General features: G+C 69.9%; 52 protein-coding genes (1 of these 52 cut by a window edge). 26 read left to right on the top strand and 26 right to left on the bottom strand.

All coding sequences use genetic code 11. The features are described from left to right. From DFR50_RS11475 to DFR50_RS11465, 3 genes are all read left to right on the top strand, one after another. Window positions 1-415, top strand: the end of a protein-coding gene (locus DFR50_RS11475; RefSeq protein WP_113889351.1) for a hydrogenase 4 subunit F. The gene continues 1,031 nt to the left of window position 1, outside the view; the window shows 415 of its 1,446 coding nt (coding positions 1,032-1,446); its start codon lies beyond the left edge, outside the window; its stop codon occupies window positions 413-415. A gap of 383 nt (window positions 416-798) precedes the next feature. After that, on the top strand, window positions 799-2,256 hold the full coding sequence (locus DFR50_RS11470) for a hydrogenase large subunit (protein WP_113889350.1): 1,458 nt from the start codon (window positions 799-801) through the stop codon (window positions 2,254-2,256). Then, window positions 2,256-2,759 carry an NADH-quinone oxidoreductase subunit B family protein gene (locus DFR50_RS11465; RefSeq protein WP_113889349.1) on the top strand — a complete coding sequence of 168 codons (504 nt, stop codon included), beginning with the start codon at window positions 2,256-2,258 and terminating at the stop codon, window positions 2,757-2,759. Before DFR50_RS11470 ends, DFR50_RS11465 begins: the two co-directional genes overlap by 1 nt. Window positions 2,760-3,213: 454 nt before the next feature. Here the strand turns inward: DFR50_RS11465 and DFR50_RS11460 are convergent, their stop codons facing one another. Further along, the gene (locus tag DFR50_RS11460) at window positions 3,214-3,834 is read right to left on the bottom strand and encodes a glutathione S-transferase family protein (protein ID WP_113889348.1); all 621 of its coding nucleotides are present in this window, start codon (window positions 3,832-3,834) and stop codon (window positions 3,214-3,216) included. A gap of 58 nt (window positions 3,835-3,892) precedes the next feature. Continuing rightward, window positions 3,893-4,432: a carboxymuconolactone decarboxylase family protein gene (locus DFR50_RS11455; RefSeq protein ID WP_113889347.1), complete on the bottom strand. Its 540-nt coding sequence runs from the start codon at window positions 4,430-4,432 to the stop codon at window positions 3,893-3,895. A gap of 116 nt (window positions 4,433-4,548) precedes the next feature. Between DFR50_RS11455 and DFR50_RS11450 the strand changes: the two genes are divergently transcribed. The 3 genes from DFR50_RS11450 to DFR50_RS11440 all read left to right on the top strand — a co-directional run bounded on the left by DFR50_RS11450 (window position 4,549) and on the right by DFR50_RS11440 (window position 7,798). Next, window positions 4,549-5,433, top strand: coding sequence for a LysR family transcriptional regulator (locus DFR50_RS11450; protein ID WP_113889346.1), 885 nt, complete (start codon window positions 4,549-4,551; stop codon window positions 5,431-5,433). Between the two features lie 1,058 nt (window positions 5,434-6,491). Further along, window positions 6,492-7,253: an SDR family NAD(P)-dependent oxidoreductase gene (locus DFR50_RS11445; RefSeq protein WP_113889345.1), complete on the top strand. Its 762-nt coding sequence runs from the start codon at window positions 6,492-6,494 to the stop codon at window positions 7,251-7,253. A gap of 113 nt (window positions 7,254-7,366) precedes the next feature. Further along, entirely contained in the window at window positions 7,367-7,798 is a 432-nt protein-coding gene (locus DFR50_RS11440) for a CBS domain-containing protein (protein WP_113889344.1), read from the top strand. Between the two features lie 13 nt (window positions 7,799-7,811). Here the strand turns inward: DFR50_RS11440 and DFR50_RS11435 are convergent, their stop codons facing one another. From DFR50_RS11435 to folE, 3 genes are all read right to left on the bottom strand, one after another. Continuing rightward, window positions 7,812-8,807 (bottom strand): patatin-like phospholipase family protein, encoded by a 996-nt coding sequence (locus DFR50_RS11435; RefSeq protein ID WP_113889343.1) that lies wholly within the window; start codon window positions 8,805-8,807, stop codon window positions 7,812-7,814. 155 nt (window positions 8,808-8,962) lie between these two features. After that, entirely contained in the window at window positions 8,963-9,376 is a 414-nt protein-coding gene (hisI, locus tag DFR50_RS11430; protein WP_113889342.1) for a phosphoribosyl-AMP cyclohydrolase, read from the bottom strand. Next, window positions 9,373-9,999, bottom strand: a complete 627-nt coding sequence (gene folE, locus DFR50_RS11425; protein WP_113889341.1) for a GTP cyclohydrolase I FolE — start codon at window positions 9,997-9,999, stop codon at window positions 9,373-9,375. Before folE ends, hisI begins: the two co-directional genes overlap by 4 nt. A gap of 101 nt (window positions 10,000-10,100) precedes the next feature. On the opposite strand from folE, the gene DFR50_RS11420 reads away from it, so the two are divergent. From DFR50_RS11420 to DFR50_RS11400, 5 genes are all read left to right on the top strand, one after another. Beyond that, the gene (locus DFR50_RS11420) at window positions 10,101-10,553 is read left to right on the top strand and encodes an iron-sulfur cluster assembly scaffold protein (RefSeq protein ID WP_113889340.1); all 453 of its coding nucleotides are present in this window, start codon (window positions 10,101-10,103) and stop codon (window positions 10,551-10,553) included. Continuing rightward, window positions 10,550-10,849 carry a membrane protein insertion efficiency factor YidD gene (gene yidD, locus DFR50_RS11415; protein ID WP_113889339.1) on the top strand — a complete coding sequence of 100 codons (300 nt, stop codon included), beginning with the start codon at window positions 10,550-10,552 and terminating at the stop codon, window positions 10,847-10,849. Before DFR50_RS11420 ends, yidD begins: the two co-directional genes overlap by 4 nt. Window positions 10,850-10,920: 71 nt before the next feature. Continuing rightward, on the top strand, window positions 10,921-11,412 hold the full coding sequence (gene ribH / locus DFR50_RS11410) for a 6,7-dimethyl-8-ribityllumazine synthase (RefSeq protein ID WP_113889338.1): 492 nt from the start codon (window positions 10,921-10,923) through the stop codon (window positions 11,410-11,412). Further along, entirely contained in the window at window positions 11,409-11,879 is a 471-nt protein-coding gene (gene nusB / locus DFR50_RS11405; protein ID WP_113889337.1) for a transcription antitermination factor NusB, read from the top strand. Before ribH ends, nusB begins: the two co-directional genes overlap by 4 nt. 190 nt (window positions 11,880-12,069) lie before the next feature. Beyond that, window positions 12,070-12,456: a hypothetical protein gene (locus DFR50_RS11400; protein ID WP_113889336.1), complete on the top strand. Its 387-nt coding sequence runs from the start codon at window positions 12,070-12,072 to the stop codon at window positions 12,454-12,456. 28 nt (window positions 12,457-12,484) lie between these two features. Here the strand turns inward: DFR50_RS11400 and DFR50_RS11395 are convergent, their stop codons facing one another. The 6 genes from DFR50_RS11395 to DFR50_RS11365 form a co-directional block, all read right to left on the bottom strand. Then, window positions 12,485-13,192, bottom strand: coding sequence for an NUDIX hydrolase (locus tag DFR50_RS11395; RefSeq protein ID WP_210208865.1), 708 nt, complete (start codon window positions 13,190-13,192; stop codon window positions 12,485-12,487). Next, complete coding sequence (locus DFR50_RS11390) at window positions 13,189-13,602, bottom strand: DUF983 domain-containing protein (RefSeq protein ID WP_113889334.1); 414 nt, start codon at window positions 13,600-13,602, stop codon at window positions 13,189-13,191. Before DFR50_RS11390 ends, DFR50_RS11395 begins: the two co-directional genes overlap by 4 nt. Then, on the bottom strand, window positions 13,599-15,878 hold the full coding sequence (gene rnr, locus DFR50_RS11385) for a ribonuclease R (RefSeq protein WP_245427644.1): 2,280 nt from the start codon (window positions 15,876-15,878) through the stop codon (window positions 13,599-13,601). The genes DFR50_RS11390 and rnr overlap by 4 nt, the downstream gene beginning before the upstream one ends. A gap of 190 nt (window positions 15,879-16,068) precedes the next feature. Beyond that, window positions 16,069-17,535 carry a xylulokinase gene (gene xylB / locus DFR50_RS11375; protein WP_113889332.1) on the bottom strand — a complete coding sequence of 489 codons (1,467 nt, stop codon included), beginning with the start codon at window positions 17,533-17,535 and terminating at the stop codon, window positions 16,069-16,071. A 48-nt stretch (window positions 17,536-17,583) separates the two neighbouring features. Beyond that, window positions 17,584-17,934 carry a hypothetical protein gene (locus DFR50_RS11370; protein WP_113889331.1) on the bottom strand — a complete coding sequence of 117 codons (351 nt, stop codon included), beginning with the start codon at window positions 17,932-17,934 and terminating at the stop codon, window positions 17,584-17,586. Window positions 17,935-18,406: 472 nt separating this feature from the next. Next, window positions 18,407-19,402, bottom strand: coding sequence for a glycosyltransferase family 2 protein (locus DFR50_RS11365; protein WP_113889330.1), 996 nt, complete (start codon window positions 19,400-19,402; stop codon window positions 18,407-18,409). 260 nt (window positions 19,403-19,662) lie between these two features. Here DFR50_RS11365 and DFR50_RS11360 point away from each other — a divergent pair, with 260 nt between their 5' ends. The 4 genes from DFR50_RS11360 to DFR50_RS11345 are packed head-to-tail and all read left to right on the top strand — an operon-like array spanning window position 19,663 to window position 24,781. After that, window positions 19,663-20,913, top strand: a complete 1,251-nt coding sequence (locus DFR50_RS11360; protein WP_113889441.1) for a sarcosine oxidase subunit beta family protein — start codon at window positions 19,663-19,665, stop codon at window positions 20,911-20,913. A gap of 7 nt (window positions 20,914-20,920) precedes the next feature. After that, window positions 20,921-21,217 carry a sarcosine oxidase subunit delta gene (locus DFR50_RS11355; RefSeq protein WP_113889329.1) on the top strand — a complete coding sequence of 99 codons (297 nt, stop codon included), beginning with the start codon at window positions 20,921-20,923 and terminating at the stop codon, window positions 21,215-21,217. Continuing rightward, on the top strand, window positions 21,214-24,219 hold the full coding sequence (locus DFR50_RS11350; protein WP_113889328.1) for a sarcosine oxidase subunit alpha family protein: 3,006 nt from the start codon (window positions 21,214-21,216) through the stop codon (window positions 24,217-24,219). The genes DFR50_RS11355 and DFR50_RS11350 overlap by 4 nt, the downstream gene beginning before the upstream one ends. Beyond that, window positions 24,212-24,781 (top strand): sarcosine oxidase subunit gamma, encoded by a 570-nt coding sequence (locus tag DFR50_RS11345; protein WP_113889327.1) that lies wholly within the window; start codon window positions 24,212-24,214, stop codon window positions 24,779-24,781. The genes DFR50_RS11350 and DFR50_RS11345 overlap by 8 nt, the downstream gene beginning before the upstream one ends. An 835-nt stretch (window positions 24,782-25,616) precedes the next feature. On the opposite strand, the gene DFR50_RS11340 is transcribed toward DFR50_RS11345, so the two are convergent. The 5 genes from DFR50_RS11340 to DFR50_RS11320 all read right to left on the bottom strand — a co-directional run bounded on the left by DFR50_RS11340 (window position 25,617) and on the right by DFR50_RS11320 (window position 28,900). After that, window positions 25,617-26,303 carry an HAD-IA family hydrolase gene (locus DFR50_RS11340; protein ID WP_113889326.1) on the bottom strand — a complete coding sequence of 229 codons (687 nt, stop codon included), beginning with the start codon at window positions 26,301-26,303 and terminating at the stop codon, window positions 25,617-25,619. A gap of 194 nt (window positions 26,304-26,497) precedes the next feature. After that, window positions 26,498-27,013, bottom strand: coding sequence for a dihydrofolate reductase (locus DFR50_RS11335; protein ID WP_342634555.1), 516 nt, complete (start codon window positions 27,011-27,013; stop codon window positions 26,498-26,500). Continuing rightward, window positions 27,010-27,801: a thymidylate synthase gene (locus DFR50_RS11330; RefSeq protein ID WP_113889325.1), complete on the bottom strand. Its 792-nt coding sequence runs from the start codon at window positions 27,799-27,801 to the stop codon at window positions 27,010-27,012. The genes DFR50_RS11335 and DFR50_RS11330 overlap by 4 nt, the downstream gene beginning before the upstream one ends. 361 nt (window positions 27,802-28,162) lie before the next feature. Next, complete coding sequence (locus DFR50_RS11325; RefSeq protein ID WP_245427640.1) at window positions 28,163-28,423, bottom strand: BQ00720 family protein; 261 nt, start codon at window positions 28,421-28,423, stop codon at window positions 28,163-28,165. 48 nt (window positions 28,424-28,471) lie between these two features. Beyond that, window positions 28,472-28,900, bottom strand: coding sequence for an Hsp20 family protein (locus DFR50_RS11320; protein WP_113889323.1), 429 nt, complete (start codon window positions 28,898-28,900; stop codon window positions 28,472-28,474). Between the two features lie 255 nt (window positions 28,901-29,155). Between DFR50_RS11320 and DFR50_RS11315 the strand changes: the two genes are divergently transcribed. Both DFR50_RS11315 and DFR50_RS11305 read left to right on the top strand, forming a co-directional pair. Further along, window positions 29,156-30,499, top strand: a complete 1,344-nt coding sequence (locus DFR50_RS11315; RefSeq protein ID WP_147262732.1) for an FYDLN acid domain-containing protein — start codon at window positions 29,156-29,158, stop codon at window positions 30,497-30,499. Between the two features lie 502 nt (window positions 30,500-31,001). Continuing rightward, window positions 31,002-32,873, top strand: a complete 1,872-nt coding sequence (locus DFR50_RS11305) for a PHA/PHB synthase family protein (RefSeq protein WP_113889320.1) — start codon at window positions 31,002-31,004, stop codon at window positions 32,871-32,873. 111 nt (window positions 32,874-32,984) lie between these two features. On the opposite strand, the gene DFR50_RS11300 is transcribed toward DFR50_RS11305, so the two are convergent. Together DFR50_RS11300 and DFR50_RS11295 are read right to left on the bottom strand one after the other, a co-directional pair. Beyond that, window positions 32,985-34,283, bottom strand: a complete 1,299-nt coding sequence (locus DFR50_RS11300; RefSeq protein ID WP_113889319.1) for a hypothetical protein — start codon at window positions 34,281-34,283, stop codon at window positions 32,985-32,987. A 407-nt stretch (window positions 34,284-34,690) separates the two neighbouring features. Then, a complete protein-coding gene (locus DFR50_RS11295; RefSeq protein WP_113889318.1) occupies window positions 34,691-35,785 on the bottom strand; it encodes a branched-chain amino acid aminotransferase in 1,095 nt (364 codons plus the stop codon). Between the two features lie 220 nt (window positions 35,786-36,005). Between DFR50_RS11295 and DFR50_RS11290 the strand changes: the two genes are divergently transcribed. Further along, window positions 36,006-36,533 carry a DUF1003 domain-containing protein gene (locus DFR50_RS11290; RefSeq protein ID WP_113889317.1) on the top strand — a complete coding sequence of 176 codons (528 nt, stop codon included), beginning with the start codon at window positions 36,006-36,008 and terminating at the stop codon, window positions 36,531-36,533. 2 nt (window positions 36,534-36,535) lie between these two features. On the opposite strand, the gene DFR50_RS11285 is transcribed toward DFR50_RS11290, so the two are convergent. Next, window positions 36,536-38,338, bottom strand: coding sequence for an AMP-binding protein (locus tag DFR50_RS11285; RefSeq protein ID WP_113889316.1), 1,803 nt, complete (start codon window positions 38,336-38,338; stop codon window positions 36,536-36,538). Window positions 38,339-38,725: 387 nt separating this feature from the next. Between DFR50_RS11285 and DFR50_RS11280 the strand changes: the two genes are divergently transcribed. Then, window positions 38,726-39,403, top strand: a complete 678-nt coding sequence (locus DFR50_RS11280; RefSeq protein ID WP_210208864.1) for a glutathione S-transferase family protein — start codon at window positions 38,726-38,728, stop codon at window positions 39,401-39,403. Window positions 39,404-39,489: 86 nt separating this feature from the next. Here the strand turns inward: DFR50_RS11280 and DFR50_RS33300 are convergent, their stop codons facing one another. Further along, complete coding sequence (locus DFR50_RS33300; protein ID WP_113889438.1) at window positions 39,490-40,635, bottom strand: LysR family transcriptional regulator; 1,146 nt, start codon at window positions 40,633-40,635, stop codon at window positions 39,490-39,492. A 284-nt stretch (window positions 40,636-40,919) separates the two neighbouring features. Here DFR50_RS33300 and DFR50_RS11270 point away from each other — a divergent pair, with 284 nt between their 5' ends. Together DFR50_RS11270 and DFR50_RS11265 are read left to right on the top strand one after the other, a co-directional pair. Continuing rightward, window positions 40,920-42,470 carry a c-type cytochrome gene (locus DFR50_RS11270; protein WP_113889315.1) on the top strand — a complete coding sequence of 517 codons (1,551 nt, stop codon included), beginning with the start codon at window positions 40,920-40,922 and terminating at the stop codon, window positions 42,468-42,470. Further along, window positions 42,470-43,321, top strand: a complete 852-nt coding sequence (locus tag DFR50_RS11265) for a formate/nitrite transporter family protein (protein ID WP_113889314.1) — start codon at window positions 42,470-42,472, stop codon at window positions 43,319-43,321. Before DFR50_RS11270 ends, DFR50_RS11265 begins: the two co-directional genes overlap by 1 nt. Window positions 43,322-43,446: 125 nt before the next feature. Here the strand turns inward: DFR50_RS11265 and DFR50_RS11260 are convergent, their stop codons facing one another. The 3 genes from DFR50_RS11260 to DFR50_RS11250 form a co-directional block, all read right to left on the bottom strand. Then, window positions 43,447-44,826 carry an FGGY-family carbohydrate kinase gene (locus DFR50_RS11260; RefSeq protein WP_113889313.1) on the bottom strand — a complete coding sequence of 460 codons (1,380 nt, stop codon included), beginning with the start codon at window positions 44,824-44,826 and terminating at the stop codon, window positions 43,447-43,449. Window positions 44,827-44,994: 168 nt separating this feature from the next. Then, window positions 44,995-45,438, bottom strand: a complete 444-nt coding sequence (locus DFR50_RS11255) for a hypothetical protein (RefSeq protein ID WP_113889312.1) — start codon at window positions 45,436-45,438, stop codon at window positions 44,995-44,997. A 111-nt stretch (window positions 45,439-45,549) separates the two neighbouring features. Further along, window positions 45,550-47,622 (bottom strand): FUSC family protein, encoded by a 2,073-nt coding sequence (locus tag DFR50_RS11250; protein WP_113889311.1) that lies wholly within the window; start codon window positions 47,620-47,622, stop codon window positions 45,550-45,552. A 299-nt stretch (window positions 47,623-47,921) separates the two neighbouring features. On the opposite strand from DFR50_RS11250, the gene DFR50_RS11245 reads away from it, so the two are divergent. From DFR50_RS11245 to DFR50_RS11225, 5 genes are all read left to right on the top strand, one after another. Beyond that, window positions 47,922-48,524: an SCO family protein gene (locus DFR50_RS11245; RefSeq protein ID WP_113889310.1), complete on the top strand. Its 603-nt coding sequence runs from the start codon at window positions 47,922-47,924 to the stop codon at window positions 48,522-48,524. A gap of 96 nt (window positions 48,525-48,620) precedes the next feature. Further along, a complete protein-coding gene (leuD, locus tag DFR50_RS11240) occupies window positions 48,621-49,226 on the top strand; it encodes a 3-isopropylmalate dehydratase small subunit (RefSeq protein ID WP_113889309.1) in 606 nt (201 codons plus the stop codon). 217 nt (window positions 49,227-49,443) lie between these two features. Further along, window positions 49,444-49,737, top strand: a complete 294-nt coding sequence (locus DFR50_RS11235; RefSeq protein ID WP_113889308.1) for a nucleotidyltransferase family protein — start codon at window positions 49,444-49,446, stop codon at window positions 49,735-49,737. After that, a complete protein-coding gene (locus DFR50_RS11230) occupies window positions 49,734-50,096 on the top strand; it encodes a HepT-like ribonuclease domain-containing protein (RefSeq protein WP_113889307.1) in 363 nt (120 codons plus the stop codon). Before DFR50_RS11235 ends, DFR50_RS11230 begins: the two co-directional genes overlap by 4 nt. A gap of 133 nt (window positions 50,097-50,229) precedes the next feature. Continuing rightward, window positions 50,230-53,754, top strand: coding sequence for a PAS domain-containing hybrid sensor histidine kinase/response regulator (locus tag DFR50_RS11225; protein WP_113889306.1), 3,525 nt, complete (start codon window positions 50,230-50,232; stop codon window positions 53,752-53,754). Window positions 53,755-53,813: 59 nt separating this feature from the next. Here DFR50_RS11225 and DFR50_RS11220 read toward each other — a convergent pair whose 3' ends face one another. The 3 genes from DFR50_RS11220 to DFR50_RS32050 all read right to left on the bottom strand — a co-directional run bounded on the left by DFR50_RS11220 (window position 53,814) and on the right by DFR50_RS32050 (window position 55,526). Beyond that, a complete protein-coding gene (locus DFR50_RS11220; protein WP_113889305.1) occupies window positions 53,814-54,350 on the bottom strand; it encodes a hypothetical protein in 537 nt (178 codons plus the stop codon). Next, window positions 54,347-55,198, bottom strand: coding sequence for an archaeosortase/exosortase family protein (locus DFR50_RS11215; protein ID WP_170153167.1), 852 nt, complete (start codon window positions 55,196-55,198; stop codon window positions 54,347-54,349). Before DFR50_RS11215 ends, DFR50_RS11220 begins: the two co-directional genes overlap by 4 nt. 166 nt (window positions 55,199-55,364) lie before the next feature. Beyond that, entirely contained in the window at window positions 55,365-55,526 is a 162-nt protein-coding gene (locus tag DFR50_RS32050) for a hypothetical protein (RefSeq protein WP_170153166.1), read from the bottom strand. Window positions 55,527-55,657: the final 131 nt, after the last annotated feature.

Here is a 55,657-nt window from a genome sequence, read left to right as displayed (position 1 = left end):
CTTCTACGCCGTCGGCCAGATCGCCCAGGTCAAGGGCACGCAGCAGATCGCCGAAATCCGCGGCCTGACCGTGTCGCATCCGCTGCTCGGCTGGAGCCTCGTGTTCGGCGTGTTCGCCATCGTCGGCCTGCCGCCGATGGGCGTGTTCATGAGCGAGTTCCTGATCGTCAGTTCGGCCTTCGAGCGGGCGCCGTGGCTCGCGCTCACGCTCGCCGCCGGCGTCCTGCTGGCGCTCGGGGCGCTCGTGCTCAGGATGCAGGGCATGGCCTTCGGCGCGCCGGTCGGCCCGACCGCGCCGGCGAAAGCCTCCGCCCTGCCGATGCTGTCGCATTTCGCGCTGGTGCTGATCGCGGGCGTGTGGCTGCCGCCGCCGCTCGTGGCGTGGTTCCAGCACGTCGCGCAATTGCTGCGGTAGGGGGAGAGAGCGATGGGTCGGCCGAGTCTCGAGCCCAAACGACGCCGGGCGGCGCGCGACTCCTTCCCCGGCTTGCTGGCGAAGGTGGCGCGAAGCGCCGGACGGGGTGTGGAAAGCAGGACGCCGCTGGCGAAGGCTTGGCGCCGCCTTCGGTCATGCCATCAGCCTTGTGGGAAGCATCGCCATCGGTCGGTCCGTGTCGCCTCGCAGCGCCTCCCGGACCGCCTGCCTTGGCGGGGACCTCCGTGCCCCCGGGTCGACGTTGATAGTGCGGCCCACACCCCATCCGGCCCTTCGGGCCACCTTCCCCGCTTCGCGGAGAAGGGGAAATCGGCCCGCGTCGATCTCCGGTCGCGGAGTGAAGACGCCGTCGGGGCGCGCCCATGACCTCCCGTCTCCTCTCCGGCGAAGCCGACTGGTTCGACGCCGGCCGGCGCATGGCGGCGGGTGAGGCCAGTCTCGTCAGCCTGTGGGGCGACGAGGGCCGCATGCGCCTCTGCCTGCGCGAGGCCGACGGCGGGCTCGCGGTCGTCGACATGGCGGTCGACCGCGGCGCGTTTCCCTCGATCGCGGCGTTGCACGCCCCGGCGAGCCGGCTCGAGCGCGCCGCCTGCGACCTCTACGGCTTCCTCGCCCTCGGCGCGCCGGACGGCCGCCGCTGGCTCGACCACGGCCGCTGGCCCTTGCGCCATCCGCTCGGGCGGCGCGCGCCCCACGACGGCGCCGCGGACCCATACGCCTTCCTCGAGGCGAGGGGGCCGGGCGTGCACCAGATTCCCGTCGGCCCCGTCCACGCCGGGATCATCGAGCCGGGCCACTTCCGCTTCCACGCCGGCGGCGAAGCGGTGGTGCGGCTCGAGGAGCGGCTCGGCTACACCCACAAGGGGATCGACGCGCTGATGCGCGGCGCGAACCTCGCGCGCGGCGCGGAACTCGCCGGTCGCGTCAGCGGCGACTCGACCGTCGCCTACGCCGTCGCCTTCGCCCGCGCCGCCGAGGCCGCCCTCGGCGCCGACGCCCCGCCCCGCGCCCATTGGCTGCGCGGAATCATGGCGGAGATGGAGCGACTGGCGAATCACTTCGGCGACATCGGCGCGATCTGCAACGACGCCGCCTTCGCCCTCATGCTCGCCCATTGCGGGATCCTGAGGGAGCGGACTCTGCGCGCGGCGAAAACCGCCTTCGGCCATCGCCTGATGATGGACGTCGTCGTCCCCGGGGGCGCGGCGGTCGACCTCGCCCCCGACGGGATCGCGGCGATCCGGGCGCTCGTGGCCGAAGCGCGCTCGACCTTCCCGAAGCTGGTGCGGCTTTACGACAACACCGCTTCGCTGCAGGAGCGCACGGTCGGGACCGGCGTGCTCGCGGCGGATCTCGCGAGCCGGTTCGGCGCTGGCGGGGTGGTCGGGCGCGCCTCGGCCCGCGACGTCGACGCGCGCCGCGATCACGCCTATCCGCCCTACGACGCGCTGACCTTCGCCGTCCCGACGCGCAAGGCCGGTGACGTCGACGCCCGCATCTGGGTGCGAATTCTGGAGGTCGGCGAAAGCCTCGACCTGATCGAGACGATGCTGGCGCGGCTGCCGGACGGCCCGGTCCGGCGCGCCCTCGCCCCCGGCGGCGGCCCGGGGGAGGGGTGGGCGCTGGTCGAAGGTTTCCGCGGCGACGTGTTCGCGCATCTTCGCCTCGCCGCGGACGGAACCATCGCCCGCTGCCATCTGCGCGACCCGTCGTGGCTGCAGTGGCCGCTGCTCGAGGCGGCGATCGAGGGCAACATCGTCGCCGACTTCCCCCTGTGCAACAAGTCGTTCAACGGTTCCTACTCGGGAGTCGACCTCTAGTGCGCGACACGCTGCTTCAGGGCCTCTTGCCGCCGCTGACCGAGGCCGCCCCCGCCGCCGACGATCCCGAGCTCGCGGCGCTGGCCGCGGCGGTCAAGGACGCCGCCGCGCGCACGCTCGGGCGCAGCCTCGCCATTCGGCACGTCGACGCGGGCTCGTGCAACGGCTGCGAGCTCGAGATCCATGCGCTCGGCAACGCCTTCTACGACATCGAGCGGTTCGGCTTCCGCTTCGTCGCCTCGCCCCGCCACGCCGACGTGCTGCTGGTCACCGGGCCGGTGACGCTGAACATGCGCGAGGCGCTGCGCCGCACCTTCGACGCGACGCCGGCGCCGAAGTGGGTGGTGGCCTCGGGCGCCTGCGCTGCCGACGGCGGCGCGTTCGCCGGCAGCTACGCGGTCGCGGGCGGCGTCGCCGCGGTCCTGCCGGTCGACCTCGTCATCCCCGGCTGCCCGCCGAGCCCGGCGGCGCTGATGCGCGGCCTGCTGGCGCTGATGGGCTGAGCCGGAAGGCGCGGTCTCCGCCGGACATTGCGCTTTAGGGCAAAGGACGCTGTGCGCCGGGTGTGCACTTTCGGCCCCTGGTCGGCGACGGCCGGAGTGCGCAAATTGCGGTCTTTATCCGACCACTCGGCGAACGCTCGTGTCCGACCACGAGCGGGCGTCAGCGGCAGGATCGGTCAATCTCGCATGAGTTCGTCTTCAACCCGAGACTGCCACCCATACAATTTAGGTAACTCCCAACCCCGTCCTTGCGAGGAGCAAAGCGACGAAGCGATCCACGACGCAGTTTGCGTCCATTTTGCAAGGATTGCTCCGTCTTCTGCTCGCAACGAAGCTCGAGGGACGGCGCGGCGGTCCACGAGCCGCAACAGCAGCCCAGCGGCCCCTGGGTCGCTTCGCTTCGCTCGCGATGACGGCGTTCTTCGGCGTCCACCTTGGCAGTTACCAATTTAGCTTAAGCCGACAGTTTGGCGATGGCCCTCGACACGGCCGGCCGCTGCTCGAGGCTCGCATACCAGCGCGCGACATTCGGCGTTTCCGAGAAATCGACGCCGGCGAATTCGCGCCGCCAGATCCAGCCGAAGTTGACGATGTCGGCAACGGAATATTCGCCGGCGAGATATTCGGCGTCGCGCAACCGGCGGTCGAGCACGGCGAGCGTCCGACGGGCCTCGGTCGAGAAGCGTTCGATCGCGAGCGGCGCAGGGGTGGGCGCGAGTTTCTGGAAATAGCCGGACTGGCCGAAAGCCGGGCCGAGGCCGGAGGCGTGGAAGAACATCCACTCGAACATGCGGATGCGGCCCACCGGATCGGCGGGAATCAGCCTGCCGAATTTCTCGCCGAGATAAATGAGGATCGCGGCCGATTCCGTGATCGTCACCGGCGCCCCATGCGGGCCTTGCGGGTCGACGATCACCGGGACCTTGCCGTTGGGATTGAGGGCGAGGAATTCGGGCGTCTTCTGCTCTCCGGCGCGGATGTTCACTTTGATCAGGCGGTACGCGGCGCCGACCTCTTCGAGCATGACGGGAACCTTGACGGAATTCGGGGTCGCGAAGGCGTAGAGGTCGATCATGGGCGCGCTCTCCGGGGAGGGAGCGGGCGCGGAGGGCGCCCGCCTCGGGTTGGACCGATCAGGCGGCGAGCTTCGAAGCCGCGGGAAAGTCGACCGCGACCTTGGTGACGCCATGCAGATAATTGGTGATGATCTTGTCGCCGACGACCACGATGACATCGACGACCGCGCCTTCGCTCCAGCCGGCGTCGAGGAACGCCTCGGTGTCGGCGGCCGCGACATGGCCGCGCTTTTCCGCGACCTCGCGCACGAAGCGGGCGAGCGCGTCGAGCTTGGGATCGAAGCTCGCGCGGCCGTGCCGGATCTCGAGGATCTGCGCGTCGGTGAAGCCGACCATCTTGCCCACGGCGGTGTGGGCGGCGAGGCAATATTCGCAATCGTTGACCTGGCTGACGACGAGATTGACGACCTCGCGCTGCTTGGCGTTCAGCGAGGACTTGGCGCTCTGCAGCGTGAGATAGGTCCCCAGAGCCGTCGCCGAATGGGCGAAGGTTGCGTAGAGATTGGGGACGAACGACAGCATTGTCTTGAGATTGTCGAAGAGCGCCTGATTGTCGGGGGACACCTGGTCGCGGGTGGGGACGCTGAAGCGGGTCATGGCTGGCTCCTGAAGGGGCGCGGGACGCGCCGGAGAACAGGACCAGGCTAGCCCTTCCATTTTGGAAAAATACTCGGCAGGGTCGCCTAACATATATTCCAGCGAGGAATGACGTTATGGACCGGCTCGCCGCCATGAAGGTCTTCGTGCGGGTGGTCGAGGCCGGCTCGTTCTCCGGCGTCGCCAGGGAAAGCGCGACGACCCAGAGCGCCGTCAGCAAGCAGGTCGCGGCGCTGGAAGCGCATCTCGGCGTCAAGCTGCTGAGCCGTTCGACCCGCGCGCTCTCGCTGACCGAGGAGGGCGAGGCCTTCTTCCCCGAAGCGCGAAGGGTGGTCGCCGACGTCGAGGCGGCGGAGCAGCGGCTGCGCGGCGGGACGCGGCTGACCGGCTGGCTCCGCGTCGCCGCTTCCGTGGCCTATGGCCGGCTGGTTCTCATGCCGAGGGTGCGAAGCTTTCTCGCACTGCACCCCGACTTGCGCATCGACCTCCGGCTCAACGACGGCTTCGCCGATCTCATCGAGCAGGGCGTCGACGTCGGCGTGCGCTTGGGCGACCTCCCCGACAGCGGGCTCGTCGCGCGCAAGATCGGCGGGTGGCGGCGCGTGCTCGTCGCGCATCCCGGCTATTTCTCGGCGCTACCCGACGGAGGGCCGCCGCTCACACATCCGCGCGAGTTGGCAGCGCATAATTGCATCGTCTACACGGAGGCCGCGAGCCGGAACATCTGGGAATTCGTCGGCGCAGGCGGCGACGTCGCGCGCGTGCGCGTGGCCGGGACGCTTCAGACCAACTCTTCCGAAGCGATCCGCGCGGCGGCGCTCGCGGGCCTTGGAATCTGCCACGCGCCGGACTGGCTGTTGCGGGAAGAACTCGCTTCGGGCGAACTGACGGCCTTGTTGCCGGCGTGGCGGAGCCGCACGACCCCGATCCATGCCGTCTATCCCGCCCATCGCAAGAACGTGAAGAAGATCGACGCCTTCATCGCGCATATTTCGAATTGATGCACAGGCTACGCGCACTTGGGCGGCTCACGACCTCGCAGGGAGGGTCCGCTAACCCTTCCAATTCCCAAACGTTCGCGTCACCGCCCCTGGCGGCGCGAGCTTCGAGGCCCGCTTACCCCGCCCGGTCCCGCCGTTGACCGTCCCTCCGCCTTCCGCCCGACTGCGACGCCATCGGCCATCCCGGGGCCGGGCGGTTGATGCGGCCGGCGAATACGACAATGTCTTTTCTGTGATTCGGAAATATGCTAACACGGAAGTCCGGAGAGGACCGTCGTGCTCTCGTCATTGTATGACTTATATGAAATGTTAAATTACACAAGAGACTTGCGTCGCCGACATGAAAACGTGACGTATCTTCCAAGTCGGGCGCACGAGCGGCGATCGCTGCGCTCAACGGGAGGGTGCGCGCCTCGCGCGCCCGGGCGGCGGAACGCCGCTCGTCCCAGCGCGCGCCCTGTCCGGCTCCTCGCGGACAGCCACCTCGGGAGTTACAAAGTGACGTTACTCCCAACCCCGTCATTGCGAGGAGCGAAGCGACGAAGCAACCCATGCCGCCGCTTGGCTCCTGCGGAAAAAATCGCTCCGTCTTCTGCTCGCAACGAAGGGCGGCGGGACGATCAGAGGGCGCAACAGCGGCCCAGCGGCCCTGGATCGCTTCCCCCCGGGCTCTTCGACCCGGGGGTCGCTCGCGATGACGGCGCTGTTCGCTGCCGGCTCGGGAGTTACAAAGTGACGTTACTCCCAACCCCGTCATTGCGAGGAGCGAAGCGACGAAGCAACCCATGCCGCCGCTTGGCTCCTGCGGAAAAAATCGCTCCGTCTTCTGCTCGCAACGAAGGGCGGCGGGACGATCAGAGGGCGCAACAGCGGCCCAGCGGCCCTGGATCGCTTCCCCCCGGGCTCTTCGACCCGGGGGTCGCTCGCGATGACGGCGCTGTTCGCTGCCGGCTTGGGAGTTACAAAGTGACAGGATTCGACACCTAACCCGTTGTAAGAACCCGGCCGGCGCCAGGACCGCGCATCCCCGACTTCTTCTCCCGAGGACGAGACCCCCAATGCCCTACGCCCGTTATCCCTCGCTGCTCGACAAGGTCGTGTTCATCACCGGCGGCGGGTCGGGAATCGGGGCGGCGATGGTCGAGGCCTTCGTCGTGCAGAAGGCCAACGTCGCCTTCGTCGACGTTCAGGTCGAGCCGTCCAGGGCGCTCGCGGCGCGGCTCGCTGCTTCCGGACAAGCCCCGCTGTTCATCCCGTGCGACCTGACCGACCTCAATGCGCTCGAGGCGGCGATGGAGGAGGCGCGGCAGCGGCTCGGCCCGATCTCGGTGCTGATCAACAACGCCGCCAACGACCAGCGCCAGGACGCCGACGAGGTGAGCGAGGAGGACTGGGACCGCACGATGGCGGTCAATCTCAAGCACCAGTTCTTCGCCGCCCAGATCGCGCGCCGGTCGATGCGCGAGATCGGCGGCGGGGCGATCGTCAACTTCTCGTCGAGCGCCTGGATGATCGGCGTCAACGGCCTGTCGGTCTATGCCACCGCGAAGGCGGCGGTGGTCGGACTGACCAAGAGTCTCGCCCGCGAGTTCGGGCCCGACAACATCCGCGTCAACGCGATCGCGCCCGGCGCCGTCATCACCGAGCGGCAGCGCCGCCTGTGGATGAACGAACAGGACATCGCCGACTACCGCGCGCGCCAGTGTCTGAAGCGTTCGCTCGTCGCCGAGGACGTGGCGCGGATGGCGCTGTTCCTGTCCGCCGACGACAGCGCGATGATCACCAAGCAATGCTTTCTGGTCGACGGCGGCTTGCGCTGACGCAAAGTCGATCCGCACGAATCGGCGCCCGATTTGATCTTGATCAAATTTCGTCGCCGTCGCATCCTCCCGGGCAAGGGCCGAACACAAGGCCGCCTTCAAGGGAGAACGGAATGACAGTCGCGCGCATTCTCGCCGAAAAGGGGCGCGAGGTCTTCACGACTCCGCCCCACCGCACGCTTCGCGAGACGGTCGAAACCCTCGCCGAGAAAGGCGTCGGCGCGGTGGTCGTCGCCGACGCCGCGATGAGCGTGCTGGGCATCCTGTCGGAACGCGACATCGTGCGGGCGCTGGCTCGCCACGGCGCGGCCGCCCTCGACGACCCCGCGTCGCGCCACATGACGCTGAAGGTCACCACCGTCGGACGCGAGGCCAGCATCGACCAGATCATGGAGATCATGACGGAAGGCCGTTTCCGCCATCTCCCGGTGGTCGAGGACGGACGGCTGATCGGCATCGTGTCGATCGGCGACGTGGTCAAGCGCCACATCAGCGCGATCGACGGCGAGCGGCAGGCGCTGCGCCAATATATCGCGACGCCCTGAGGCGCGCGGGCGGTCAGGTCGCCGGCGTCTCGATCCGCGGGGTTTCGATGCGCTCGGCGATCTCGGCCGCCGCCTTGCGTACGGCCTCGCGGCCGATCGCGATCAGCTCGTCGGCGCGGTTGAACTCGAACATGCCGATCTTGCCGACCTTGAGCTGCACGAGCGCGTCGGGCGGGTCGCCGGCGAGGCGCGAGCGCATGATGCGGTCCTGCAGGATGTCGAAGGCGTTGACCATCACGGTCATCAGGCCGGGCGGCGCGGCTTCGGGATCGGATGCGCGGGGGGCGCTGCGCCACCATCGCGCGATGACGCCGCCGGCGTCGTTGGCGGGTTCGGCGAGCGCCGGGTGCGGCTCCACCTGCCCGAACGGATGCTGGATGGCGGTGCCGCGTCCCGCGCTGTCGCTCGAGATGTTGAACGCGATCACCCGCTCGGCGCCGAGCGCCCTGGCGACGCTGACCGGCACCGGATTGACGATCGCGCCGTCGAACAGCCAGCGGCCTTCGACCCGCACCGGCTCGAACACGCCGGGGAGCGCGTAGGACGCCCGGATCGCCTCGGTGAGCAGGCCGCGCTGCAGCCAGATCTCGTGTCCGCCGCCGATCTCGGTCGCGACGGCGGCGAAGCGGATCGGCAGATCCTCGATGCGAACGCCGCCGAGTTCCGCCTCGAGCTTGGCGCGCAGGCGCTCGCCGCCGATCAGGCCTCCGCCGACGAACGAGACATCGATCAGACCGAGCATGCGCCGCCGGGTCAGCGACCGGGCGAAGTCCTCGAGCATGGGAAGCCTGCCCGAGGCGTAGCAGCCGCCGACCAGCGCGCCGATGGAGGATCCGACCACGATCTCCGGGACGATCCCGATGGCGGCGAGTTCCTGAAGCGCGCCGATGTGCGCCCAGCCGCGCGCCGCCCCCGCTCCGAGCACGAGGCCGATTTTCGCCGCCCGGCCGCGCGCCGCGGTCGTCACGACGGGCTCGGATTCGCTCTTCCAGTACTGGGTCCAGATCATTGCCGGCGGCCCCGAGACAGATTTCGACAGCCCCCTCGGCCTCTCTCCCAAAACGTACGGCCGCGCCCGGAGTTTCACCAGAAAATTCGCGCCGCGCGATTCCCTCGCCGGTCGCCCTGCGGCGTCGGCGTCAGTTCCAGCCGAATCGGCGGATTTCAACCGCTTCCGGTCGTCCCGACGAAGGTCAGGCGCGGACCGGCGGGGCCGGTCTCGATCCTTCGATAGAAGCACGAGCGCCGTCCGGTGTGGCAGGCGCCGCCGTCGCCCCCGACCGCGACGAAGGCCAGAAAGGCGTCCTGATCGCAGTCGACCCGCATCTCGATCAGCCGCTGCGTCTGGCCGGAGGTGTCGCCCTTGCGCCACAAGGCGCCGCGCGAACGCGACCAGTAATGCACCACGCCGGTCGCGAGCGTCGCCGCGAGCGCCTCGGCGTTCATGTGCGCGACCATCAGCACCTCGCCCCGCCCGGCGTCGATCGTCACGCAGGTCGCGAGCCCGTCGGCGCCGAATTTCGGCTGGAAGGCGAGACCCTCTTCGCGATCGTGGGCTCCGCTCGAGGCGGGGCTCACCTCGCGCCGCGCAGCAGGCCGAGGAAGCGGGTCTGCTGGTCCGGGTCGTCGCGGAACACGCCGCCGAACTGGGTGGTCACGGTGGACGTCCCGTGCTTGCGCACGCCGCGCATCGCCATGCAGGTGTGCTCGGCCTCGAGCATCACCGCGACGCCGCGCGTCTCCAGCGTCTCCTCGATCGCCTCGACGATCTGGGCCGACAGCGCCTCCTGGGTCTGCAGCCGCCGGGCGAAGGTGTCGACGATGCGCGCGAACTTCGACAGGCCGACCACCCCGCCCTTGGGGTAATAGCCGATGTGCGCCTTGCCGAAGACCGGCAGGATATGGTGCTCGCAGTGCGAAACGAAGGCGATGTCGCGGACGAGGACCAGGTCCTTGTAGCCCGACACCTCGCGGAACACCCGCTTCAGGGGCTTGACCGCATCCTCGCGGTAGCCCCCGAACAGTTCCTCGTAGGCCTTGGCGACGCGGCGCGGCGTGTCGATCAGCCCCTCGCGGTCCGGGTCGTCGCCGGCCCAGGCGATCAGGGTCCTGACCGCCGCCTCCGCCTGTTCTCGACTCGGGCGCCCGGCCGGATGCGCCGGAGCGGTCGCGGCCGGCTTCAATTTGACGACCTCGTACATCAGCGATTCCTTGGCGGCGCGACCGAGCTCGAGGCTCGCTTCCGCGCGGCTTCGACCCTATATAGAATGGAACCGAACCTGCGCCACCCTGTCAACCCATCATGCTGGACGACATCTACAGCCGGCGCGTGCTGGAACTCGCCGCCGACATTCCCCGGCTCGGCCGGCTCCCCGCTCCCGACGCGACCGCCAAGGCGCACTCGCGGTTGTGCGGGTCGACGGTCGTCGTCGACCTCGTGGTCGAGCACGGCCGGGTGGTCGACTTCGCCCACGACGTGAGGGCCTGCGCCCTCGGACAGGCCTCCGCGTCGCTGATGGCGCGTCACGTGATCGGCGCGACGACCGAGGACCTGCTGGCGCTGCGCGACACCATGACCCGGATGCTGAAGCAGAACGGGCCGCCGCCGGACGGCGCGTGGGCGGACTTCGCCGCGCTCGAGCCGGTGCGCGCCTATCGCGCGCGCCACGCCTCGACGCTTCTCACTTTCGACGCGGTCGCCGACGCCCTCGGCCAGATCGCGCGCAAGGCCGCCGCGGCGGCCGCGGCGCCATGACGGCGCTCGCGCTTGCGCCGCGGCGGGCGGCGCACGCGGCGATCCGGTTCTACCAGCTCACGCTGTCGAGTCTCTTCGGCCGGCAGTGCCGCTACCTTCCCACCTGCTCGTCGTACGCCGACGAGGCGATCGCCCGTCACGGCCTGTGGGCAGGGGCCTGGATGGGAACCGCGCGCATCTGCCGCTGCCACCCCTGGGGCGGTTCGGGCTTCGACCCGATTCCGCAGACGATTCCCGCCGGCGCCTCGTGGGCGCGGCCATGGGCGTACGGGCGCTGGCGCTTCCGCTGCGCGTGAGCGCCTTGCCTCGGCGGCGTCCGGCCTTTAAGGACGGGCGGCATTCCGACAGGCAAGAGAGACCGTTCAGCATGGCCGAGCCCAGCCGCGCCGCATCCGCATCCGCGCCCCGTATCGAAGGCGGGCGCTTCCTGATCGTCGAGGCGCGGTTCTACGACGCCGTCAGCGCGGAGCTTCTCGCGGGCGCCACCCGCGCCCTCGACGCCGCCGGCGCGTCCTACGACCTCGTGAGCGTGGCGGGCGCGCTCGAGATTCCGACCGGCCTCGCCATTGCGTTCGACGCCGCCGCTTCCGCCGGCCGTCCCTACGACGGCGCGATCGCGCTCGGCTGCGTCGTGCGCGGAGAGACCTTTCACTTCGAGATCGTCGCGGGCGAATCGTCCCGGGCGCTGATGGATCTGTCCGTGCAACGCAAGCTCGCGCTCGGCAACGGCATCCTCACCACCGAGACTCTCGCCCAGGCCCACGAGCGCGCCGATCCGGCGCGCGGCGACAAGGGCGGCGACGCCGCCCGCGCGGCGATCGGACTGGCCCTCCTCAGGCGGAGGGCGGCGGGACAATGAAGCTCAGGAAGTCCGACCTCCGCTCGGCGGCGCGCCTCGCGGCCTCCCAGGCGCTCTATCAGATGGAGGTGGCCGAGAAGGGGATCAACGACATCCTCGCCGAGTTCGAGGCGCACTGGATCGGACAGGAGATCGAAGGCGACGCCTACAATCCGGCCGAGCTGGAATTCTTCCGCGACGTCGTCTCGGGGGTGCTGCGCGAGCAGCAGCCGATCGACCGCGGTCTCGATCAGACGCTGGCCGCCGGCTGGCCGTTGCGCCGGGTGGAAGCGCTGATGCGGGCCATTCTGCGCGCGGCGTACTACGAGCTGCGCAGCCGGAGCGACGTGCCCGCGCGCGTCGTCGTCACGGAATATGTCGACGTCGCCGCGGCCTTCTTCGGGCCGGACGAGTGCGGCATGATCAACGCGGTTCTCGATGCGCTCGCGCGGCAGACGCGCCCGGCGGAATTCGCGCCGAACCGCTAGCCGGACCGGGCCGCGGCGATCGAATTGTCTGCTGCGTCACACGTCTCGCGCATTGGCCGCGGAATGGCCGCGGATCCATTTGGGCGTCTGTTTACTTTGTGTTAATGATAACGAATCAAAGTCAGTTGCGTTTCGTGTCTGCAATTCCGCAGCCTCCGGGCTGCGGCAGGATCGAGCCGGGATTGCCGCGATGCTGTTGACGAATGAAGCATTCTCGGGACTGCAGCAGTGGTCCGAGCCCCTCATCTACGACCGCCTGTCGGCGGCGTATGGCAGGCTGCTGACGGACGGTGCGCTCGCCCATCGCCTGGCGCGCCTTCATGCCCCGGTCTGGCGCGCCCTGATCGCCGGAGACATGCCCGCGTTCGAGGCCCTGCGCGCGGCGCTCGCGCCGGCGCTGCGCGAAGCGGGCCTCGTCGGCGACCATCTCGCCTGGGTCGACGCGGAGATCATGACCGAGCTCATCGACGTCGTCGACTCGCGCTACACCCGGTCGCAGCGCACGGCGACCGCCTATCGCCTCGCGCTGGCGGAGGTCGCCCGCCGGCTGCGGCCGGCGGTTCGCGCCGCGGCGTGATCTGGCGCACGGGGCCGTCCGATTCCGCTCACAGTTCCTCGCGCAGCCGCTTGCCGCGCAACTCGCGATAAAATGGACGCGGGCGCCGGCGGTCGAGGCCGGTTTCGAGCGCCGCGGTCAGGTCGTCGAGCGCCAGCCGGGTGATCTGCGGCAGGTCCAGGTCGCGGGCCTGCGCCAGAGGCGTCCAGACCAGTTCCACCAGCTCGGCCTCCGGATGGACGACGCCCTCGACGCGCCGCGCGACCGCGCCCGCGTCGACGACCAGGAAGCGCGCGTCGAAGCGCCGCGTCCGCCCGGGCGGGGTGATCGCGCGCGCCAGGAAATCGATCGCGTCCAGCGCCGGATAGACTCCGGCCTCGGCGAAGCGCGCCCAGGCGCCCGGCGGCGGGTCCTCCGGGGCGCCCCAATCGCCGACGCCGACCGCGAGTCCCGTCTCCTCGAAGGTCTCGCGGATCGCCGCGAGGGCGATCGCGCGCGCAAACGCCGGCGACGGGCGGGGCACGCGCAGGTTGAGCTTCTCCTCGACGAACGGGTCGAGCGCGCCGGCCGCCGCCATGCGCCGGTCCTCGGGCTCGACCCGGCCGCCCGGGAAGACGAACTTGCCCGGCATGAAGGCGTGGCCGTCGTGCCGACGGCCCATCAGCACCTTCGGCTCGGACCCTTCGGAATCGACGATGATCAGGGTCGCCGCGTCGCGCGGACGCAGCCCCCGTCCCGAACCGGCGCTCGAACTCACGTCTCCTCGCCCCCGAACCCATGCATGCCCAGCGCCCACTGCGAACCGACCACGGCGCCCTTCATCCGCGGCAGCAGCGCGAGGCTCGTCGCCGTGGCGACGGCGAGCCAGACCAGGATGGTCGCCGTCAGCGACGCGCCCGGCCAGACGTCGTCCGACATCAGGATTCCGGCGCCGGCCACGTGGCATACGATCAGCAGGGTCAGATAGGCCGGCGCGTCGTCGGCGCGGGCGTGGCTCAGGTCTTCGCCGCACACCCTGCAGGTCGTGTCGAGCGCGAGATAGCCGCGGAACAGGCGACCGCGCCCGCAGGCCGGGCAACGCCCGAGAAGTCCGCGCTTGACCGCCTCGCCGAGCCGGCGCTGCCGGCGCGGCGGACCGAAGGCGCGGAAGCCGGACATGTCGTTCATCGCCGTGCGCCCCGGCGGACGGGCTTGCGCTCGCTCGGTTCGCTGCGCGCGCGGCGCAATCGCCGCGGCGCCTCCTCGCCCCCGGCGGCGACGATCTCGAAGCGCAGCGCCCCGGCGAAGGGCGCCGCCTCGACGAGGCGGGCGCGCACCGTGTCGCCGAGCCGGTAGGTCACGCCGCTGCGCGTCCCGACCAGCGCCCGGATCCCCTCCTCGAAGCGAAAATAGTCGTCGCCGAGGGTGGCCGCCGGGACGAAGCCGTCGGCCCCGGATTCGGCGAGCTTGACGAACAGGCCGACGCGGGTGACCCCGGCGACGCGGGCCTCGAACACGGCGCCGACCCGGTCGGCGAGATGCGCCGCCACCAGCCGGTCGACCGTCTCGCGCTCGGCCGCCATGGCGCGCCGCTCGGCCGCGGAGATGTGCTCGGCGATCTGCGCCAGTTCTCCGGCGCGCATGTCCTGAAGCCCGCCCTCGCCGAGACCCAGCGCGCGGATCAGCGCCCGGTGCGCCACGAGATCGGCGTAGCGGCGGATCGGCGAGGTGAAATGGGCGTAACGCCTGAGGTTCAATCCGAAATGGCCGTAGTTCTCGTGACTGTATTCGGCCTGCGCCTGGGCGCGCAGCACGACCTCGTTGACCAGCGCCTCGACTCCCTGGCCCTTCACCCGGCCGAGCACGCCGTTGAAGTGGGAGGGGCGGACCCGGTCGCCGCGCGCCAGCTTGACCCCGATGGTGCCGAGGAACTCGACGAGATCGTTGAGCTTCTCGACGCTCGGCGAGTCATGGGCGCGGTACAGCAGAGGCGAATGCTGCGCTTCCAGCGTCTCCGCGGCGGCGACGTTGGCGAGGATCATGAACTCCTCGATCAGCCGGTGGGCGTCGAGCCGTTCCGGCCAGCGCACCGAGGCGAGCCGACCCTGCGCGTCGAGCAGGAGTTTGCGCTCGGGCAGGTCGAGATCGAGCGGATCGCGCCGCTCGCGCTCGATCTTCACCGCGGCGTGCGCCGCCCAGAGCGGCTTCAGGACCGGGTCGAGCAGGGGCGCCGTCGTCTCGTCCGTCCGCCCGTCGATCGCCGCCTGCGCCTGCTCGTAGGAGAGCTTCGCCGCCGACCGCATCATGACGCGATGAAAGCGGTGCGAGCGCTTCCGCCCGTCGGCGCCGAGGATCATCCGCACCGCGAGCGCCGGCCGGTCCTCGAGCGGACGCAGCGAGCAGAGGTCGTTTGAGATGCGCTCGGGCAGCATCGGCACGACGCGATCGGGGAAATACACCGAGTTGCCGCGCTCGAGCGCGTCGCGGTCGAGCGCTGCGCCGGGCCGGACGTAGGCCGCGACATCGGCGATGGCGACGGTGACGACGAAGCCGCCGGCGTTGGCCGGATCGGGGTCCGGCGCGGCGTGAACGGCGTCGTCATGGTCCTTGGCGTCGGGCGGGTCGATGGTGACGAGCGGCAGGCTCCGCCAGTCTTCGCGCGGGGCTTCGAGCCGGACCGGACGGGCGGTCTCGGCCTCGTTCAGCGCCGCGGGGGAAAACACGAACGGGATGTGATGCTGGGCGAGCGCGATCAGGCTCACCGCCTTTTCCGATTTGACCGAGCCGATCGATTCGACAACGCGCGCGTTGGGAGGACCGAAGCGCGTGGCCCGCAGCGGCTCGATGGCGACGAGATCGCCGTCCTCAGCCCCTTCCGCGAAAGCGGCCGGCACGAAGAACTCGCGCTGCGCCGCCCGCTTCTCGACCGGCAGCGCCCGCCCCGAGCCGTCCTCCGCCCGGCGGAACACGGCGAAGGTGCGCGCCTTCAGCTTCTCCAGAATCTTGACGACGCGCCCGGTATAGGCCGGTTCCTTGCCCGTCGCGTCGGGGTTGAACTCGATCCGCATCAGCACGCGGGCGCCGAGGCCGGGCGCGGGCGCGGAATCGCGTTTCACCCGCGAACGGCGGATCAGGATGCGCGGCGCCGGCCCCTCGTCGTCCCATTCGACGGGTTTGGCCACAAGTTCGCCGTCGCGGTCGCGCTCGGCGACGTCCGCGACCACGAGCGACGGCAGCCGCCCCTGCGCCTGCAGGCTCTTGCGGCCGCGCGCGATCGCGCCCTCGCTCTGCAGATCCTTGATCAGGAGCTTCAGCCCGGCCTTCGCCTCGCCCGTGACGCCGAAGGCGCGCGCGATGTCGCGCTTGGTCACCCGCGCGGGCGGCTTCTCGCCGTTGGGCGCCGGGGCGCCGCCGATGAAGGCGATCACCTCCTCGCGCGACGGCAACGCGCTTCTCGGGGGCACCGGGGGCCTCCGGTGCGGGACAGGTTTGGACAAGGGGATTCGAACTCGGCTCAGGTGCTACAAAGCTAGTCGTCCGGGGGGCGGGTTACAAGCAAGGGACGGCGGAGCTTTTGTCCGCCGGGGCGGCGCCGACGCGGACCCGTCCGGCGGCATCGGGCTTTTCGCGCGCGAGGCCCCGGGCGAAAAGCGCTCAGCCGCGCCGCTGGAACTCCGGCTTGACCGCCGAATACAGCGCCTTGAACCGCTCGCGCTGCCGCGCGAACGCCTCTGCGAGGCGGGGATCGGGTTCGGTCACGTCGGCGACCTCGGGCGGCCTGCACACCTCCCCGGGCGCTTCGCCAGTCGCCGCGAGTCGGGCGAGGCGCGCCGCGCCGAAGGCCGGGCCGGTCTCTCCGCCCTTCCTGCGCACGACCGTGAAGCCGGTCGCCGCCGCGATCATCCTCGCCCACAGCGCGCTCTTCGCGCCGCCGCCGATCAGGCTGACGCGCCCGACTGAGGCGCTCGCGGCGCAGAGGCAGTCGCGCGCCTCGGCAAGCGTCAGCGCCACGCCCTCCATGACGGCGCGGGCGACGTCGGCCCGAGAAGTCGTCTCGGTCATGCCGAACAGCACGCCGCGCGCGTCGGGGTCGTCGAGCGGCGTCCGCTCGCCCGATAGGTAGGGCAGGAACATCAGTTCGGCCGGACCGAGATAGCTGTCCGCCGCCTCGCGCTCGAGCGCCTCGGGCGAGGAGCCGACGAGGCGCGCCGCGAAGGCGAGGGCGCCGGCGCCGTTCAGCATCGCCGCCATGGCGTACCAGCGGCTCGGCAGCGCGTGGGCGAAGCTGTGGACCAGTCTTTCCGGCGCAGCGAGGTAGCGTTCGGTCGCGACCACGAGTTGGGTCGCCGTGCCGAGCGAGATGAAGGCCTCGCCGGCCGCGATCGCGCCGAGTCCGATCGCGCCGACCGCGGCGTCCCCTCCGCCCGCGGCGACGATCGCGCCGGCCGGCAGGCGGAAATCCTCGGCCGCCGCCCGGCGGAGCGATCCAACCGCGTCCGACCCCTCGTGGAGGCGGGGCGCCCAGGCGGCGTCGGCGCGGCAGGCGGCGAACGCTTCCGGCGACCATCGTCGCTGCGCCTCGTCGAGCAGCCACTGGCCGGCCGCGTCGCTCATGTCCGTTCCTCGCTCGCCGGTCAGCGCGAGACGCAGATAGTCCTTGGGAGCGAGCACGCAGCCGATCCGGCTGCGAATCTCCGGCTCGTGGCGGGCGAGCCACAGGAGCTTGGGCCCCGTGAAGCCCGGCATCGGCTTGACGCCGACAACGGCGGCGAGGCGGGGGTGCTCACGGGCGAGGTCCGCCGCCTCCGCGTGAGCCCGGCCGTCGTTGTGCAGGATCGCCGGACGCAGCGGACGGTCCGCGGCGTCGAGCAGGACCGCGCCATGCATCTGCCCGGAAAACCCGATCGCCTTCACCGCGCCGACGGCTTCCGGGGCCGCGGCGCGAAGGTCGGTAATCGCGCCGGCCATCGCGGCGCGCCAGACGTCGGGGTTCTGCTCGGACCACCCCGGCCGCGGACGGTCCGGGAGATAGGCGCGCGAGGCGCTCGCGACCGCCCCGCCGCGCTCGTCGACGAGCAACGCCTTCAGCCCCGAGGTGCCACAGTCCAACCCGAGAAACATGAGATCGACGATGCGCTATCGACGGCGCGTCCGCAATCGGGAAAGAGTTCAGGCCATTCCCGGGTCCGGCTGGCTCCACGCCGCCGACGCCGGGACCGGGCGCGCGGCCGCCTGCGCTTCCCGCCCCTTCAGCCCGGCCGAACGCTCGATGATGTGGCGCAGCCCGGACAAAATCGGCATGTCGGCGCCGCGGATCGCGTCGTCCAGGCGCTCCCAGTCGCCCTCGCCCGCCTGACAGGCGAATTCGCGCACCAGTTTCGACGCCAGCAGGCCGCTCGTGACATTGCGGCCCGCCGCGTCGCGGGACAGGCGCCGCGCAAAGTCTCCGCCGATCGAAAGAACCGCCGCGCGCGCCACATGGGGATTGGCGCAGGTGTCGATGATTTCACGGACGATCATGGCTGTCCTCGCTTGGCGTGGCTTTGGCGATTCCTGCCCAAGAAGTTTGGCTTGAGCGTGACGCCCGCCTCATTTCGAATAGCGTTATCGTCGCTTTTCGGCGCATGCAAGCATTAAACTACGACTTGTCATTGATCCAGCAGAGTTAATTTTATGCGTTGCAACATATCAAGGCCAGCATTGCGCGATCAACATGGCGTCTGGCCTCGAAAGAATTATTCAGGACGGTTGAGTAAGCATCCTCGACGGACTCCTCGCCGCCCCGGGCGCTCGACTCCGGCCACCGGGGCGCAGCGCGCGCGACGGTTCGAACCGTCGCCGTCGTGTCGATTGCGAGGATGTCCCGGCGTTCGCGTCGACCCGGCAGCCCGCGCCTTGGCCGGTCGAGCGCACGCGGCGCAGTTTTTCGGGCCGGCGATCGGCTGCGAACCGGAGCGCAGGCTCGCCGGCCGCAACGGTCCGATGCGCTCGGTCAGGCCGGCCCGCGATCGCCCGACGGTCCGGCCCCGGCTTTCGCCGACGGCGCGCCCGGCGCCGTCGCGGCCCCGGTCCGCAGGTCGGCGAGCAGCAGACGGTTGCTTTCCACGAAACGCCAAAAACGGATGCGGAACAGCACGCCCGTCGCCATGAGCCGCTGACTGATCGAGTCGAGCTTGGGCGAGCGGGCGATCTTCGTCCAATGAACGAACGGCGACGCCAGAACGGCGAAGCCGCGCAGGAACCACTTCAGTCGCCCGTGCGGCTTTTCGATCGCGGCGGCATAGGCCTGCCGGGTCTCCTTGTCCCACTTCTGCGTCAGTTCGGTCCAGTTCCGCCGCCCCGGGTGGGACAGGACGACATCGTCGGCGTAGCTGAACCGGTAGTTGGCGGCGAGCGCGCGCTTGCCCCAGTCGACGTCTTCCTGCACCTGCGCCCGGAAGCCGCCGACTGCGTCGAAGATCGCCCGCGGAACGAACATGTTGCCCGACCCGGCGTAGCCCTCGACCTCGATGTAGGTCTTGAAGTTGAAGGCGAACACGCGCTCGAACGTCTCGACGTCGGTGGGGCGCGCGGGGTCCTCGTAATCGACGTCGACCCGGCCGCCGACCAACGGGGCTTTCGTCAGCGCGGCGAGCCCGCGCTCGAGCCACGTCGACGTCGGACGGCAGTCGGAATCGATGAACGCGAGGACGGCGCCCCGGGATGCGGCCACAGCCGCGTTGCGCGCCGGTCCGGCGCCCTGGATCGGCGCGGGTACGACCCGGGCGAAGGCCCCGCAAACCCGACGAACCGCCTCGAGTCCGCAGCGCGAGTTGTTGTCGGCCACCACGACCTCGAATTGATCGCGCGGCAATGTCTGCGCCGCAAGGAGTCCGATGCACCGTTCGAGGTTTTTCAGGTCGTTGTAGTGCGGGATAATGACCGAGACCGCTGGATCGACCCCGCCGTCTGCGCTGGTTGCACCGAGGGGGGAGAGAACATGGGTCATGGCGGAGCCGATACGAAATAGCGAATGTACCGATTATTGCCGTATGCTTACGATGTCAAGGACGTTTACAGGCGCGGACCTCCCTCGCGACACACGGACGCAACGCCTGTTCGCAAGCCGCGGCGACCGCGCGCCCGGTCGCCGAGGACGTCTTTCGACGCTCGCCGGCGAGGGGGAATTTCTGCGGCGGTTCCAATTTGCGCTCGCAATCGGACGCCAAACCCTTCAAAAGGTCGCCCGCGTGGAGTCGAGGCTTGGCGGTGCGGTTCTCCTTTCTCAACGTCGTTCGGCAGGCGCTGTCCAACAACGAGGGCTGGCCGGAGCAGTGGGCCAGTCCCGAGCCGAAGGCGGCTTACGACGTCGTCATCGTCGGCGGGGGCGGTCACGGCCTCGCGACCGCCTACTACCTCGCCAGCCAACTCGGCGTGGCGAATGTCGCGGTGCTCGAGAAGGGCTGGCTCGGCGGCGGCAACACCGGCCGCAACACCACGATCCTCCGCTCGAACTACCTCTGGGAGGAGTCGGCTGCTCTCTACGAACATGCGCTGAAGCTCTGGGAAGGCCTGTCGGCCGAGCTGAATTACAACGTCATGTATTCGGCGCGCGGCGTGATGATGCTCGCCCACAACGTCCATGACGTCCAGGTCATTCGCCGCCACGTCCACGCCAACCGTCTCGCCGGCGTCGACAACGCGTGGCTGACCCCGGACGAGGTCAAGGCCTTCTGCCCGATCCTCAACATTTCGCCCGACATCCGCTATCCGATCGTCGGCGCGGCGCTGCAACGGCGCGGGGGAACCGCGCGTCACGACGCGGTCGCCTGGGGCTACGCGCGCGGGGCCTCCGCGCGCGGGGTGGACATCATCCAGAATTGCGAGGTGACGGGGATCCGCCGCGACGCGGCCGGCGCCGTGGCCGGCGTCGAGACGACGCGCGGGCCGATCGCCGCGCGGAAAGTCGGCGTCGTCGCGGCCGGACACAGTTCGGTCGTCATGGCGATGGCCGGGGTGCGCATGCCGCTCGACAGCTACCCGCTTCAGGCGCTGGTCTCGGAACCGGTCAAGCCGATGATGCCCTGCGTCGTGATGTCGAACACGATCCACGCCTACATGTCGCAGTCGGACAAGGGCGAGATGGTGATCGGCGCCGGCACCGACGCCTACAATTCCTATTCCCAGACCGGCGGGCTCCACATCGCCAACCACACCCTGGAAGCGATCTGCGAACTGTTTCCGGCGGTGCGCCGCCTGCGTATGCTGCGCAACTGGGGCGGCATCGTCGACGTCACGCCCGACCGCTCGCCGATCATCGGGCTGACCGCGGTTCCCGGCCTCTACGTCAATTGCGGCTGGGGCACCGGCGGCTTCAAGGCGACGCCGGGCTCGGGCCACGTGTTCGCCCACACCATCGCCCGCGGCGAGCCGCACCGGCTCGCCGCGCCCTTCGCCCTCGACCGCTTCCGGTCGGGACGCCTGATCGACGAGGCCGCCGCGGCGGCGGTGGCGCACTGAGGCCGCGATGCTCCTGATCCCCTGTCCCTACTGCGGCATGGAAAGGCCGGAGATCGAGTTCCGCCACGGCGGCGAGGCGCATGTCGTCCGCCCGCCCGATCCTTCCGCCGTCACCGACGAGGCGTGGACCGACTATCTGTACTTCCGCTCGAACCCCAAGGGCGTCTACGCCGAGCGCTGGCGGCATGTCTCGGGCTGCGGCCGGTTCTTCAACGTCGTGCGCGACACGGTGAGCGACCGGATCCTGGCGTCCTACAGGGCGGGCGAGCCGCGGCCGGCCGCGCCTGTCGAGGCGCGCCGATGAGCCAGGCGTTTCGCGTCCCCGGCGGCGTCGCGCTCGACCGCGCCCGGCCGATCTCCTTCACCTTCGACGGCGTCGCTTACGCCGGCTACGAGGGCGACACGCTCGCCTCCGCCCTGCTCGCCAACGGGGTCCGGATCGTCGGCCGGTCGTACAAGTACCACCGCCCGCGCGGCATCGTGTCCGCCGGTCCCGAGGAGCCGAACGCGCTCGTCGGCGTCGCGCGCGGCCCCGGCCGGTTCACCCCCAACCTGCGGGCGACCGAGGTCGAGCTCACCGACGGCCTCGTCGCGACCAGCCAGAACCGCTGGCCGTCGCTGCGCTTCGATATCGGCGCGATCAGCGATCTCCTCGCGCCCTTGTTCGGCGCCGGTTTCTACTACAAGACCTTCATGGGCCCGAACTGGCTCGGTCCGAACTGGGCCTGGAAGCGGGTCTACGAGCCGGTTGTGCGCCGCGCCGCCGGCCTCGGGACGGCGCCGACCGCCCCCGACCCCGACCGCTACGCGCGTTATTTCGATCATTGCGATGTGCTGGTCGTCGGCGCCGGCGCCGCCGGCCTCGCCGCGGCGCGGGCGGCGGCGGACAGCGGCGCCGACGTCGTGCTGTGCGACGAGGCCGCCGCCCCCGGCGGCTCGCTGCTGGCCGAGACGCGGGCCACGATCGAGGGGCGGCCGGCGCGCGACTGGCTGGCCGAGACCCTTCAGGCGCTGGGCGCGGCGGCGAACGTCCGCATCCTGACCCGCACCCAGGCCTTCGGCTGCTATGCGCAGAATTTCGTCGGGTTGAGCGAACGCCTCCCCGAACCCGCCCTGATCGCCGACCCCACACTTCCGCGTGAAAGACTGTGGCAGATGCGCGCCCGCGAGGTGGTGCTGGCCGCCGGCGCGATCGAGCGCCCGCTGGTGTTCGCCGACAACGACCGGCCGGGAATCCTGCTCGCCGAATCCGCCCGTCGCTACCTCAATCTCTACGGCGTCAAGGTCGGCGAGCGCGTCGTCGTCGTCACCGCGCACGACAGCGCCTACCGCGCCGCGCTCGACCTCGCGAGCGCCGGCGTCGCCGTCGCGCTGATCGCCGATCTGCGCGACGAAGCGTCCGGGCCGCTGCCGCAGGCCGCGCGCGCCGCGGGCATCGAGGTCGCGGTCAAGGCGTCCGTCCACGCGATCAGGGGCCGCGGACGGATCGAAGCGGTGCGGCTCGCGGCGCATCCGGGGGGCATGCGGACGCTCGCCTGCGACGCGCTGCTGATGTCGGGCGGCTGGACGCCATCGGTGCATCTGTTCTCGCAGGCGCGCGGCAAGCTCGCCTTCGACGCAGGCCTCGAGGCGTTCCGGCCGGGACCGCCGGTCGCGCGCCAGCGCTCCGCCGGCGCCTGCAACGCGACGTTCGGACTTCAGGAGGCGCTCGCCGAGGGCGACGCGGCCGGACGCGCCGCCGCCGAGGCCGCGGGCCGTTCGCCGCCGGACCCACGCGCGATTCCCGTCGAAGGCGCGCCGCCCGCCGCCGGCGGGACCCTCGGCGCGCCCCTGCACGTGCTCGGCGACCGGCATGCGCGCGCCTTCGTCGATTTCCAGAACGACGTCTGCGTCAAGGACGTCGAACTGGCGATCCAGGAAGGCTACCGCTCGATCGAGCACGTCAAGCGCTACACCACGACCGGCATGGCGACCGACCAGGGCAAGCTCTCCAACATGAACGCGCTCGCCATCGCGGCGGCCGTGCGGCGCACGTCGATCCCCGAGGTCGGGCTGACCACCTTCCGGCCGCCCTATATGCCGGTGACCTTCGGCGCCTTCGCCGGCCCGGCGCGCGACGACCTGTTCGATCCCGCGCGCAGGACGCCGATCCACGCCTGGGCCGCCGAACGGGGCGCGGCCTTCGAGGATGTCGGGCAATGGAAGCGCGCCTGGTATTTTCCGCGGCGCGGCGAAGGGATGCGCGCGGCGGTGGCGCGCGAAGGCCGCACGGTGCGCGCGGGCGTCGGCCTGTTCGACGCCTCGACGCTGGGCAAGATCGAAGTCGTCGGGCGCGACGCCGCGCTCTTCCTCGAGCGCATGTACGCCAACGCCTTCAAGAAGCTCGAGGTCGGCCGCTGCCGCTACGGGCTGATGCTGACCGAGACCGGCTACCTCATGGACGACGGCGTGATCGGCCGGCTGGCGCCGGACCGTTTCCACGTCACCACCACGACCGGCGGCGCCGCGCGCGTCCTCGCCCAGATGGAGGATTATCTCCAGACCGAGTTCACCGACCTCGAGGTGTGGCTGACCTCGACCACCGAGCAATGGGCGACGATCGCCGTGCAGGGGCCGCGCGCGCGGGACACGATCGCGCCGTTCGTAGAAGGGCTGGACCTTTCCAACGCGGCCTTTCCGCACATGAGCGTGCGCGACGGCAAAGCCTGCGGGGTTCCCGCCCGGGTGATGCGGGTGAGCTTTTCCGGCGAACTCGGCTACGAGATCAACGTCGGCTCGGCTTACGGGCTCGACGTCTGGAAGGCTCTGTTCGCGGAAGCGGAGAAGCACGGCGGCTGCGCCTACGGCACCGAGACGATGCACGTGCTGCGCGCCGAGAAGGGCTACGTGATCGTCGGCCAGGAGACCGACGGGACGGTGACGCTGGCCGATCTCGGGCTCGACTGGGCGATCGGCAAGGCCAAGGCCGACTTCGTCGGCAAGCGCTCGCTCAGGCTTGCGGAGCCCGCGCGCGAAGGCCGCAAGCAGCTCGTCGGCCTCCTCACCGAGGACCCGACCGTCGTGCTCGAGGAGGGCGCGCAGGTGACGGCGACGGCGACGCCGCCGACCGGCTCCAGCGCGCTCGGCCATATCACCTCGTCCTACCCGAGCGCGACGCTCGGCCGGTCGATCGCGCTCGCGCTGGTCGCCGGCGGACGGGCGCGCGTGGGCGAAAAGCTGTTCGCCTCGACCGCGGCCGGGGCTGTCGCAGCGATCGTGACGGCGCCCTGCTTCTTCGACCCGGACGGAAAGCGCCTCCATGGCTGATCCCTGGCTGACCCCCCGCTCGCCGCTCGACGACCTGTCCCTCCCCGTGGGAGACAAATTCGCGCTCGCCGACATGCCCCCCGCCGCGCGCTTCGTCTTCAGAGGGGCCGAGGCGGCGCGCGCGGCCTGTTCGACGGCCTTCGGCGTCGCGCTGCCGAAGGCGCTCGGGGCGGCCGGGAGCGCCGGCGAGCGCGCCGCGCTCTGGCTCGGCCCCGACGAATGGTTGTTGCTCGCCGAGGGAGAGTCGGCCGAGACCGTGGCCGCGGCGATCGAGGCCGGCCTCGCGGACGTCTCTCACGCCCTCGTCGACGTGTCGCACCGGCAGGTGGCGCTCGAGGTCACCGGAAGGGACGCGGCCCGCGTCCTTTCGGCCGGCTGCCCGCTCGACCTGCGGACGAAGAGCTTTCCGGTCGGCATGGCGACCCGCACCCTGTTCGACAAGGTCGACATCACGCTGTGGCGGCGCGGCGAGACCGACTTCCGGATCGAGGTCTGGCGCTCGTTCTCGCCGTGGCTCGCCGCGGCGCTGACGGAAGCCGCGCGGGGCGCGCCGGCGGCGTAGCGGGACATTCCGGTTCCCTTCGTCCGTCCGCCCCTCCGCCGAAGCCGGGTCCGCGGACGAACGAACGGGGGCGGCCACCGCCCGGGACAGGCGCCCTCCTGATACGACCGGCCCGGGAGTCACGGTCATTGTCGTCGCCGGCCAATTGGCTGGTCAGGCTCGCGGCGGCCAGCGCGCCGTTCTGGCAGGCGACCTATCCTTTCAGAGACTTGGGCGTCCAAACCTGTCACTTTGTCACTTTGTCACTTTTCACTTTGCCGCTGCCAAGCCGGCGCCTCCCTCGCCTTCGGCAGACGGAACGCCGGGCGAAGCCCGGCAGGGCGAGGGCGCGGAACACCGGGGGCGGCGTGGCCACCCCTCACCTGGCCGCTTCGCGGCCTGTCCTCTTCCTGAGGGAGAGGGATCGAGGATCGCCCGACGACGACCCCATGAAGCGTGCATGTCGATCTCGTCAGCCATGCCATTTTCGTGGCGCTTGCGTCACCTTCTCACTTTGCGCCTCCCGAGGCGGCCGTTCGCCAGGAGCCGGACAGGGCGCCGCGGGAAGGACGGCGTCCGGCCGCCCGGGGACGGGCGCCTTCCGTCGAGCGGCGCGACCGCCGCGCTCGCCCCGGCGTTGCGGATTCGAGATGTCAAACAGCCGGCCGGGATCGCGCCGGAACGCTGCTCCGCCATTTGAACATTATGATAGAGATTTCCGTTTTTGACAATATTTTGTTTCGGCGTGTCGATTTCCCGGACGCATCCGCCGCCTTGCCGCGCGAGCCGGCGAACGGCGCCGCTGCGCCCGCGCCGCCGCGGACGTCGAAATGCGGGAACGACGCCGGCGGTCGCGCTACCGGCTCTGTGCGAGGCTGCGCCAGTCGAGCCTGCGCCAGTCGTCGACGACCGCGAGCGCGCCGACGAAGGTCTCCTGCGCGGTGTAGAGGCTCGGGCAGGCGACCACCGCAACGCCGGCGGCGACCGCCGCCAGGACGCCGTTGCGCGAATCCTCGAGCGCCAGACATTGCGCGGCCGGAAGCCCGAGCCGCGCAACCGCCAGCACATAGGCGTCGGGCGCCGGCTTCTTGGCCGCGACGTCCTCGCCGGCCACGATCGGCGAGAACAGCGCCCGCTCGTCCGGCCCGAGCGCGACGTCGAGCAGCGTCTCGACATTCACCCGGGAGGTCGTGGTGCAGATGGCGAGCCTCAAGCCGGCGTCGCGCGCCTCGGCGATCAGGTCCGCGACCCCCGGCCGCAGCGGCGCGCCGCCGCCGCGCACGATCTCCATATAAACATCGTTCTTCATCCGGTGCAGCGCGGCGATGCGCTCGGGCGGCAGCCCCAGCCCTTCCTCGGCGAGGTAGCGGGCGATGCGCTCCTTGCCGCCGGTCGTGCGCAGGAGGTCGCGGTAACGGTCGACGTCCCAGGTCCAGCCGAGCTTTTCGTTCGCGAACACCGCGTTGAACGCTGCGCGGTGCGCCTCCTCGGTTTCGGCCAGCGTGCCGTCGACATCGAAAATCAGCGCGCGAATCGGCCCCATCTGCCCTCCGTCCCATATCCCCGCGGCCCGCGGCCAGGAAACCCGTCGACAAGAGCGATAACAAACAGGGCGCGCGAGTCCAGCGCATCGGATTCGTCTCCTCTCCCCCTCGGCGCGGCCCGGGAGAGGCTTTCTCGCGACGTCTGCGCCCCTGTCGCCGTGCTCGCCGAGCGCGGCGGCGCCGACGCCCCGCGCTATGTCGCCCGCTCGTAATCCACGAAGGCGAAATCCGCCTCGTCATTCGGTCCGCGCACGCCCGGCTCGCGCCGGACCTCGCGCCACAGCGCCGGGTCGACGGCGGGAAAGACCGCGTCGCCATCGGGCGCGAGCGCCACCTCGGTGAGCGCGAGGCGGTCGGCGCGGGAAAGGGTCTGCGCATAGAGTTCGCCGCCGCCGGCGATCACGATCGCGTCCGCGCCCATCGCCGCCGCGCGGGCTTCCGCCAGCGCCAGCGCCGCCTCGAGGCCGTGGGCGACGAGGACGCCGTCGGCCCGGAATCCGGGATCGCGGGTCACGACGATCGTCTCGCGCCCCGGCAACGGCCGCCCGATCGCCTGAAAGGTTTTTCGGCCCATCACCAGCGGCTTGCCGAGGGTGAGCGCCTTGAAGCGTTTGAGGTCGCTCGACAGTCGCCACAGCAGCCGGTTGTCCGCGCCGATCACGCGATTGCGGGCGACCGCTGCGACGATCAGAAGGGGGAGGCGGATCACACCGCCACCGGCGCCTTGATCGCCGGCCAGGGGTCGTAGCCCTCGAAGGAAACGGCGTCGGCGTTCAGGTCGAGGAGCGAGCCGACGTCGCCGAGGACCAGCCTCGGCAGCGGGCGCGGTTGGCGCGAAAGCTGTTCGCGCGCCTGGGCCTCGTGATTGCGGTAGAGATGCGCGTCGCCGAACGTGTGGACGAAGTCGCCGACGCTCAAGGACGTCTCGCGCGCGACGAGGTGGGTGAGGAGGGCGTAGCTCGCGATGTTGAACGGCACGCCGAGGAAAAGGTCGGCCGAGCGCTGGTAGAGCTGGCAGGACAGCTTGCCCTCCGAGACGTAGAACTGGAACAGGCAGTGACAGGGCGGCAGCTTCATCCGCTCGATGTCGGGCACGTTCCAGGCCGAGACGATCAGCCGGCGCGAATTGGGGTTGCGGCGGATCTCATTGAGAAGCCACTCGATTTGATCGTAAGTGCGGCCGTCCGGCCCCTCCCAGGCGCGCCACTGCTTGCCGTAGACCGGCCCGAGGTCGCCATTGGCGTCGGCCCATTCGTCCCAGATCGACACCCCGTGCGCCTTGAGCCAGGCGATGTTGGTGTCGCCGCGCAGGAACCAGATCAGCTCGCGCACGATCGACTTCAGGTGCAGCTTCTTGGTGGTGACGAGCGGGAATCCCGCGTTGAGGTCGAAGCGGATCTGCCGCCCGAACAGCGAGCGCACCCCGGTTCCGGTGCGGTCGCCCCTGACGGCGCCGTTTTCGAGAGCGTCGCGCATGAGATCGAGATAGGCGCGCATGGGGCATTGGGTCTCGTGAAGGACGAACTGCGATTCCTAGCAGATTCGCGCCCCTGCCGCCTCCGGTTCCGAACGAAGTTCACCACCAGGGTGTAACTGCCAACCCCGTCATTGCGAGGAGCGAAGCGACGAAGCAACCCATGCCGCCGCTTGCCTCCTGCGGAAAAAATCGCTCCGTCTTCTGCTCGCAACGAAGGGCGGCGGGACGATCAGAGGGCGCAACAGCGGCCCAGCGGCCCTGGATCGCTTCGCTTCGCTCGCGATGACGGCGCTGTTCGCTGCCGGCTTGGGAGTTACACCAAGGTCACGAAGCGCCACGAAGGCTTCGTGTCTCTTCGTGACCTTTGTGGTCAATCGGCGCTCAGTGCAGGCTGACCGTCTGAAGCTCGTGCTCCCAGGCGTTGGCGAGCGCCGCGTCGCGGGAGTCGGTCAGCATGATCGGCGAGCCGTCGGCGCCGAGGAGGGCGAACAGGCGCATGCCGGGTTTCAGCGCGGGCGCCTGGGGAAACAGCCGCACGACGTCTTCCGAGTTGATCGGCTTGACGTAGGCGAGCGCGCCGTCGCCGAGATGGGCGAATTCGTGCGGCGTCAGCGGGATGGGCTTGTCGGTTGCGTTGTTCATCATTCCCTCCTGTCCGGCGGTTGTCGAAACCCGCCGGCGACGCCGAGGTCAGTCGCGCGCCACGATGTCGATCTTCTTCACGATCCGCTCCGGCTGCGGCCGGACGAGGTCGATCGAAAGCAGGCCCTGGGACAGATCGGCCCCCAGAACCTGCATGCCTTCGGCGAGCAGGAAGCTGCGCTGGAACTGCCGGGCGGCGATGCCGCGGTGCAGGTACTCGCGCGTCTTGTCCTCCTGCTGGCGGCCGCGGATCGTCAGCTGGTTCTCCTCGATCGTGACTTCGATCTGGTCGCGCCCGAACCCCGCCACCGCCAACGTGATTCGCAGCTTCTCGGGCTCGGCCGCCGATGCGGCGACCCGCTCGATGTTGTACGGCGGATAGCCGTCGGCGGACGACTTCGTGACCTTGTCGAGCGCGCGCTCGATGTCGTCGAAGCCGAGCAGGAAGGGCGAACTCAAAGCCGTCACTCGCACCATGGAAGCCCCCTCGAGGCGCTTCACGGACCCTGAGGCCTTCAGGAGGAAGCGCCCCGGCCGCGTCGTCTGTTCTGTCGCCGGCCCGAACCGCGGACCGACCGATGGGGCATATAGGCCCGGGGCGCGGCCGTTCAACCCCGCTCCTGCGACGCGACGGTTCGGCGCATCCCGGCAATTCTGGTAAAAGGCTGCTCTGAAATTCTGAAGCAATCGTTGATTCGCCGCACGGCGTGTCCGAAGCCGCGGGTAGACCCTTTGTCCACGACCAGAATGGCGATCGGCAGGCTCGGGACCAAGCGCCAGTGCCTCGCCTGCGGCGCCAAATTCTACGATCTCGGCCGCAAGCCGCCGACCTGCTCGCGCTGCGGCGCGCGGGTCGAGCCGAAGGCGGCGCCGGCGGCGGCCGCGGCGGTTGCGGCGCCGCCTGCGGCTGGCCGCGCGAAAAAACCGGCCGCGCCGCCTGCGCCCACGCCCGCGCCCACGCCGGCGCGCGAAAAAAGGTCGGGGCGCGAGTGGACGCGCGAGCAAGCCGCGGCGATCGACAGGGTCGGCGCGTGGCTGAAGGCGGGCGAACCGCAGGTCTTCCGCCTGTTCGGCTACGCCGGCGTCGGCAAGACGACGCTCGCCCGCCACGTCGCCGAGGGGGCGGACGGGGAAACGGCCTTCGCCGCCTTCACCGGCAAGGCGGCGATGGTGATGCGCGCGCACGGCTGCGCCGGCGCGACCACCATTCACGCGCTGATCTACCGCGCCGCCGAGGGCGCCGACGGAGCGCCGACCTTCACCATCAACGAGGACGGCGCCGCCTCGCGCGCGAGCCTGATCGTGATCGACGAGTGCTCGATGGTCGACGCCGAACTGGCGCGCGACCTCCTGTCGTTCGGCAAGCCGATTCTGGTGCTCGGCGACCCGTTCCAGCTGCCGCCGGTCAAGGGCGGCGGCTATTTCACCGAAAGCCCGCCGGACGTGATGCTGACCGAGATCCACCGTCAGGCCGAGGACAATCCGATCATCCGACTGAGCCAGATCGTGCGCGCCGGAGGCGACCTGAAGGACGGGGCCTACGGCGAGAGCCGCGTCATCCGCCGCTCGAGCGTCGACGCGGCGCAGGTTCTGGCCGCCGATCAGGTGCTGGTGGGCGTCAACCGGACGCGGCGCGCCTACAACCAGCGCATCCGCGAACTCGAGGGCCTGAAGCAGCCGCTGCCGGCCGCCGGCGACCGGCTCGTCTGCCTGCGCAACGACCGCGCCAAGGGGCTGATCAACGGCTCGCTGTGGCGGGTCGAGGCGCTCGGCGGGGTGGTCAAGGATTTCGTCCGCATGACCGTGCGCGCGGAGGACGACGCGGCGGCGAAATCCGTCAAGGTGGCCGTGCTCAAGGCGTTCTTCGAGGGAACCGAGGGCGAACTCGCCTGGCCGCTGCGGCGGGAATCCGACGAGTTCGACTACGGTTACGCGCTGACCGTGCACAAGGCGCAGGGCTCGCAGTGGGACGACGTGCTGCTGTTCGACGAGAGCTTCGCCTTCCGCGAGCATCGCGCGCGCTGGCTCTACACCGGCCTGACCCGGGCGGCGAAACGGCTGACCATCGTCCGCTGACCCGCGACGGGAGCGCGAAAGGCGACGCGCCGCTTTGACCCTGATCAACGCGCCACACAGTCTTACTTGTACCTTTTCAATCCCAAGTGAGGCTTTACCTCACTGAGGCTTTGGGCGCGCGCGGTGCGCGCCGGGGAACAGGGCCATGACGCCGAACGAGCCAGGGAACGAGTTCAAGATCGATTGGGGGCGCTTCCGGTTCACCGGGCGGGGGACGAGGGCAATCGTCGCGCTTGCTATCATCCGGCTCCCGCCCGTGATCGCGCTCATCGCCGCGCTAGCTGGGGTCGTTCCTCTCTCGAGAGGCGCGTTTCCACGTCGTGTAGACGCGGGCGACTTCCACCTCCAACTCGACCTCGGCCGGGTCGAGGCCCCGCCTGCGTGCGGAAAGTAAGCTCCAGTTGAGGGGGATCAACGCGGAGCCGCGCCTCCCGCGCTAAGCATCGCTCGCCCCGAGACGGGGTTTCGGGCGCGCAAAGCCCGGGCGCCGGGGAACCGAGCCATGGACGACAGACCGACTGACAAGAGCGCCGAGCTCCTTCCGGCGCACGAGCGGACGCAGGCGACCGCGGTCGCTCTCGCTTCCCCGGTGCTTGAGCGCGCCAAGGCGCCGGGCGTCGCGCCGTTTCCCCGGCCGCAGCAGCCCGGCGGCGCCCAGCCCGATTATCGCACCCTGGACCGGATGGCCCGCGCCCTGATGGCGCGCGCCACCCAGGGAATTTCTCCCGACGCGCTCGTCCAGACGGTCGCCGACTGGATGCTGCATTTGGCGCAGGCGCCCGGCAAGCGCGCCGAGCTCGCCCAGACCGCGGCGATGACCGCGGCGCGGCTGGCGATGTGGTATCCCTATTCCGTCGCCGACGGTCGCCACTCGGCGCCCTTCGCGCCGGCGCAGACCGACCACCGCTTCGCCGATCCCGGCTGGTCGCAATGGCCGTTCAACGTGTTCGTCCAGAACTTCCTCGGCGCCGAGGCGTGGTGGGCGGACGCGACCCGTGACGTGCCGGGTCTGGCGCGCGAGCGCGAGGCCGAGGCCGCCTTCATGGCGCGCGCGGCGGTCGATGTCGTGTCGCCGAGCAACATCCCGTGGATGAACCCGGTCAGCATCGCCAAGACAATCAACGAGGGCGGGCAGAACCTCGCGCGCGGCGCGGCCAACTGGCTCGAGGATTTCGACCGCATGCTCGCCGGCCGGCCGCCGGTCGGCGCCGAGAATTTCCAGGTCGGCCGCGACGTGGCGATCACCCCCGGCAAGGTCGTGTTCCGCAACGACCTCATGGAGTTGATCCAGTACGAGCCGACGACGGCCAGGGTGTCGGCCGAGCCGATCCTGATCATCCCGGCCTGGATCATGAAATACTACATCCTCGACCTCGAGCCGAAGACCTCGCTGGCGCGCTGGCTGGTCGAGCGCGGCCACACGGTGTTTATGGTGTCGTGGAAGAACCCGGACGCGCGCGACCGCAACGTCGGCCTCGACGACTACCGCCGCCTCGGCGTCGAGGCCGCGCTCGACGCGGTCTCGGCCATCGTTCCCGACCGAAAGGTCCATACCTGCGGATATTGCCTCGGCGGAACGATCCTCGCGATCGCCGCGGCGACGCTGGCGCGCGACGGCGACGACCGGATCGCGAGCATGACCCTGTTCGCCTCGCAGACGGATTTCGCCGAAGCCGGCGAGATCATGCTGTTCCTCGACGAAGGGCAGATCATGCTGCTCGACGACCTGATGTGGGACCAGGGCTTTCTCGACAGCCGGCAGATGGCCGGCGCCTTCCAGGCGTTGCGCTCGGACGAGCTGATCTGGGGCAAGTGTATCCGTGAATACGTGCTCGGCGAGCGCGACGAGATGTCGGCGCTGATGGCCTGGAACGCCGACCAGACCCGCATGCCCGCGCGCATGCACAGCCAGTACCTGCACGGCCTCTACCTCGAGAACCGCCTCACCTCCGGCCGCTACGCGGTCGACGGGCGCAAGATCGCGCTGCGCGACATCCGCGCGCCGATCTTCGTCGTCGGCATGGCGCGCGACCACATCGCCCCCTGGAAATCGGTCTACAAGATCTGTCTGTTCACCGACACCGACGTCACCTTCACGCTGGCGTCGGGCGGCCACAACGTCGGCATCGTCAACCCGCCGAACGGCAAGCGCAGCTCGTATCAACTCATGACGATGGGACGTAGCGAGCGCTATGTCGAGCCGGACACCTGGGTCGCCGCCGCGCCGTCCTATCAGGGCTCGTGGTGGCCGGCCTGGGAAGCGTGGCTGCGCGCGGCGGGCTCGGGCGACGACGCGCCGCCGCCGCGCATGGGCGCGACCGAGGCCGGCCTGCCGCCGCTCTGCGACGCGCCTGGGAACTACGTGAGAGGGTGAGGGCGGCGGGCGCCGCCGTCAGCCCGGGCGCGCCAGCGCAAGGGCGCGGGAGCGGCGGAAGAGGGCGGAGCGTCGCCGCGAGTCGGCGCCGAAGCGTTCGGGCCGTGTCCGTTAGCGTCCGGACTCGAGCACGCCATAAACCTCCGCGCAGGAAGGGATATGATCGAGTTGCAGCCGCTCCTGCAGCGTTTCGCGCAGAATCAGTCCCAGCGCAAAGAAGCCATGCCCTCCGTCTTCATAGCTATTGACTCTATTCACGTTAATTGAATAATCCTCGATATTCATTCCTATTCGCTCAAGCGCCGACGCCAGATAGTATAATTTGTACGACTCGCGCTCTTCAGGGAGTGCGGAATCGATCAGACGCAGATTGTTGTCGAAATATTCCTGCATCCGGTTCAAATTTCGCTTCATCTGCCCGGCAATGTCCCTTTTGAAGGTTTGCCGCCAAACGTCTGCGTCCGCGACAATCTCCTTCAGGGCGGCGGGGGGCGGTCCGCTCGGTTGACCGCGCAGGCATTCGGTCGCGGCCAGCAGAACCAGTTTTCTGCGGCTGTCCGGCCCCACGCCTGCATCGCGTGCGATCAATTTGGCCGCCTGAATGGAGAACAGCTTCGTCAGCGCGAGGTTGGGCCGGTTCTCCGCCCCCTGCGTCGGCTCGCTTTCGAAGCCTTCGATCGCGAGACCTTGCGGGAGCGGAAGCAACCTGTAGCGGGCGTGCCGGGGTCTGTTGGCGAGATATCGGACAAATCCGTCCTTCTCGCTGTCCGGTCCGGCCAGGTCCGGCGCCGACGACACGCCGGACGGAAGCGACCGCCCCTCGGAATCGAACAGAAAGCGAAACAGCCGATCGTCGGCGCTGCCATAAACGCCCGGCCAGACCGCGAACGGCTCCCAGATCGGCCGTGGATTGATCTCATCGTGACAACTCGTACAGATACGGGGATTTGGTTTCGAGATCAGAAGATTCGCGGTCCGCAATTCGATCTCGTCGGCATCGATCAAATCAGCCGCGTTCTTCGGCTCCTGCGCGAATGAGATGAGCCGAAAAGCGTAGCCTCGAGTGGGAGAGAACGCCATCGCTTCGATCGAGCCGTAGCCGCGGTGCTTCGGATTGCCGTTGAACGTAAGAATGAAGTCGCCCGTGCTTCCGAATACGATCGCCCGGGGATTTTCGTAGTCCGATCCGTGCAGGCTGAGACTACGGTAAACCAGCGTGTGATGAGACAGATACGACGGAAACCGCCGTTGCATGGCCTGAATCGCTTCGGCGATCGAGACCGGCCGTTCTCGCAGCAGGATCTCGCGAAAACTCTCGAAGGTCGGATCAGGCGGTTCGGCGGCCGGCGCGGTCCAGGCGGACCACAGAAGTCCACAAAGAGCCGGGATCGATCGCCATCGAAGAACCAACGCAGTTCTCCAAATCCGAACATGGCGCCTTGACGATGGGCTTCCTTGGAAAGCGTGACGCGCTCCGATCAACGATGGCGTCGGGCCGGGCTGATCGAACGTAAACCCGGACGCGAAACGTGTCCATTTTCAGCTCGTCCATCCCCGGCGCCGCTGGCGGCCGCGTCGGCTTCGGGAGCGGCAAGGCCTGCGGGCCTGCCCAAGCCTGGTCGAGGCCGAATGGACCGAATCCGCGCCTGCTCGCCGCCCGCGGCCGCTTTCTCAGGGTCTCCGCCCGTTCCGGCGGGTCGGCGACGCGCGCCGGGGTCTCGGTCTTCAGCGTCCTGTCTGCGGCGCCTCGCGCGCATCGGCCGCGGCCCCGGACTTCCGCCGGGTCCGCCCCGCGTGGCCTCGGTCAGCGCTCGCGGCTACAGCACCCGCCGCACCCAGCCGTGCGTGTCGGGAACGTCGCCACGCTGGATGCCGACGAGCTTCGCCCGCAAGGCCTCCGCCACCGCGCCGCCGCCGCCGTTGCCGATCACGAAGCCGCCCTCCGCCGCCTTGATCTCGCCGATCGGCGTGACCACCGCGGCGGTGCCGCAGGCGAACGACTCGCGGATCTTGCCGGCCTCAGCGTCGGCCTTCCATTGCGCGAAGCTGAACCGCTCCTCGCGCACGGCGCGGCCTTCCGCCTTCGCCAGCGTGATGATCGCGTCGCGCGTGACGCCCGGCAGAATGGTGCCGCCGAGCGGCGGCGTCTGCAGCGACCCGTCCTCGTACACCAGGAACACGTTCATGCCGCCGAGCTCCTCGACGTATTTGCGCTCCGCGGCGTCGAGGAACACGACCTGATCGCAGCCGTGCTTCATCGCTTCGGCCTGGGCGACGAGGCTGGCGGCGTAGTTGCCGCCGCATTTGGCCGCGCCCGTGCCACCCGGCGCGGCGCGCGTGTAATCGTCCGAGAGCCACACCGTCACGGCCTTCTTGCCGCCCTTGAAATAGGCGCCGACCGGGGAGGCGATCACCACGTACCAGTATTCCGCCGCCGGCCTGACGCCGAGGAACGGCTCGGCCGCGAACATGAAGGGGCGCAGGTAGAGGCTGCCGTCGCCGCCGGGGACCCACGCGACGTCGGCCTCGATCAGTTCCTCGATCGACTTCAGGAACGCGGCCTCCGGCAGCGCCGGCATCGCGAGCCGCTCGGCGGAGGCCTGGAAGCGCCGGGCGTTCTGCTCCGGGCGGAACAGGGCGACGCCGCCGTCGCTCAGGCGGTAGGCCTTGAGCCCCTCGAAAATCTCCTGGGCGTAATGCAGCACGGCGGCGGCCGGGTCGATCAGGAACGGCTCCCGCGGCCGGATCTCGGCGTCGCGCCAGCCCTCGTCCTGCGTCCAGCGAATGGTCGCCATGTGGTCGGTGAACACCCGCCCGAAACCCGGGTCCTCCAGCAGCGTCGCGCGCACGTTCGCCGCGACGGGCGAAGGGTGCTGACGGCGGGTGAAGAAAGGACCGTTCTCGGCGTTCATGGCGCTTTTTTCCTTCATCTCGGTGAACCGGCCGGCGCCGGTTTGCGTTCCCGACTTTCCGCCCTCTTTAGACCCGGGGCGCGCGCGGCGCCACTGGCGCGCGAACGGCGGCGCCGGCCGCGAGAACCGTGAAAATAAATTTGGACCTCCTGGCCGACTCGAACGTTGAACGCAATCTGGCGCGGCTCGCCCCGCCGCCAGCGCGAGGGGCCGAACGCCAATGGACGAACCGAGCGTCCCGCCGCACGTCGAGCAATCGGTGGCGGCGATCGTCGAGCTGCACCGGTCGCATTTCCGCCGGGCGGGTCGGGCGCAGAGGGTCATCTCAACCACGACCGCGGCGGTCGCGAGGCCCGCGACGCTGGCCGTGATCGCCGTCGCCGTGACGGTCTGGGTCGCCCTCAACACGTGGCTGACGGCGACCGGCCGGGTCGCGCCCGACCCGTACCCGTACGCGTTCCTCTCGCTGACCGTTTCGGCGGGGGGCTTCCTGCTCGCCGCGATGATTCTGATCGCACAGCGACACGACGACGAACTCTCGACCCTGCGCGACCAGCTGACCCTCGAACTCGCCATCCTCTCGGAGCAGAAGACCGCCAAGCTGATCGCGCTGCTCGAAGAGCTGCGCCGCAGCGTCCCGGACCTGGAGAATCGTCGCGACGAGATCGCCGAAGCCCTCGCCGAGCCCGCCGATCCGAGCCTGGTTCTCGGCGCGATCGAGGCGGCGCACAGGGAGCCCGGCGCCTGACGTCAGAGGGGGAGCGTGTCGAAACCGAACGGGAACCGCCCCAGCGCCGCGCGCGCGTCCTCGACCAGGGGGGCCGGGACGCGCGCGGTCACGACGAGGACGCCGTCGCGGTGGCCGGCCGAAACCTCGAATGCGGCGCCGCACAGGGCGGCGGCGAGCGCCTCGCCCGCCGCCGCCTCGGCGGCGAGCTCGCGCAGGCGCGGCTTGTAGATTTTGCCGACCGGGGTCATCGGCATGTCGGCGATCGCGACGATCGCGCGCGGGCGGGCCGGCCCCTCGATCACGCCCGCCGCGACGAAGCGCGCCAGTCCTTCCGGGTCGATCGCCGCGCCCGGCGATGGGGTGACGAACAGCATCGGCGTCTCGCCGGCGTAGGCGTCGGGACGCCCGACCGCGGCCGCGAGCCCCACGCCCGGAAAGCGCATCGCGACGTCCTCGATCGCCGTCGGGTCGATGTTGTGGCCGCCGCGGATGATGACGTCCTTGGCGCGTCCCGTGACATAGACCTCGCCGTCGTCGCCGATTCGCCCGAGATCGCCGGAGCGCAGCCAGCCGTCGTGGAAGCTCGCGCCGTGCTGGCGTGGGTCGAGATAGCCGGCGAACATCTGCGGCCCGCGCGCGAGAATTTCGCCGACCGGCGAGGCCCCGCGATGGATCGTGTCGCCCGCGAGCACCGCGACCTCGACCAGCGCGGCGGGCAGCCCGACCGAGCCCGGCCGCTGCGCGCGATCGGAGGGGGTCTGTGTGATCGCGCCGGCGAACTCGGTCATGCCGTAGATCTGGCGCACGCAGTCGCCCGGCCAGACGCGCAGGAACCGGCGCTCGATCTCCGGCGGACAGACGGAGGCGCCGGTGGCGAACAGGCGCAGGCGCGAGCGGTCGCAGCCTTCGGCCGGCGCTTCGGCTGCGGCCGCGAGCCCGGTCGGAACCAGGCCGCCGATGGTGGCGCGCTGCCTGTCGAGGATGCGCCAGTAATTGGCGACGACCTCGGGATTGCGAAATCCTCCGGCGGTCGGGAGGATCATGGTCGCGCCCGCCCCGAGCGCCGACAGGCTCGTGCAGAAGGCGCCGCCGACATGGAACAGCGGCAGCGCGATCACGATGCGATCGTCCGCCCTCACGTCCAGCGCCAGCATCGAAGCGGTCGCGGAGGCGACGATGTTGCGGTGGGTGAGCGGGACGACCTTGGGCGCCCCGGTCGTCCCGCCGGTCGGCAGGAGCGCGGCGACCGCGTCCGGCCTGGCCGTCTCGGGGCGCGCCGGGGGCAAGGCCGGCGCGAGCGGCTCGTCGCCGAAGGCGACCCGCCCGTCCATCGGCAGGATGACGATTGTTTCGAGGCTCGGGGCGAGCGCGCCGAGGTCCGCGACCTTTTCGTAAAGTCCGCCCGGGCTGCCGGGCGGAGGGACGAACACCACCTTCGCGTCAACGGCGGCGAGTTGCGCGGCGATCGCTTCGCGGCTGAACAGCAGGTTGAGCGGCTGGACGACGGCATGGCTCATCGCCGCCCAGGCGGCGATCGAAACGGCCGTGACGTTCGGGGCGAGGATGGCGACCACGTCCTGCGGCCCGACGCCGTTGCGCCGCAACCAGAGCCGGGCCGCTTCGACGAGCCCGAGAAACGCGCCCGCGCGCGTGACGACCGGATCGGGATCGAGGGCGGTTCGCAGGTAGACCAGTGTCTCGTGACCGGGGTCGGGCGAAAGACTGCGCCGGATGAAGCTGCCGACGTCCGGGCAGGCGTCGAGGATGACGCGCGCGCGCGCATCCAGCTCGGCGCGCTCGGCCGGCGTGTAGCCGTAAGCCATGGACGTTTCCCCTTTCGAGTCCGTTGCGCTCACCTAAGCAAGCCGGCGCGGTGGCGGCAAGGCGTAGGAGAAATCGAAGCTCGGAGCGCTCCGTCGGAGGAAGGTCCAACTCGGACTCGAAGCGCACCGTGAGCTCAGCGGGTTCCCGGGCGATCGACGGATGGAGCTGGAAAACCCCTTCATCGGCGTCGATAGGCGTTTCAACGTCAGCCCTCGCTTGCACACAGTCGCCGGAACATTAGCTCCTATCGATCGGATTGATTAGTGAAACCGACGTCGAGGCTGCATGATCGCATTGTCCAGCGCTACTGACACGGCGTGGACTGCCTTGGATTGGGACCAAATATCCAGGGATCGGAACGTACGCAACAACACGGAAAGACAGCAATGCTGACCTTGTACTATCACCCCACTCCGAATTCGACAAAAGTTGCTGTGCTCCTCGAAGAGCTTGAATTGCCATATGAAGTGATCCCAGTCGACATCATGAAAGGCGAGCAGCACGCCGAGGAATTTCGCAAGGTGAACCCAAACGCGAAGGTGCCGGCGATTACCGACGACGGCGTAAACGTGTTCGATTCTCACGCGATTTTGCTCTACCTCGCCGACAAGCATGAAAAGTTTCTACCCCGGCAGCGAGCGGCCCGGGCGGCGACCTTTTCCTGGCTCGAATTTGTCGCCTCGGGCCTGTCGCCATTCTCCGGTCAGGCCGCCCACTTCCTTCACTACGCTCCGGAAGATATTCCTTACGCGAAGAACCGCTACATCCGAGAGGTCGAGCGGCACTACCGCGTCGTTGACGAGCGACTGTCGGAGGCGAAATTCCTCGCGGGCGCCGATTACACCATCGCCGACATCGCTCTGTTCGGTTGGGCGGCCTCCGCAGGTTTCATTTTCGGCGAGAAGGGCCTGGGAGACTACCCCCACGTGGCGCGCTTCGTCGCCGAGATGACCGCGCGGGCCCCCGTCGCTCGCGCCCTGCAACTGAAGTCACGCCATACGTTCAAGGCCGATCTCGACGAACAGGCGCGGCGGGCGATGTTCCCGCAAAACGTCGCCGCGTAGTCGGCGCAATCCGGCCTGTTGGTCGTTCTGACCGACAGCGGCGCCCGCCGAGTGAAAACGCTCGGCGGGCGGACCGCGGCAAAGGCCTACCCCGCGCGTCGCTCTTTGATGGCCTGCACGACCTGCTTGCGCAGCCATGCATGAGCAGGGTCGGACCGCATTCTCGCATGCCAAAACAGTCTCATCTCAAAACGCGCAAGGGCGAGCGGCGGGGGGTAGATCTCGAGCACGGCCTTGAACCGCTCCAGGAACCGGCTCGGCAATGTGCACAGGCAGTCGCTGTTGCTCAAGACGAGCGGCGCCAGAGCGTAGCTCTGAATCGAGATCGTTACCGAGCGTTCACGACCCAGGTCGGCGAGCGCCGCGTCGATCATGCCCTGGAACTGGCCGCCGCGGGTCGAAATCAAGAGATGATCCGCCGAACAGAATTCCTCGAGCGTGATCGGCAGTTTGCCGCGCGGGTGTCCGACCCGCTGGGCGGTCACGAACTGATCTTCGAACAATGTCGTCGAGATCAGGTCATTCGATCCGTCTTCCGCCGTGCCAACGAACAGATCGACCGAACCGGTCTCGAGGTGAGCCGCGATCTTCGCCTTGTCCGGAAACGTGAAAGCAATCTTCGCCCGCGGGGCGGCGCTCTTGATGATCGGAATCAGGTCCGGCGCGAGGATCGCGGCCGGATTGTCGGTCGCAGCAATCCGGAACACACGGGTTGTGGTTTGCGGGTCGAAAATATGGGCGGCGTTGAGGAAGTCGCTCAGCCTGTCGAGGAGCGCCGTCAGCTCGGGCTGAAGCGCGCTCGCGTGGGGCGTCGGCGTCATTCCGCGACCGGAGGCCGCCGGAATGAACAAGGGATCGTTGAGGAGCTGGCGAAGACGCGTCAGCCGCGCCGAGAGGGCCGACTGCGTGATGTTGAGTCGCGTCGCCGCATGGGTGACGTTCTGGTCCCTCAAGAGGGCGTCCAGCGCCAGCAGCAGCCCCGTATCAAAGTCGGCGAACGTTTGCGCCAAAGGATGCCTCTGCCCGATTGCGGAAGGATGCGCCCCAATTGAGCGGCGATCGCTGGGCGGGCGACGTCGCGCTTCCGGCTTAGCGCGCGGCAGCCCTCGCCGCCACCTCTGCGCATAGGCCGCAAGCCCGGGGACGTCCCATGCCCGCGCCGAGCCAAGGTTCGGCGGCGCATGCGGCTCGCCCCAAAGCGCGAGCGTCGCCGCGCCCGAGGCCGGGGCCATGAGGATCGTCCGCCCCGGCGTCAGCGCGGCGGGCAGGCCGGAAAAGGCCGGCGTCCGGTCGAATCCGCCCCTCGGCGATGATGTCGCCCGGGGCGTCGGGGCGCTCCAGCGCTGGGCGGTCATGAGCGCGCAATTGAGCGTCGCCAGCGGGCCAACAGGGGGGCGACGACCGACGTCACGGCGGGACGCGCTCGAACCGGACAGGAAATCGCCGTGGAACTTCCCCGTGTCGCGCCGCGTTGACGGTGGCCGCAGGCGTAGCGGCGTCTTGACGGAGAGGGGACATGCAGCAGGCCAAAGCCTCGGCCGCGATCGGCGCAATCCTCATCGCAGTCGTCACCACAGCCGCATCCGACGGGGCCGATCCGTCGCTCGCGCAGAGAGGCGGCTATCTCGCCCGCGCCGGCGATTGCGAGGCCTGCCATACCACGCCCGGGGGCGCGCCCTACGCCGGGGGCGCGGCGATCCACTCGCCTTATGGACCGCTTTACGCCCCCAACATCACGCCCGACAAGACCAACGGCATCGGCGCCTGGAGCGACGAGCAGTTTTACCGCGCGTTGCATGAGGGAATCGACGACCACGGGCGCAACCTCTATCCGGCCTTCCCTTATCAGTGGTTCACCAAAGTGACCCGCGACGACGTGCTCGCGATCCGCGCCTTCCTCAACACGGTCCCGCCGTCGAGCGAAAAGTCCAAACCGTCACACTTGATGTTCCCGTTCGACATCAGGGCCGGCCTTACGGCGTGGAACGCGCTCTATTTCCGTCCCGGCGAATTCAAGCCCGATCCCGCGAAGGGTAATCCGTGGAATCGCGGCGCTTACCTGGTCGAGGGACTCGGCCATTGCGGCGACTGCCATACGCCCAAGGGCGTCGCCATGGAGCCCGAGACCTCGAAGCCCTTCGCCGGCGGCGACGTCGACGACTGGTATGCGCCCAACGTGACTTCCGACCCCGTCCACGGGATCGGCGGATGGTCGGAAGACGACCTCGTCCAGTACCTCAAGACCGGGTCGAGCGCGGGCGGCCGCGTCGCCGGCGGACCGATGGCCCAGGTCGTCCACGAGAGCCTCGCCTATCTCAACGATAGCGACCTGCACGCGATCGCCATCTACTTGAAGGACCTCGCGCCGATCGCGGAAGCGACGCCGTCGCGCCCCTCCGGGGAGATCGGACCGCATGCCTCGGGCGAGGGCGTCTACCTGACCCAGTGCGCTTTCTGCCACCAGCCTGACGGCAAAGGCCAGCCGGGCCGCATTCCCGCGCTCGCCGGCAATGAAGTCGTCACCGCGAGGGGCCCGGAAGACGTGATCCGCCAAATCCTCGGAGGCCATCTCGCAACCGGAAGCTATGCGCCGATGCCCGCGGTCGGGGCGACCCTGACGGACCAAGAGATCGCCGACGTCACCGATTACGTGCGCAACGCCTGGTCCAACAGGGCGCCCGTCATTGCGCAGACCGGACTTGTGGGCAAGATCCGCGCCAAGACCATCAGCACGCTCGCCGGTCCCGGGGCGACCGAAGAGCATAACGACCCCTGCATGGTCGGCCCCGACTCGCAAAGCGTCCCCACATTCAACGATCCTCAGATCGACCAGGCCCTGTCCGGACTCACCGACGCGACGATGCTTCAGGCGATTCCCCCGCTGATCCAGCGCGTCCGCCAGATCGCGCCCGATGAGAAACAGGCCGACATCGTCAACGGCCTGGCGCTCGCCTATTGCCGGCTCGAGGCGCGAAAGGCCGGGTTCCGCAAGCCGAACGGACGCGATCGACTCAACCGGTTCACGTCGCTCGTCTATGGCGAACTCGTCGCCAAAGGGACCGAGTGATGGCGTCCGGCGGAAGCGCCGGCGCGGGACCATTCGACTCGTCCCGCAATCTCGACCCGGCGGAGAAGACCCAGGCCGCCGAGCATTCGGCGCCGCAAGCGGTGGTGATCCACGAAATCCTGCGCAAGGACGGCGAGGCGGAACTGGCGCGCCGCGCCGGCGCGACCTTCTGGTCGGGTCTGGCGGCGGGGCTGTCGATGGGCTTCTCGTTTCTCGCGCTGGCGCTGATCCGCAGCGGACTGCCGGACGGGCCGTCGCAACGGCTGCTGGCGGGCCCCGGCTATTGCCTCGGCTTCGTGATCGTCGTCCTCGGGCGGCAGGAGCTCTTCACCGAGAGCACGCTGACGGCCGTGCTGCCCCTGCTGGTCCGGCGCGACCGGGCGACCTGGCTGGCGCTGGTCCGGTTCTGGGCGGTCGTGCTCAGCGCAAACATTCTGGGCACGGTGGTTTTCGCGCGCCTGCTGGCGATCGACGGCCTGTTCCCGGGCCCGGTCCGCGCGGCGCTGGACGCGATCGCAGGCGAAGCCGTCGCCGGCCCGTTCTGGCCGACCGCGATCAAGTCCGTGTTCGCCGGCTGGCTGATCGCGCTGATGATCTGGCTCTTGCCGAGCGCGCGCTCCGCCCGTCTGCTGGTCATCATGCTGCTGACCTATGTGGTCGCCATCGGCGGCTTTTCGCACATCATCGCGGGCTCGGTCGAGGCGGCGTTCGCCGTCTTCGGCGGTCACGCCTCGATCCGCGACTATCTCGTCGGCTTCTTCGTCCCGACCATCATCGGCAATACGCTCGGCGGGGTCGCGCTCGTCGCGCTGCTCAATCACGCGCCGCTCGCCCCCGAATTGCAGGCGTGAGCGGGACGCGTGCGCCGGCGGGGCGGATCGCGAACGTCGTCGCAGACACGGCCGGCGGCCGGGCGCCGGGCCCGCCGACAAGGGCCGGCGCCCGCGGAAATCCGCCCGATCGCCCTCGCGGGCCGTCAGGCCGGCGCGGACCGCGACAGCCCCCGCCGCCAGCGCTCGGCGTAGCCCGCGAGGCCGGGAACGTCCCAGGGCGTCGCGCGCGCACACTTGGGCGGCGCGTGCGGCTCGCCCCAAAGGGCGAGCATCGCCGCGCCTTCCGCCGCGCCCGAGGCCGGCGCCACGAGGACCGTCCGCCCCGGCGTCAGCGCGGCGAGCAGGCCGGAAAAGGCCGGCGTCCGGTTGAATCCGCCCTCGACGATGATGTCGCCGGGCGCGTCGAGGCGCTCCAGCGCATGGGCGGTCATGAGCGCGCAATAGAGCGTCGCCAGCGCCGCGCGCGCCGCCGGCGTCGCCGGCTCGGCCCCCTCGATCCAGCCCTTGCGGCCGGCGAACGGGCCGCCCTGGTCGCTGAAGGACGGCATCGCCAGGATCCCCGCGGCGACGATCGCCGCCACGTCCGGTTCGCGCGCTTCCGCCGGCCGTTCGCCCGCGATCGCCGCGAACTCGCGCCCGCCCATCAGCCGCGCGGTCGGCGCCGGACGGCCGAGGACGTCGACGTTGGCGAGCATGTCCGCCCTCGGGTCGAGCTTCCCCGTGCCGCCGACCGCCATGATGATCACCCAGGTCCCGGTCGAGACGACGGTGAACGGGTCCGTGCGCGCCGCGAGGTGAGGGACGAGCGAGGCGTTCGAATCGTGCGCGCCGCAGATCACCCGCACGCCCGCCGGCAGTCCGGTCGCGGCCGCGACCTCGGCCGTGAGCGGCCCGAGCGTCTCCCAGGCCTTGCGCGGCGGCGGGAACAGGCCCGACCAGCCCGCCCGCTCGACCAGGCTCGACAGCCGCCCCTCGTTCGGCCGCCACAGGTCGGTGTGCGCGCCGAGCGCCGTGGCTTCCGTCGCCATGACGCCCGAGAGCCGCCAGGACCAGTATTGCGGATAGGCGAGAAACGCCCGGGCGGAGGCGAAGGCCCGCGGGCAGGCGCGCTCGACGAAAAAGATCTGCCGCCCGAGGTTGAGGCCGCGCGGCAGACGCGGCGACAGGCACTCCTCGAAGGACGGGCGGATCGCATCGTAATCGGCGTCGATTCCGTCGAATCCGTCGAATTCGTAGTCGACCGGCGGCGCGGCGAGGCCGTCCTCCGTCACCAGCGCGCCGGCCGCGCCATGGGCGGAAATCGACAAAGCCGCGATCGGAACGGCGCGGCCGATGTCCTTCAGCGCCGCCAGCAGGAAGGCCCAGGCGCGCTCGGTGTCGAGGCGAAGATAGGGCCAGCGCGCGTCCGGCGGCAGCGACCCGTTCGGTTGCGAGCGTTCGGCGAGGACGTTTCCCTCGCGGTCGAAGACGATGAGCTTGACGTTGGTCTTGCCGACATCGAACACCGCGACGCCGTGGCCCATGGTCCGTAGCCTCCCCGAAATTCGAGGCGGACCTTAGACCGATCGCATCGCGTGTGGGAAGCGGCCGAAACGGGGTCGTCCATCGGCCCGCGCCAAGGGCGAGATCGGCAAGGCGAGCCTCGCCGACCAGCCGTTCGGGAATCGGGGCGGACAAGCCGCCCGGGCGGCTTATTCAGCCGCCGTCGCACGCCTCGGCGCGAGGACGTCGGCGGCGGGAAGCCCGGCGGGCTCCTCACGGCGCACGAAGCGGCGGAACGCCATGCGGATGTCCCGGACGAGCCGCACCCACGCGTTCGGTCGGGCGAAGTGGGAGGCGAACTCTTGGTTCGTCTGCAGCGGAACCCAATATTCGCTGCGCCAGGTGTGGAACATGGCGATCAGCTCCTGCTTCTGCTCGGGTCTGATCGACATGACGGCGCAGCTGCAATTGGCTTCGATCGTCACCTTTCCAGACCGTTCGAACTGGAACCGATGCCGGCTCGGCGCGTGGTTCAGCCAGCCGTGCTTCAATTCGAAATCTTCCGGCTGGAAACGCAGCGCCTCGATCAGCGGGTTGGCGTTCAGATAACGAACAGCGCGTTCGGCGGGGTAATGAAAGTCGACGCTAGACATCCGGGTTGTCCTCCGCATCAGGTGCAGGCCCAGCCCCTTCAACGTCCTCGACGCGTACGGGTTCCCCCGTCGAGCGAGGTTCGTGGTCTGTCTCACGCCAGGGCGGCTTTTTTATGCGTCCGCTTTCCGCTCGTCGCGTCCGCTCCTCGCCGCCCGCTGGTAGACCCCGGCCGCCGCGACGACGGCGAGGGCGGCTATGACCAGCGGCGCCGCCGCCTCGGGCGCGTCCGGCGGCGCCTCGCCGCCCTTCAGCGCGAGCAGCCGTTGCAGGCGGGCGCGCGTCTGCGCGTCCGGCGGCGGCGCGCCCGCCCGGATGTCGAGCCGCGCCGCCGACAGGCGGGCGATGTAGCCGTGCGCAGCCATCAGCAGCGCCGCCATCTCCTCGAGCCCCTTGCGCGCCGCGACCGGCTCGACGCTCATGCGGCCGGCGGAATCGGACAGCGCGGCGATCGCCTCGATCACGTTCTTGCGCGCCAGGCGGTAGTCCTGGGTGGGGGCGGCGGCGTTCAGCGCCACGTCGGTGAACGAGGCGAGCCTCGCCAGAAGGCGGCGCGCGATGCCGGGCGCGTCGACGAACTCCCACGACGGCCAGACGAAGCTGAACAATTCCGCGATCGCCGCCCCGACCAGCGTGTCGGCGAGACGGGCGACGATCGGCGCTGGAAGGTCCGGCTGGATCAGGTGCAGGGACACCAGCGCCATCACCGACGCGCCGACCGAGGACAGGCGGTAATTCAGGCGCACGAAGCTGTGGATGACCACCACCGCGAGGCCCTGCACGGCGACCAGGACTCCGGCCGGCGCCCAGGCGACCGCGCCCGCCGCGACGACGCAGCCGATCAGCGTGCCGATCACGCGGTCGTCGCGCCGCGTCTTGGTCAATCCGTAATTGGCGCGCATCACCACGGCGATGGTCAGCAGCACCCAGTTGCCGTGGCCGGAGTCGCCCAGGAATTGCGCGACCACCGCGCCCGCCATCATCGCGAGCGCCAGGCGGACCGAATAGCGGAGCACCGGCGAAGCGATGCGGACATGCTGCCGCAGGGTGGACCAGGCGTAGGAGCGCCGGGGCAGAAACGCGGCGAGGTCGACGCCGCCGATCGCCGCCTCCGCCGCCCGGTCGTCGGACAGCGTCCGTTCGAGCCTGCGAATGTGGCCGAGCGCCAGCGCGAGACGCTCGGTCGCGGCTGTCAGCGCCGCCCACGCCTCGGCGTGGGCGGCCTCCGGCTCGCGCTGCCGCTCGGCCTCGCGGCGCATGGCGTCGATCGCGCGCTGGTGGTCCGGCGGCAGCGTCGGCCGGTCGGTGGTCAGGATCTCGAGGCTCAGATGGGTCAGGTCGAGCGCGCCGACCCGCAACGCTTCGCCGATCTGCGTCAGCAGGGGCGCCGACCCGGGCGCGGCGCGGACCTTGGTCACCTCGCTCTGCGCGGCGACCAGCGCGTCGAAGGCGTCGAGCAGAACGCCGATGGTGGCGGCGAGGCGCATCCGCTCGGAGCCCGGCGGGGGGCGGTCGAGCAGCGCCGAGCGCGCCGACTGCAGCTGCTCCGACAGCATGGCCTGCTGGCGGATCGCCGACCCGTAGGCCTGTTCGAAGTCCGCGTCCGGATCGAACACGGCGGCGACCGCGCGCAGGTAGATCGCCAGTTCGCGAATCGTCTCGCTCGCCACCAGCCTGCGCGCGCTCGCATCGGTGACGATGGTCGCGAGCAGCGCGAAGGCGATGTAGACGAGGCCGCCGAGCGCGAACAGCGCCTGGATCTTGAGCGCGACCGCCGGAGTCTCGCGGGGAAAGCCGAGCACGAACACCAGCGGGATCAGCATCTGCATGCCGAGCGCGACCGCCCAGCGGCCCCAGCCGGTGATCATGCCGCTCAGGAAGGCGATGAGTCCGATGGTGGCGAGCGCGACCGGCGGCCATGGCAAGGCGAGCTGGATCGCGGAGGTCGAGATCAGGGCGAGGGCGAACCCGAACGACAGCGTGCGCGCCTTCTCCCGCCAGGACGACGGCATGTCCGAGATGCTCGCCGAAATCGCGCCCAGCGTCGCCGGCTGGCCGGCGGCGAAGCCGAAGATCGCCGAGGCGGCGAGCGCGATCATCAGCACGCCGGCGCCGACGCTGACGCCGTTGACGATGTGCTGGCCGACCAGCATTCGGGTGAAATCGGGCGGGCGCCAGCGCGGCATCGCGAAACGCCCTCAGACCCGAGTCGGGAGCGCGCCGGCGGGGTCCGGGCGCCCGCCCGTTTGACGCCCGGCGCTCATGGCTCGGCTCGACGGCAACGGCCGGCTCCCTCATGCTCAGGCGCGCGGACGGGGATCGAAAGCGCGTCGCGGCGCGATCATAGGAAGGAATGGCCGGCGAGCAAGCCCGGACCCGGCGCGGCCCGGCGCGGCCTCCCGGCGCCGCTCCTTTCGCCGTCCGCGCGTGGTATGACGGCGTCCGATCCGCTATTCAGTCGCCAGAATCGCCGAGAGACGAGATCATGCCGAACAGCCGAACCGGTTCCCGACCTCCAGCGCGCCCCGGGCTCGTCGCCCTCGCCATCGGCGCGGCGGCCGTGCTGGCGATCGCGGCGTGGCTCGCGCTGACGCCGGAGCGGGGCGCAACCCCCTCGCTGATCGGCGGCCCGTTCGCGCTTTCCGACGGCGACGGGCGGACGATCACCAGCGACAGCCTGCGCGGGCGGCCGTTCCTGGTCTATTTCGGCTACACCCATTGCCCCGACGTCTGCCCGACCGAACTCGCCCGCGTCGCCGACGTGCTGGCGAAAATGGGCGACAAGGCGATCCCGGCGCTGTTCATCACGGTCGATCCCGAGCGCGACACGCCGAAGGTGATGCAGGATTACGCCTCGAGCTTCAGCGCCCCGATCATCGGCCTCTCGGGCAGCCCGCAGGCGATCGGCGCGGTCGAGAAGGCCTACCGGGTGTATGCGCGAAAAGGTCCGGTCGGGCCCGACGGCGACTATGCGATGGACCACAGCTCGATCGTCTACGTCATGAACAAGGCCGGCGGCTTCTCCCGCCCGCTCAACCTCGACCGCCCGCCGGAGGAGGTCGCGCGCGAACTCGAGCAGGATCTCTGACCGGGTTTGCCGACCGCTGCGCCATTTGCTAGAGCCTCGAAGACGAGAGTCCGGCCGGCGGCGGCCGGCCTCAAAGCCCATGAGACCGTGGAAACGATGGACAAGTTCACGACCCTGACCGGAGTGGCGGCCCCGTTGCCGATCGACAACATCGACACGGACATGATCATTCCCAAGCAATATCTGAAGACGATCAAGCGCACCGGGCTCGGGGCGGGCCTGTTCGCCGAGATGCGGTTCCGCGACGACGGCTCGGAGAACCCCGATTTCGTGCTCAACAAGCCGCAATACCGCAAGGCGTCGATTCTGGTGGCCGGCGACAATTTCGGCTGCGGCTCGTCGCGCGAGCACGCGCCGTGGGCGCTGCTCGATTTCGGCATCCGCTGCGTGATTTCGACCGATTTCGCCGACATCTTCTACAACAACTGCTTCCAGAACGGCATTCTGCCGGTCAAGGTGTCGCGGGAAGACCTCGGCAAGCTGATGGACGACGCCGAGCGGGGCGCCAACGCCACTTTGTCGATCGACCTCCCGGCGCAGGAGATCCGCGGTCCGGACGGCGGCGTGGTGCGGTTCGAGATCGACCCGTTCCGCAAGCGGCGCCTGCTCGAGGGGCTCGACGACATCGGCCTGACCCTGGTCGAGGCCCCGGCGATCGATCGCTTCGAACGCAAGTCCGCCGAGGCGCGCCCCTGGCTGTAGCCGACGCTTCGAACGCGCCCTCCGCGGCCGGTTCGCATGGACGGGCGAGGGCGCTCCGCCTGGACGCAAATGGGGCGCCGGAAGACGCACGCCGGTCGACGGGCGATGGTCTGGCGGCGGCTCGGGAGTGGCCGGGGGACGCGTAGCAGCGAGCGCGGCGCTGGTTTATCATGAGGGTCGAGGCGGCCGAGGCGACGCAGGCTCCGGGAGGCGGTAGATGCGACCATCACGAGCCTTGAGCGAGAACGCCGAGCGCGTGGCGACCATTCTGACGCGCTTTGACGTGAAGAATCCCAGAATTTTCGGATCGGCCGCGCGAGCGGAAGATGACGAGCAGAGCGATCTGGACATCCTCGTCGACCCCGGCGACGACCTGACATTGTTCGACCTCGCCCGACTCGAACGGGAACTTTCGTTGGTCCTCGGCTGCAAGGTCGACGTGACGACTCCCGGCGGGCTGTCGGCTGAGGCCGCGGAAACCGCCGGGCGCGATCTGAAGGCGTTCCCGTGAGGCGTCCAAGGCCGGTCGACGCCTGGCTGCGCGACGTCGTTCGCTATGGCGAGCGACTGGCGCGTCATCCGGATGGGGTTTCGAAAGGCGTGTTCATGGACGACGAGATGGTCCAGGACGCCGTCGCCAAATGTGTCGAGGCCATCGGCGAAGCGGCGGGACAAATCGTCAGGCTGGAATCGCGCTTTCCCAACCTTCGGCTGTCGGACGCGTATTCCGCCCGCAACCGTCTGAGCCACGGATACCATTCCGTCGATCACGGGATCCCGTGGGCCACCGCGATGAAGTCGATCCCCCCGACCGTCGAAGTCGCGAGGCTTGCTCTCGCCGCCCGTGGCGACAGCGCGGGCGCCCCATGATCGCTTCGGATGGCGAGGTCCTTTCCTCCGGGTCCTTCAGCGCGCGACGGCGGGAGCGAGGTCGCCATCCGCTCCCGCCTCCCCCTAAGAGCATCCTGAAGCAGGACCGAACGGCGAGGGCGCGCAAAACTCGATGAACGGCGCCACGGCTGCCATCGCGGCGATCGGATACGTCCTCTTTCTCTTCCTCATCGCCTGGTGGGGCGACAGGGGCGGCAGACGGTTCATCGCTGGCGGGCCGCGGGCGGTCGTCTATGCGCTGAGCCTCGCCGTCTATTGCACCTCCTGGACCTATTACGGCTCGGTCGGCCTCGCCTCGTCGCGCGGCCTCGACTTCCTGCCGATCTACATCGGGCCGATCCTGGTCATCGGGCTCGGCTCAGCGTTCGTCGGGCGGATCGCCAGTCTGGCGCGGGCGCAGAACCTGACGACGGTCGCCGACTTCGTCTCCGCGCGCTACGGCAAGTCGCAGCGGGTCGCGGCGGTCGCGGCGCTGATCGCGCTCGTCGGCTCGGCGCCTTACGTGGCCCTGCAGCTCAAGGCGGTGTCGACCACGCTGCTGACCGTGGTCGCTTCGCTCGACAAGCCCGCGCTGGTCGCGGGCAGGCCGTCGGCGCCGTTCTCGCTCGCGATCGCGCTCGTGCTCGCCGTGTTCGCCATCGCCTTCGGCACGCGCCGGCTCAACCCGAAGGAGCGCCAGGAGGGGCTGATCCTGGCGATCGCGGTCGAGTCGATCGTCAAGCTGGCGGCGTTCCTCGCCGTCGGCGTCTTCGTCGTGTGGGGGATGAACGGCGGCCTCGCCGACCTGACGCAGGCGGCGCTGTCGAACCCGAAGATCGCCGCCGTGGTCCAGACGCGGCCGGACCCGGCGGTGTGGGGCGTGACCACGCTGCTGTCGGCTTTCGCGATTCTGCTGCTGCCGCGGCAATTCCACGTGGCGGTGGTCGAGAATCACGACCGGGCGGACATCCGCACGGCGTCCTGGCTGTTTCCGGCCTATCTGGTGCTGATCAATCTGTTCGTCGCGCCGCTCGCCATCGCCGGCCTGACGATGTTCCCCGACGGCGCGATCGATCGCGACCTGACGGTGCTGGCGCTGCCGCTGGCCGCCCACGCCCACGGCCTCGCGCTGTTCACCATGATCGGCGGGCTGTCGGCGGCGACCGGCATGATCGTGGTCGACAGCCTGGCGCTGGCGATCACCATCTCCAACGATCTGGTGATGCCGCTGCTGCTGCGCCGCAAGGCGATCCCGACGCAAGGCGCGGCGGCGGGCGACATCGGCGCGCTGGCGCTCTGGGTGCGCAGGCTGTCGATCCTGGGCGTGCTCGGGCTCGGCTTCGCCTACGAGCGCCTGACCAGCGAAACGGCGCTGGTGTCGATCGGGCTGCTCTCGTTCGCCGCCGTCGCCCAGATCGGCCCGGCCTTCATCGGCGGCCTGTTCTGGCGGCGCGGCACCGCGCGCGGCGCGCTCGCCGGCATGGCGGCGGGATCGTTGGCCTGGCTCTACCTGCTGCTCTTGCCCTCGCTCGGGTCGCACGCGGCGATCGCGGCCTATCTGGAGCACGGGCCGCTGGCGATCGCCTGGCTCAGTCCGACCGGGCTGACCGCCTTCGCCCCGAGCCCGCTCGTCGGCGGCGTCGTCGTCTCGCTCGGCCTCAATCTCGCGGCCTTCGTCGCCTTCTCCCTGCTGCGCCAGCCGACCGCGCTCGAGCGGGCGCAGGCGAACGCCTTCGCCGGCGCCGGCGGCAAGCCGCAGGCGTTTCGCCTGTGGCGCTCGTCGACCACAGCCGGCGAGCTCGAGGCCGCCGTCGCCCGCTACCTCGGCGCGGCGCGGGCGCGGCGCGCCTTCGCCGCCTTCGTGCGCGAGCGCGGGCAGGATTACGACCCCGAGCAGGAGGCGAGCGCGCAGCTGATCCGGCACGCCGAGTTCCTGCTCTCGCCCGCCATCGGCGCTTCGACCTCGCGGCAGGTCCTGTCGCTGCTGCTGCGGCCCCGCGCCGTCTCGACCCAGTCGGCGCTGAAGCTGATCGACGAGGCTTCGGCGGCGATCCAGTCGAGCCGCGACCAGCTTCAGCACGCGCTCGACCACGCCCGCCAGGGCGTCACGGTGTTCGATTCCAACCTGGCGCTCACCGCCTGGAACCGCGAGTTCGCCGACCTGTTCGACCTTCCCCAGGCGCTGCTTCGCCACGGCGTCGGGCTCGACGAGATCGTCCGCTTCAACGCCGCGCGCGGCGCCTACGGCCCGGGCGATTCCGAGGATTTCGTCGCCGAGCGCGTCGCCTCGCTCCTCTACGACGACCAGCCGACGCGCCTGAGGCTGTTCTCCACCCACCGGGTGATCGAGATCCGCTCGGCCCGGCTGCCGGACGGCGGCATCGTCACCACCTACACCGACATCACCCAGACCGTGCAGACCGAGGAGGCGCTGGAGGCCGCCAACGAGTTCCTGGAAAGACGGGTCGACGAGCGCACGGCCGAACTGCAGCGCCTGAACGCCGAGCTCGCCGCCGCCAAGACCGTGGCGGAAGAAGCGAATTTGTCCAAGACGCGCTTCCTCGCCGCCGCCAGCCACGACATTCTCCAACCCCTGAACGCCGCCCGCCTCTACGCCAGTTCGCTCGTCGAGGGCGCCGCGAGAGGCGGCGACGACCGCGCCGATCTGGCGCGCAAGGTCGACATGTCGCTCGAGGCGGTGGAGGAGATTCTCGGCGCGCTGCTCGACATCTCCCGCCTCGACGCCGGCGCCACCCGGCCCGAGCTGTCCGATACGCCGGTCGCCGATCTCATGCGCATGCTGGAGGTCGAGTTCGCGCCGCTGGCGCTGTCGAAGGGGCTCGCGCTTCGGATGGTTCCGACCCGGCTCGCGGTCCGCACCGATCGCCGGCTGATGCGCCGCCTGTTGCAGAATCTGGTCTCCAACGCCGTCAAGTACACGGTGCGCGGAAAAGTCCTGGTCGGCTGCCGGCGCGTGCCGGGCGCGCTGCGCATCGAAGTGTGGGACACCGGCCTCGGCATCCCGGCCGACCGGCAGCGCGTGGTGTTCGAGGAGTTCCAGCGGCTCGACCAGGGCGCCCGGATCGCGCGCGGCCTCGGCCTCGGCCTCAGCATCGTCGAGCGGCTCGGCCGGGTGCTCGACCATCCCGTCGGCCTTGCTTCGCGACCGGGCGCGGGCTCCGTGTTCCACGTCACCGCCCCGCTCGCCGCCGCCGCGCCCGCCCGGCCCGAGGCCGCCGACGTCGTCCCGGCCGCGGTCGCCGGCGAGCCGCTGAGCGGGCTCAAGATTCTGGCGATCGACAACGAGCCGCGCGTGCTCGACGGCATGCGGACGCTGCTCGGCCGCTGGGGATGCCTGGTCGTCACGGCGAACGGCCTCGCCGAGGCGCGCGAGGCGCTCGGCGGCTTCGGCCCGCCCGACCTCGTCATCGCCGACTATCACCTCGACAAGAGCGACGGGATCGCGGCGATCCTGGCCTTGCGCGCGGACCTCGGCCTTCCGCTGCCGGCGATCCTGGCCACCGCCGACCGCAGCCCCGAGGCGCGCGACGAGGCGGCGCGCCACGACATCGTGATCCTGCACAAGCCGCTGAAGCCGGCGCCGTTGCGCGCCCAGCTCGCCCGGATGAGCGCGCTGCGCGACGAGGCGGCGCAATAGGCCGAGCCGCGGCGCAAGAGCGCCGTCGACCCGGGCGCCCCGCCGGCCCTTTTCGCGAATCAATCCTCGCCGCGCTCGCCCGCCGACGCCGCGCTCACGATCCGGCCGGCCCAGTCGGCGAAGTCCCTGTCGGAGATCGAGCAGGACTTCGGCGTGTAGAAGCGGACGTAAAACCCGTCGGGCGAATTGTAGGACCCGGCCAGGCTGCGCGCCAGCAGCCGCGAAAGGCGCGAGAATTCGTTGCGAATTTCCCCCCGGTAGACGTCGAGCTTCTGGTAGCCGCTCCTGGTCCCGTAGGCGTTGTCGACGAGCCGCGGAATCGCCACCGCGGTCAGCAGGAGCGGCGCGGCGAAGATCGGCTCGGCGCAGTGCGCGGCGCGGATGCGGATCCCGGGTTGGTCGTCGTCCGGGACGCCTTCGATCGCCGCGTCGCCGAGCGACTGGCCGACCCGAAGCGCCGCGATGGGCGCGGCGGACGCCTCGGCGGCCGGACCGAACGGCTTCAGGGCGACGACTCGCGTCGTCACCCCGAGGATCACGGCCAGGCCGATCGTCGCGAACGCCGTGGCGCGCAGGAGGTCCGGTCCGACCGTCAACGGGCCGCAGCCAGTCTCATCCCGCCCAGGCAGAGAACCAGGGCGACCGCCAGCATGACGAAGGTCACGATCGGCACGCCGGCGCCGTTGTGCCAGTAGTCGTACAACTCGGGCGATTGCGCCATCAGCACGATTCGCAAGGTGTTCAAGAGAATGGTCGCCGCGGCCATGGCGAGCGCGATCAGGACGTAGACGCTTCTCATCGTCAGCGTCTGGAGCTTGAGCAGCGAAATCCAGATCAGCGTCGACAGCGAGATGTTGTGGAAGGCCGAGCATCCCTCCTCCACGACGACGCCGGACCAGGTCGGCGCCGAAATTGCGAGGCCGTCGCGCGCGAATCCGCCGTTCAGGGGCGCCAGGGCCGCCTGGACGACGGTGGTCTCGATCTCGAGCAGGGTCGGCGAGACGAGGTGAAACAGCAGCGGTCCGAGCCATTCGTAGCCGACCAGGGCGAGGAGAACCTGCCCGATCGAGCTGATTCGCGCATTCTTGTGAAAAAGCAGCTTCAACCCGGCCACGATCAGCGGAACCGCCGCCGCCATCCTCATCGGAAAGGCGAAAGCGAGGCTGCACGCCGCCATCACGGCGAGATCGGATCGGGTCAGCAGGTCGTCGCGACCAATCCCGAGGCCGAGATAGGCCAACACGCCGAGGGCGAGCAACTCGCCGGCGCCCACTCCGGAATGATCCCTCAGCGCGACGGCTGAAAAATCCCCGTGCGACCATGCGACGACGCTGCGCCAGCTGATCGCGACCGCAACGCCGACGACAAAAGCGAGGACGATCTCGCGGTCCCCGACTCGCGCCCGCCGGAGCGCGGCGGCGGCAGATGGTTGGGTGACTGTCACCGGGGCTCGCCGTGCGTTCTCAAGGCTCGATCCCACCGCTCCGGTCGGCGGACGTGGGCAAGCGACCGGAGCCGCGGCGTCCGTCCGTTCGACGACGCAAGAGATGGGTCGCGCTCCGGTTGGGGCCGGACTTCGGCCTCGACCGGAACATCGCTTCCGATGACGGTCAGCGACGCCAACGGACCAGCAACGCGGCCCCCGCCACCATGACGAGGCCGGCGACGCCGAGGTCCATGCCCGGCGCCGGGGCGGCGACGAGGATGCCCCTCGCGAGGGCGGCGGTCGAAGCCGCAAGGAGAAACGCAGCGGGCAGAACGAGATAGCGCATGAAGGTTCCCTCATTGTAACTCCCAAGCCGGGGTGAGTCCGAATTGTCACAGGTTGGGTGCGCTCGTCGGGTGGCGGCGGATTTTGCGAGACGCGGCGGGGCGAAACGTGAGTCAAGGTGGGGATGGTTGT

The organism is Roseiarcus fermentans, assembly GCF_003315135.1.
Classification (GTDB): Bacteria; Pseudomonadota; Alphaproteobacteria; order Rhizobiales; family Beijerinckiaceae; genus Roseiarcus; species Roseiarcus fermentans.
This window is presented reverse-complemented; position numbering and strand designations above follow the sequence as displayed.

What these genes read in the sequence shown, in the direction of transcription:
- DFR50_RS11390 (WP_113889334.1), bottom strand. Translation starts at nt 13,602, where the DNA reads ATGAACGACATGTCCGGCTTCCGCGCCTTCGGTCCGCCGCGCCGGCAG.
- xylB (WP_113889332.1), bottom strand. Translation starts at nt 17,535, where the DNA reads ATGTTTCTCGGGTTGGACTGTGGCACCTCGGGGCTGAAGGCGTTGCTC.
- folE (WP_113889341.1), bottom strand. Translation starts at nt 9,999, where the DNA reads ATGTACGAGGTCGTCAAATTGAAGCCGGCCGCGACCGCTCCGGCGCAT.
- DFR50_RS11295 (WP_113889318.1), bottom strand. Translation starts at nt 35,785, where the DNA reads ATGAACGCCGAGAACGGTCCTTTCTTCACCCGCCGTCAGCACCCTTCG.
- DFR50_RS11460 (WP_113889348.1), bottom strand. Translation starts at nt 3,834, where the DNA reads ATGATCGACCTCTACGCCTTCGCGACCCCGAATTCCGTCAAGGTTCCC.
- ribH (WP_113889338.1), top strand. Translation starts at nt 10,921, where the DNA reads ATGGCCGAGCCCAGCCGCGCCGCATCCGCATCCGCGCCCCGTATCGAA.
- DFR50_RS11265 (WP_113889314.1), top strand. Translation starts at nt 42,470, where the DNA reads ATGGCGTCCGGCGGAAGCGCCGGCGCGGGACCATTCGACTCGTCCCGC.
- DFR50_RS11355 (WP_113889329.1), top strand. Translation starts at nt 20,921, where the DNA reads ATGCTCCTGATCCCCTGTCCCTACTGCGGCATGGAAAGGCCGGAGATC.
- DFR50_RS11320 (WP_113889323.1), bottom strand. Translation starts at nt 28,900, where the DNA reads ATGGTGCGAGTGACGGCTTTGAGTTCGCCCTTCCTGCTCGGCTTCGAC.
- DFR50_RS33300 (WP_113889438.1), bottom strand. Translation starts at nt 40,635, where the DNA reads ATGGCCCCGGCCTCGGGCGCGGCGACGCTCGCGCTTTGGGGCGAGCCG.
- DFR50_RS11455 (WP_113889347.1), bottom strand. Translation starts at nt 4,432, where the DNA reads ATGACCCGCTTCAGCGTCCCCACCCGCGACCAGGTGTCCCCCGACAAT.
- DFR50_RS11365 (WP_113889330.1), bottom strand. Translation starts at nt 19,402, where the DNA reads ATGACCCATGTTCTCTCCCCCCTCGGTGCAACCAGCGCAGACGGCGGG.
- DFR50_RS11350 (WP_113889328.1), top strand. Translation starts at nt 21,214, where the DNA reads ATGAGCCAGGCGTTTCGCGTCCCCGGCGGCGTCGCGCTCGACCGCGCC.
- DFR50_RS11450 (WP_113889346.1), top strand. Translation starts at nt 4,549, where the DNA reads ATGGACCGGCTCGCCGCCATGAAGGTCTTCGTGCGGGTGGTCGAGGCC.
- DFR50_RS11340 (WP_113889326.1), bottom strand. Translation starts at nt 26,303, where the DNA reads ATGGGGCCGATTCGCGCGCTGATTTTCGATGTCGACGGCACGCTGGCC.
- DFR50_RS11250 (WP_113889311.1), bottom strand. Translation starts at nt 47,622, where the DNA reads ATGCCGCGCTGGCGCCCGCCCGATTTCACCCGAATGCTGGTCGGCCAG.
- DFR50_RS11440 (WP_113889344.1), top strand. Translation starts at nt 7,367, where the DNA reads ATGACAGTCGCGCGCATTCTCGCCGAAAAGGGGCGCGAGGTCTTCACG.
- DFR50_RS11370 (WP_113889331.1), bottom strand. Translation starts at nt 17,934, where the DNA reads ATGATCGTCCGTGAAATCATCGACACCTGCGCCAATCCCCATGTGGCG.
- DFR50_RS11245 (WP_113889310.1), top strand. Translation starts at nt 47,922, where the DNA reads ATGCCGAACAGCCGAACCGGTTCCCGACCTCCAGCGCGCCCCGGGCTC.
- DFR50_RS11260 (WP_113889313.1), bottom strand. Translation starts at nt 44,826, where the DNA reads ATGGGCCACGGCGTCGCGGTGTTCGATGTCGGCAAGACCAACGTCAAG.
- DFR50_RS11400 (WP_113889336.1), top strand. Translation starts at nt 12,070, where the DNA reads ATGCTGTTGACGAATGAAGCATTCTCGGGACTGCAGCAGTGGTCCGAG.
- DFR50_RS11420 (WP_113889340.1), top strand. Translation starts at nt 10,101, where the DNA reads ATGCTGGACGACATCTACAGCCGGCGCGTGCTGGAACTCGCCGCCGAC.
- DFR50_RS11290 (WP_113889317.1), top strand. Translation starts at nt 36,006, where the DNA reads ATGGACGAACCGAGCGTCCCGCCGCACGTCGAGCAATCGGTGGCGGCG.
- DFR50_RS11225 (WP_113889306.1), top strand. Translation starts at nt 50,230, where the DNA reads ATGAACGGCGCCACGGCTGCCATCGCGGCGATCGGATACGTCCTCTTT.
- DFR50_RS11445 (WP_113889345.1), top strand. Translation starts at nt 6,492, where the DNA reads ATGCCCTACGCCCGTTATCCCTCGCTGCTCGACAAGGTCGTGTTCATC.
- DFR50_RS11235 (WP_113889308.1), top strand. Translation starts at nt 49,444, where the DNA reads ATGCGACCATCACGAGCCTTGAGCGAGAACGCCGAGCGCGTGGCGACC.
- nusB (WP_113889337.1), top strand. Translation starts at nt 11,409, where the DNA reads ATGAAGCTCAGGAAGTCCGACCTCCGCTCGGCGGCGCGCCTCGCGGCC.
- DFR50_RS11470 (WP_113889350.1), top strand. Translation starts at nt 799, where the DNA reads ATGACCTCCCGTCTCCTCTCCGGCGAAGCCGACTGGTTCGACGCCGGC.
- DFR50_RS11270 (WP_113889315.1), top strand. Translation starts at nt 40,920, where the DNA reads ATGCAGCAGGCCAAAGCCTCGGCCGCGATCGGCGCAATCCTCATCGCA.
- DFR50_RS11280 (WP_210208864.1), top strand. Translation starts at nt 38,726, where the DNA reads ATGCTGACCTTGTACTATCACCCCACTCCGAATTCGACAAAAGTTGCT.
- DFR50_RS11305 (WP_113889320.1), top strand. Translation starts at nt 31,002, where the DNA reads ATGGACGACAGACCGACTGACAAGAGCGCCGAGCTCCTTCCGGCGCAC.
- DFR50_RS32050 (WP_170153166.1), bottom strand. Translation starts at nt 55,526, where the DNA reads ATGCGCTATCTCGTTCTGCCCGCTGCGTTTCTCCTTGCGGCTTCGACC.
- yidD (WP_113889339.1), top strand. Translation starts at nt 10,550, where the DNA reads ATGACGGCGCTCGCGCTTGCGCCGCGGCGGGCGGCGCACGCGGCGATC.
- DFR50_RS11435 (WP_113889343.1), bottom strand. Translation starts at nt 8,807, where the DNA reads ATGATCTGGACCCAGTACTGGAAGAGCGAATCCGAGCCCGTCGTGACG.
- DFR50_RS11255 (WP_113889312.1), bottom strand. Translation starts at nt 45,438, where the DNA reads ATGTCTAGCGTCGACTTTCATTACCCCGCCGAACGCGCTGTTCGTTAT.
- DFR50_RS11330 (WP_113889325.1), bottom strand. Translation starts at nt 27,801, where the DNA reads ATGCGCGCCTATCTCGATCTCATGCGCGACGCTCTCGAAAACGGCGCC.
- DFR50_RS11345 (WP_113889327.1), top strand. Translation starts at nt 24,212, where the DNA reads ATGGCTGATCCCTGGCTGACCCCCCGCTCGCCGCTCGACGACCTGTCC.
- leuD (WP_113889309.1), top strand. Translation starts at nt 48,621, where the DNA reads ATGGACAAGTTCACGACCCTGACCGGAGTGGCGGCCCCGTTGCCGATC.
- DFR50_RS11285 (WP_113889316.1), bottom strand. Translation starts at nt 38,338, where the DNA reads ATGGCTTACGGCTACACGCCGGCCGAGCGCGCCGAGCTGGATGCGCGC.
- DFR50_RS11325 (WP_245427640.1), bottom strand. Translation starts at nt 28,423, where the DNA reads ATGAACAACGCAACCGACAAGCCCATCCCGCTGACGCCGCACGAATTC.